This is a genomic window from Pseudoalteromonas sp. MMG024 (genome assembly GCF_021654175.1).
Classification (GTDB): Bacteria; Pseudomonadota; Gammaproteobacteria; order Enterobacterales; family Alteromonadaceae; genus Pseudoalteromonas.
Window position 1 is genome coordinate 1 of record NZ_JAKFZO010000021.1, and the last position, 57,671, is coordinate 57,671.

The following is a 57,671-nucleotide window of genomic DNA, read 5'->3' on the forward strand; positions in this document are numbered from 1 at the left end:
AACTGATTGCGGCTTTTAGTGTTATATAACGGTTTAAATTACACCCTAATTTATTTGACCCACAAACTTAATGTTATCAATCCAAACCGCATCATCTGACTCCGCAACCGATGAATCTTTGGTATAACGCCATTCGATTTTATTTTCTCCTTGCGGTATATCAATAGATAGGTCTTTCTGCCAATCTGCTTGGCTGCTAATTGAAAGCTGAAACACGTCATTCAGATATACCTTCAACATATCACAGCAGCTCTCTGAAGATACCTTAGCATCAAATGTTAACTTTCCTGCCATTAACAACGCTGAATAGGTGATACCTGATTGTTGGTTGTGGTTAATTTCCCCTGAGCGAATGCTCCTAGTACCATCACTTGCCTGCGCATCTGATAATTGCCATGGTTGAGCACTGTCGCTACTATTTTGCCAAAATGCACTGTCGATACCTTGTTCAAATGATTCAGTAAAAGCACTAATTGCGATTGGCTTAGCGTCAGCATCGAGCGGATCTGTGTTGTATTTTAATACCTCATCACCATCGCTAAATGTATCACCATCAGTATCAATTACTAACGGATCTGATCCAACTGTTAAGACTTCTTGACCATCACCTAGCCCATCGCCGTCAGTATCAAATACCAATGGCTTGGTTGAATGACTATTGATTTCGTCAAAATCACTTAGTTCATCATTGTCGGTGTCTGGCTCGATAGGTGACGTATTAAACAAATACTCGGACTGATTTGATAGTCCATCATTGTCTAAATCGCCCAGCGCATCGTCTGGATTATCATCAGATAGCCCATATTTTATTTCCCACCATGCTGGCATATTATCGCCGTCTGAATCACCATAGTTGATAACTTCAAAGTGTAGTTCGTTTGAAATGCGTGACACGACGACAAGCTGTTCGTGATGCTTTTCAATGGCAAGCAGCTCACCATTTACAGGCTGGCTTAAGATAATAGAAAATGCACTATCATAGGTTTTTAGTTCTGAATTGGAGTTTGCCACTACAAACACATCAGAAAACGCCACAGCATCTTCATTCGTGTTAGTCAGCGATGTTACAAATTGCATGCTATCTGCGTCATACACATCACCGCTACCTAATAAAACATGATCACCTTGGTTAATCACATGTATTGGAGGTCTAATGCTGTAATCTCCATGATAAGGGGTTTCACCCTCCCCAGTTATTTTTCCGGTTTGCTGGTCAATCACTTCAAAATGAAGGTCATTAGGTGATGTACCGTCACTGAAGAAATAAACGCGATTGTTTTGCTCATTCCAAGCATAGACACGCGAATAATGATTCCAATCTTTGTAATCTGTTTTATTTCCATCTCTATCAAAAATATAGTGTGACTCCCAAGAACCGCTAGCATCTTGCGCTAGTAAATAATTACCAACTGATGCAAGTCCATTTACTGCCGATGCAGTATTCGCTAACCGCATTTCAGGGCCAATGTTCGTTACGTCAACATAAGTAATTTCGCCACTTTCATAACCGAAATACAAACGTTGATGAGAAGGCGAGTAAGCCATCTTATTGGGTGAAACAGATGAAATAGCTGACTTTTTGCCTACTTGAATTGGATTTGTATATGACTGAGTTTGTGAAGACCAACGATAAACTTTTCCATACTCTTTACTGAGCAAGTAAAGATGGTCAGTACCATTTGACGCGATTTGATCTGGAACAAAAATAGGCATGGTAGCGCCGTAATCACATGAACCTTGTCCATCATCATGCTCCGTTAACCAACAGGCACTGTCCTGGGGGAAAATATCAAGTGTTAAGCCAGTTGTTGAATCAGCTTCTGTATAGCCCGAATTCCACTGATCTGGAAATCCATCATTATCAGAGTCTACTGATGCAGCTGGGTCAGTTGGGAAAGCATCTAAGATATTACTTACACCATCTCCATCGGTATCATTATTTACAAGGTACTCGGTAAACAAAATGTCATCGTTAGACCGACTCACGATAAATATGCGATTATCAGTAGAAACTATACGAATAAATTGACCAGTAAAGCTCAGACTTTCTATTGTATCAAAGCGTGAATTGTGACGATCCAACACAAATACATTGTCTTGAGTAATAGTTACAGTAACTAATTCACCATTAGGTAACCAAAGCGCATCGCTGAATGCATCAATTACACTATGCCACTCCAAGGTATTTGCATCATAAAAGTCTCCACTACCAAGCAATACTAATTGACCAGTATTCGATACCCTGATTGGTGGTCTTATACTATAAGCTCCGTGATATGGCGTTTCACCCGACTCAGTTACTCTTCCTGTTTGTTGATCCATTTCTAAGTACATTAAATCATTGGGCGAACTATTATCTCGGAAGTAATAAACACGGTTATTATATTTATTCCACGCATAAACTCGTGAATAATAGTGCCAGTCTTTATAATCCGTTTGATTTCCATCAACATCAAAAATGTAAATTGTCTCCGCAGAACCACTTACACCTTGCGCTAACACATGATTACCAACTGATGCGATGCCTCTCACTGAGTGAACAGTATTTGCGAATCGTTTTTCTGGGCCAATATTTGCTAAATCAACATAGGTAATCTCACCACTTTCATAACCAAAATATAAGCGGTTATGCGCATGTGAAAGCTCAACTTTTTTTGGTGCAGCTGTTGATAGCCCCATTTTTCGACCCACAATTAATGGGTTTGTGTATGCATTAGACTGTGCAGACCAGCGAAACACTTTACTGTGTTCTTCGCTGTATAAATAGATACCGCCAACACTATCGGAAAATACAAGATCAGGAACAAAACTCGGCATTGTCGCAGCATAATCGCATTGCCCTTGGCCATTGTCGTGCTCTAATAGCCAACATGCACTATCATTTGGGAAACTATCTAACGTTAATCCTGTGGTAGAGTCTGCCTCAGAATATCCATCATTCCATTCATCAGGATAACCATCGTTGTCCGAGTCTAAAGATGCTGCAACATCCATCGGGAAGGCATCGGTTAAATTATCAACGCCGTCACCATCGGTGTCATTATTTGCAACATATTCAATAAAGGTAAGTTCGCCATTTAATTCACAAATAATGATAACTTTATTTGCAGCCGCTATTATGCGAATAAACTGCCCCTCGTAATCACTTAGTTCAATAGTTGTTAAATCACTCGTTCGACGTGTAAGAGTAAATGTACTTTCATTCAAAGCATTTACAGTAACAAGTTCCCCGCTACTTAGCCAAATTGCATCGTTTAAGGCATCTACCGATATTTGCCAATTCAAAGTATCGGCATCGTAGATATCACCACTACCAAGTAAAACAAACCTTCCATCATTCGACACCCTTACTGGCGGCAAAATCCGAAATTCACCGTGATACGGAGAGTCTCCATTGTCAACAATCTCACCTGTCGTTTGATCTATTTGCTCGTATTCCAAGTCATTAGGAAACATGCGTTGACTGAAAAAATACATTCGTTCGTTATCTGCATTCCACGCATAATCGTCAGAATAGTGACTAAAATGATTAGCTGCGGTCTCTTTTCCATTTTTATCAAATATATAATGTGAAGACCAAGAACCTGTACCTCCTTGAACAAGTAAAAAATTGCCGGCCATCGCTACACCACCTACTTGTTTAGGAATTTGCACTAAATCTAGTTCGATACTTGGATTTTCAATATCAATGAAAGTAACTTGCCCATCTTGATATCCGAAGTACAAGCGTTGATGTGACTGAGAGAAAGCCATGTCAATCGGCGCTGAGCCGATAAAACCAGTCTCAATTTTGATTGGACTCAAGTAGTTTTGTGTTTCAGATGACCATCTGTACACCGTACTGTGTTCCTCACTGAACAAGTAAAGAATACCATCTGCATCAGCTTCCACTTTTTCAGGAGTAAAACTCGGCATAGTAGCACCAAAGTTACACTCTCCCAGCCCATTATCATGCTCCGCTAACCAGCACGCATTATCACCTGGGTATAGATCTAGCGTTAAACCAGTAGTTGAATCAACTTGCGAATAACCATCATTCCAACTATCCGGAAAACCATCATTGTCCGTATCTAACGACGCAGCAATATCCATCGGAAACGCATCCAACTCGTTCGAAATACCGTCGCCGTCAACGTCATTTGTTAAATCGTAATTATGAGCCTTAAAGTGGTCTATCGTTTCGGTGATAAGTGTAAATTGACCATTGTGACCAGATATCACCTTTGGCGCACCTTCTAGCTCACGCATATCAATTAGGTTTAATTCATTATCCAACCAACTAAAGGTTGTATTTCCAGCCACATAACGAGATGAAAGATATTGTTCGTCATTCACCGGAATCATTTCGAATAAATTAATATCTAACTTATCAACATAACTCAGACCTTCCTTAGAGAAAACTTCTCCAGATAAAAACATTAACCGAGAATCATTCAACTCAATAAACAGATGGGTGTTTGGAAGAACATTACTACTTGGGTATTCATAACGTCCGATAGTGACTTCGCCATCGCTGTTTAATTCAAAATAACCGAGGGCATGTACTTGGTTTGAGTAGCCTAATGATGCAAAGAACGTCGAGTTCTGTTCATTCCAAACACCATACTGGATATTATAAGGAACTCGAGCAGAGCCAGTCTCTATCCCGTTTACATCGTAAACCAATACCGAATTCATATCAGACACGATCAAATAAGGTCCCGCAACAACAAGTTTTTGCTCAGCCGTAAGCGTAAATTGACTTGGCTTTAATGTTTTAGATTGATCGAAGTATTTAACTGAGCCATCACCATATTTTAAATAAATGCGTTCATGTGTTGGGTGAATCACAAAGTCTTCTAATTCAAATTCATTATCATAATTGAGCGGCGTGTCAAAATGTTGATTTTCAGTATTTAAAGCAAGTAATTGTGATGTATCGCTCAAGGTGAAATAAATATATTCATTCGAGCCTCGAATAATCGGCGCACTCGTTTGTTGTTTTAACAAGGTTAAATAACACGTGCTGCCGTTACCATCTGTTTGCAAATAACACGACTGATCATTTGGGTAATCATCTGAATTATTCCCTACGCCATCGAAGTCAGAGTCAACTGATTCATTAGCATCAAGTGGAAATGCATCATCTTCATCCAGCACACCATCGTTATCATCGTCGGTATCTTCGTTATTACCAATACCATCTGAGTCGGAATCTAACCACTCAGTACTATCCATTGGAAAAGCATCTTCGGTGTCTAAATAACCATCATTGTCATCATCGTTATCTTGAGAGTCCGCAATACCATCACCATCAAAATCTGCAATAGGTGGCTTTGGCGGAGGAGCAGAAGAATCACCGCCTCCACAAGCGGTCAGTACGGATAGAAAAAAAAGATATGAAAGTAAACGAAGCGAGCGCACTTAAAATCATCCTTGAGTTTATGTAATTTATATGGGGACGGGAGTATAAGGGGTTAAAAATCCAAAATACAGATAAAACAAAATTTTGTTCTACTTTTCTTATGGTTGGCGTAACTATAAATTTATGTATCTAGGTCTAAATCATTTTTGTCACCACGCATCCTCTTTATCGTTTTCACACATACCGACTTGTTGTACCTTTGCAAATAGTGGTTTTTACAACCAAACCTTGCCTGTAACCGTAAGTCAATCTGACTACGCCATAAGCACATTTGTTAATAACGTTAACCGTTACTTTTATTAATGTTAAATGTCACATTGAACGACTGAATATAACAAATGATTACAGTTATCATTTGCATCTTAGTTGTAAATACAATTATCTAAACAATGAAATCATTTAATCTCTCGCTTATTGCTCTGTCATGCGCAGCGCTTTTACCAACTTCAGTGGCTTTTGCTAATAGCCAAGCAACAGCTAAAAACAACGACGATATTGAAGTTGTCAGTGTTTATGGCCGCCAAAATAAGGTGGTACTGAACTCGGGTCTTGCTACTAAATCGAATATGTCGTTAATGGAAACCCCAGCAGCTGTAGTGGTGGTTGACAGTGAATAACTTAACTCGCAACTTATCGATAATTTACAAGATGCTATCAGAAACATCAGTGGTGTAACCCAAGCTGGTAACAATTACGGCATTGGCGACAATTTAGTGATCCGTGGCCTTGGTGCTAACTACACATACGACGGCATGTATGGTGGCGCAGGCCTTGGCAACACCTTTAACCCTACCCGTTCAATGACCAATGTTGAGTCCATCGAAGTATTAAAAGGCCCTGCAACCGGTTTATACGGCATGGGCAGCGCTGGCGGTGTTATTAACCTAATTGAGAAAAAGCCAGAGTTTGAAGCCTCTCACACCATGACCGCGGATTTAGGCCAGTGGAATACCTATGCGCTTGAACTTGATTCAACAGCTGCAATCACCGACGACCTAGCTTACCGTGTTTAGTGACAGCCACGATATAATGCTTTCGACTGCCTATATTAAAGATGGCATTGCAGTTGACTCAATCGGTCACCCTATTCGTATTTATAATGCCGAATCGGTCGGCGGTAAAGGCGCGGGCGACGTAAGCTGGACTGACTTAGTAAACGACCCTAACGGGGTTGGTATTCAGCTAAGCGATGCACAAAGACAGCAATTGGCAGAGTCACTTGCTGCCAATGATGGCTTAACGCCTTACACCTTTGGTCATAACGGCATTATTTCACCGATGGCAAAAGACAATGAAGGCGAAGAGTTCCGTGTAAAACTAACACACAATATTAACATCACTGATAACCTCTACTTTAACCAACAATTACAATACCGCGACTACGATTCGGGGTTTGCCCGCCAAACCGGCGCCTATAACTATGTGTATTGGAACCGCCGCGGCACCATCAATGCCGATCCACGCGCACCACTTGTGGTAGACGGTGAGCTGTTCCCATTTGCAGCAAGGCGTCAAGAATACCGAAAAGTCGCAGCGAACGAACAATCGTTACAATATTTTGCTGATTTGCGTTACGATTTTTCAATTGGTGATATCGACAACGAATTATTAGTCAATGCGAATTATGAAGACCGTGATATTCGCTTTCAGCAATATTCAATCTATGACGCTGATAAAGTAATTAAAGATAAAGATGGCAACACAATTTATCGTGGTCAATTGCCGTATATTTTTGATATTCGTAACCCAAACTGGGGCGCTGGTAGCTTCGAAGATTATGATCCATTAAAAACCGCTAACTACAACAAGGAAGTCAGTGCTTGGGGCTTAGGTATTCAACACGTCGGTTATTTTGGCTTTGGTTTAACTACGCGTATTGGTGTGGCGTTTAATGAAATCACTCAGCGTTATGCGCACTTTGGTGTGGACCCGCGTTACCGCGCAAGTGCCGCTGAGCCAACGCCAGAGCAAGATACCTCTGATAGTGGTATGACTTATAATTTAGGTGCAACCTACCTTGTAAATGACGACTTGTCGATATTTGTAAACCACGCAAAAGGCCGAACCGCCTACAGTGTGCTTGGCACTATCTACGGCAACGAAAGTGACCGTAAAGATTCAGAATCTATCAGTAATGATATTGGTATGCGTTATAAAGCACTCGATGATCAACTGGTTGCATCATTAGTGATATTTGAATCTAGTCGCACTAATTTACGCTATAACAACCCAGATTTTGATGAAGGTGTTTCAGCACCGAATGTACCGCGCTACTTCTATGATGGTAAAGAAGAAACAAACGGTATTGAACTTGATTTAAATGCTTATTTAAATGAGCAGTGGAAGTTAAATGTCAATGCGGTGTATCAAGATAACGATGATGAGCGACAAAAAGGTGTACCATATGTTACAGCGGGTGCTTGGTTAACCCATTCAAGCTATGCCTTTACCAGTGAAAGCCCGATTGAATTCAGCCTTGGCGGCATCTATGTTGATGAACGCAGTACAAACTCAAACTCCTTTGGTATTCCTGACGGTTATGTACCAAGTTATACCGTGTTTGACGCGGGTATTGCTTACCAAGCTGAGAACTGGGGTGTACAACTTAAGTTAAATAACTTATTCGACAAAGTGTACTACGAAAAGGCGATGTTCTTAGGTGGTATGCCTGGCAAAGAGCGTAATGCCCAATTGCGCTTTAATTACCGCTTTTAAAACTGTGGTCTCGGGTGAAGTTAACACAAATACTGCTAACGTAAATTAATTGCGCCAAACCTGAGATCATAACCATTTTCATATCTAAGGGATCTGAACATTCAGATCCCTACTTGTTTGGCAAAATATCCTGCTGCCAAGAATCCGATAAAAAATCGATAAATGCGCGCACAAGCGGAGATTGATAACTTCGCGATAGATACACGGCCCACAACTGACTCGCTTCAAGTGAATACTCAGTTAAAATAGGCACAAGCTGCTGTTGCTGTATGTAACTGCGAGCAATATCAAACGGCAACCATGCTATTCCGGCACTATTTATCGCCGCGTGCACAATCGTGGTTACATCATTACACACGAGTGGCCCAGCCATCTTCACTTCAACACGTGTATTGTCATTAAAAAAGCGCCATTGATTGTGATTTAGATGCACCAAACAAGGGTGGTCTGTTAATTCATCCGGTGTTAAAGGCGCACCATGTTTTGCCAAATAATTTAATGAAACACAAACACATGCGCCAATTTTCAGAAGTGGTCTTGCAATCAAGCTTTCATCTGGTGTATTTGTATACCTAAGCGCAATATCAATACGCTGTTCGACTAGGTTTGAAAAGCTATCACTGGCGTGAATATCGACCTTAACTCGCGGGTGTTGCGCAATAAACTGGCTCACTGCATCTACTAACATAGTTTGTGCAAAACCAATTGGACTCGAAATTCGAATGGTTCCTGACAACTCTGTTTTATTTGCAATACTTTCAGCAACCAGCGCACTGGTTTCATTCAATATTCTCTCAAAACGGATTAATGCGCGCTCGCCTTGTTGAGTCAAACTTACTTTACGGGTTGTTCTGTGCAGTAAACGCTGCTCTAACCATTGTTCTAGCTCTTGAACATGACGCGACACTTGCAAGCGACTGAGTCCCAGGCGTTCAGCTGCTTTGGTAAAGCTTGCCAAGTGTGCAACTTCAACAAAGCTTTTTATTGCATTGATACGATCCATCATTAGCAACCTTAATTGATACAATCTATTTCAATTTAACCTGATTATTTCATGATAGTTTTCTTCTAATCTAGGCACAACGAAAACGAACACATTGTGAGGAAAAAATATGAAACTCGTTGTTTTAGGTGCATCAGGTTGGATTGGTAGCCATATTGTTGCAGAAGTAAAATCAAGAGGACACCAGGTTACTGCACTGGTGCGAAACCCCAAAAAATATGACGTGGCCGATGTTAACGTTAAAACATTCGATTTATCCGATAACAGTTCCCTTTCAGACGTAATTACGGACGAAAGCGTATTTGTTGCAGCCATAGGTGGCCGTGCGTTGGGAAATCACAACATAGTGGCAAACACCGCAACGCGATTACTCAACGAATTGCCACATACCGCTATTGAGCGACTGGTTTGGGTGGGCGGTGCAGGTTCATTAACCGCTGCACCAAATGTAAAGCTGGTTGATACGCCTGAGTTTCCCGCAGAATACAAAGATGAAGCGATTGCTCAAGGCGAGGCATTAACGGTGTTTCAGCAAACACAAAGCCCATTAAACTGGACATTTATTTGCCCTGCCGCTGAAATATTCCCTGGCGATAAACAGCAAAATTATCGCGTGACAAGCGACCAACTATTAGTTGACGAACAAGGCCAGAGCCGTATTTCTGTCGCTGACTATGCTGTTGCGTTTGTTGATGAGCTAGAAAAAGCAAAATACCTGAATCAGCGAATTGGTGTGGCTTACTAAGCAAAGTTCACTCATTGGGTTACACCAACTTGGTGTATAACGCCGCGTCTAAATAAATAGCCCAAGTTCTGGTCAAGTAAAAGCCTTGTCGCGTATTAGTGCTACAAGGCTTTTTGTATCGAAAGGTTTAAGCTTTGGTTCTGGCTAAAAAAAGCCATTTTCAAAATCCATCGCATGGTCTAAATCATCAGGAAAATAGAATAGCCAACCTTGCGTTTGCTTTTCTACCAGCAACATATTAAGTAATTTAATGCTTAGGCTGTGAGCTTGTAATTGGTCAACCCCGAAGGAAAACTTTTCAATTTTGAAGGCTCTGATTGTTACTTTGCAGCGAAAATCGCCACCGGGTTCTGGATCAGGTTCTGGTAACCCTATTTCAATTGTTAAGTCTAAAAGATCCCCTTTAGGACTTTTTGCAACATAGTGACTGCTAATCATAGACGTTATTATCAATAAAAAAACGCGACCAGTGTAAATCATGGCCGCATGTTTTTGTATCACTAACCGTTAGCCAAATGAACGTGCTTTTTGATATGCCTCACGGCTGTGTACATTTGCCAAATAGCGCGTAATATTATCGCGGTTTTCAAGCAAGTTTAAATTAGCCGCAAACTCTAACGTAATTGTCATCATAATATCCGCAGCGGTAAACTCGTTACCAGCAAAATAGGTCTGCGCCTCTAGTACTTGGTCAATGTAACCTAAATCTAGGTTAATCTCTTTTGCAATATAGCCATCCATTGGGTTAGTGCCATCACGTTTTTCCATTTGCATCAACAAGGTCGCAATAATCGGTAAGCCTAACGAGCCTTCAGCAAAATGCGACCATTCAAGATACTGATAGTAGCTTTTTGTGCCTTTTTCTGGGCGCAAACGCTGTTTTTCATCTTGATCGAGAATGTACTCCATAATGGCGCTTGATTCGCAAATTACAACGTCGTCGTGTTCAATGATTGGCGCTTTATTTAGCGGATGAATTTCACCCAAACTAGCGGGTGCTAATCGCGTTGTTTCATCACGTTTATGATGTTCAATTTGATATGGCATACCTAGTTCTTCAAGTAACCACAATACGCGCGTTGAGCGTGATTGATTAAGATGATGTACTTTAATCATAAGCAACTCCTGTTCTATTCTGTATCCAAATGTTCTGGGCCAACTTGCACAACCAATTTGCCAAAGTTTTCGCCTTGTAATAAGCCGATAAATGCCGACACTGCATTTTCAAGACCAATTACTTTGTCTTCTTTATATTTGATTTGCCCTGATACAAGCCAAGGCACCATGGCTTGTTGAAATTCACCATAGCGATGACCGTAGTCATCAAACACAATAAAGCCTTGCATTTTTATGCGCTTAACAAGCAAATTGCCCATTAATAAACCAAGGCGATCAGGGCCAGATGGTAAATCCGTTGCGTTGTATTGTGCAATTAAGCCACACAATGGAATACGAGCTTTCGTATTTAAAAGGGGTAGTACGGCATCAAACACTTTTCCGCCCACATTTTCATAATAAATATCAATACCCGAATCACACACTGCTGCAAGTTGCTCAGCTAAATCAGCATCATTGTGGTTTAAACAGGCGTCAAAGCCTAACTCGCTTACAGCGTAATCACATTTTTCTTGGCTACCCGCGATACCAACCACTTTGCAGCCTTGCAACTTACCAATTTGACCAACAAGGCTGCCTACCGCGCCTGTTGCCGCCGCAACGACTAAGGTTTCTCCAGCCTTTGGGGTACCAATGTCCATTAACCCCATATACGCGGTTAGCCCCGGCATCCCCAGTACACCTAACCCATAGGATGGATTGGCCATTGCGCTATCTAACTTGATTACACCCTCACCATTTGAAACGCTGTAATCTTGCCAACCACCAAATGCGACGACCAAATCACCTTTTTCAAATCCTTTTAAATTGGACTCTTCGACCCGACAAATACTGCCGCCTACCATAACCTCGTTAATCGCCACGGGCTCTGCATAAGACTTTGCATCACTCATTCGCCCGCGCATATAGGGGTCGAGCGATAAATAGATGGTGCGCAATAACATTTCATTGTCACCGGCAATGGGTAGGCTGCTTTCTACTAAATTAAAATTCGCGGGTATTGGTGCACCATGGGGGCGTGATGCTAAGGTAATTTGGCGGTTTACTGTGCGATTTTGTTTCATATTAAATCCTTCTTATTTAACAGGCTATTGGCGATTACTCAGCCAATAGCTTTGCCAAAAACTCACCGACGGCATGAGCACTTGTTGGGTTTTGTCCAGTGATTACACGCTCATCTTCAATTACAAACTCTCCCCAGGGCTGAACTTTGCTATATTGGGCGGCTTTACGTGTTAACGCTTCTTCAAGTAAGAACGGAATATCATTGATAGTGCCAAAATCGACCTCTTCTTCACGGGTAAACGCTGTTACTTGTTTGCTCGCAATTAATGGTTCGCCGTTACTCAATGTGATAGGTAATAATGCCGCAGGGCCGTGACATACTGCAGCAATAATACCACCAGCTTCATAATGTTTAGCCGCCATACTCGCAACTTCTTCATTGCTTGCTAAATCAGACAGCAAACCAAAGCCACCTGGGTAGAAAATTGCATCGTAATTATCAATATTAACTTGCGATACAGGCACCGTATTGTTGATCTGCGTTTGGAATGACGCGTCACCAAGTACTTTGTTGTTCACATCATCGCCCTCGATATCTGTGCCATAAAGCGGTGCCTTGCCACCATTAATTGATACAATATCAAACGCAATTCCGTTGTCGTTCAATACGTGAACAACATGCGTAAGCTCTGGCGCATACGTGCCGTTTGCTTGGTCGGTTTCACCCAATGTTGCGTGATTTGTTACTGGAATAAGTACTTTTTTCATAATAAATACCTTTATTGCGTTTTAATAAGTTAAAACCACTTTATATTGTTTCTAATTTAATGATAATTACCTAAATCAGTTAAACTCTTTTGCTATTTAGCAACAATCAACTCAAATGTGTGCTTTATCATAAAAAACGTTAACACAAAGCGGGTTGTTATAATGGAGTCGTTATATGGATAGTTTTGAAGGTATATTTGAATTTGTTGCCGTTGCCGAAAGCGGTGGTTTTTCAGCCGCGGCTAAAAAGTTAGGTTGCTCCACCAGTCACATTAGCCGACAAGTATCGCGCTTGGAAGAGCGTTTGGGCTCGCGTTTGCTTGCACGCACCACGCGGCAAATCAGCTTGACCGAAAATGGCGAGTTTTATTACCAGCAATGCAAATATCTAGTAAATGGCTTACAACAGGCGAATGAACAAGTTACTCAGCAGCAGTATCAACTTAATGGAACACTGAGAGTCAGTGCTGCAGGTGGTTTCGCTGAGAACTTTGTCGCTCCCGCACTGATGACATTTGCTAAAAATCACCCTGAGCTGTCCATTGATATTGACTTTAATAGTCGCATGGTTAATTTTATAGAAGACGGCATAGACTTTGCGATTCGCTATGGCGAGTTACATGATTCAAACCTTATCGCACGAAAACTAATTAGCCGCTCTATGATGCTTGTTGCAAGTCCCGAGTATTTGGCCAAGTACGGTACACCAAACCACCCTAACCAACTAAAAAGTCATCGCTGCATTTTGGCAAACAGTGACCACTGGACCTTTAATATTGATGGGATTAAGCAAAGCATCAAAGTAAGTGGCAACTGGCAAAGTAACAACTCAAATGTGGTACTTGATGCATGTGAACAAGGTTTAGGCATAGCCTACATGCCAGACAGTACCTTCACTAAATCAATCAAACAAAAAAAATTAGTGCCAATATTAGCGCCCTATTGCATTACTGGCGCAACAAGTTGGATTGTGTATCAAAACAAGCAATTTATGCCACTACGTGCACGCCTTGCAATCGATTATTTATTAGAACACTTCGCTCAATGGCCAAATTAGTAAAAGCAGCAAGAAACAAGGATAAACTGGCATTAAAATATCTTAATGCCAGTTTGAGTCACATTATCGCTAATGCGTATTCTCACTATGATTTTAAGGTAACAACAGACTATTGATGTGTGATAGGCCAGCCGCCTTTTATTAAGAACTGCCAACCCGAGAGCAATTATCTATAACCAAATAACACTGTTGAGCATGTAAACAGACTCTCATTTTGCCCAGCTAACAGATGCCGCACGAGTGCTTATACCTTTGGTTTATCTCAGCCTTTCGCATAACCTAACTTAATTAAATTGACCTACTAAAGGTTATGCTCTCAAGTTTTACGAGCAGATAGCATCAAAATATGCGCTAAGGCCAGCTTAAATTAATACGGTAAAAACCCATCATTTTGTATATTTTATGTAAAAATTTTGAAAGCAACCTTTTAATTAATGCGTTTTGTGTATATTGTATACACGCAAATCAATTGGATAATGATTAATCAATGCAGTAGGGATTTTATGAATTCAGGTTAATACATTCTTTAAAAGCAACGAATAAGTACTCAAGATAGAGTGCAAGGGAAATCAAATGTTTAATAAAAAAAAATGTATGGCGTTATTGTCGTTAGCGCTCACTTTACCCACAAGTGCCGCTTTTGCTGGCTCAATTCAACTACCTTCAACACAAACACAACAACTTTTATTTGATAATAAAAAAACAGCTGCCCATATATGTGGCACCGACGATAACCACCAAGACTGGCGTGCACTGCAAAAACTAAACAAAGCGCAATATGCGACTTTCGCGCAGCTAAAACAATTACACCCAAGTGCTGTTAATCAAAACCTCGCTTCGGTTGTGGCTGCAGGAAATGGCGTACCAGGCCGCTATTATATTCCTGTAGTGGTTCATGTTTATGGCGATACCTATAACTGTACCGATGAAACTAGCAATTGTTTAACCGAAGAAAAAATCATTGATGCGCTCAATAAAAGTAATGAAGATTTTTTAGGCACAAACACACAAGATGGTCCTATCGACCCGCTTTTCCAAGCAATTAGAGAAAATCTGAACATTGAGTTTGTACTTGCCAAAAAAGATCCAAATGGTAATGCAACAAACGGCATTGTTCGCTACGCAAATAAATCAGGGTATGGTAATGGCTCAGGTGTTGACGACCAAATTGCGGCCGATGCGTGGGATAATTTTAAATACATGAACATTTATGTCCAGCAAGATCTCTATGCAGACGGCGGCACAACAAGTTCCGGTGTCGCCTGGTACCCAAGCTTGTCGATGTCTGAAAATGGACTTGCACGTGTTGTTTATAATGGTAATTACCTTGGCAGCAACACAGGTGAAAACTTTCGCTCAGTATTAACCCACGAATTTGGCCACTGGCTCAATTTGCCACACACTTTTGATGGTGATGTGTGTTCTGTGCATCAAGAAGCATTTTGTGCCGCCACCGGCGACAACAACTGTGATACACCACAAATGAGTAGCAGCATCTTACAAAACAATGCACTTAACTGTTTAGGTCAAAAGACAAATACCGAAAACTTCATGCACTATTCTGACAACTACGCCATGTTTACTAAAGGGCAAGTTCAGCGCATGACAGCCGCACTTCATGGTCCGGCACGAAAAAGCCTATGGAGTAACGAAAACCTTATCGCAACAGGCCTTGAAGAATACACTTCTAGCGATGAACATTATTGGGATGGCAGTGGTTTAGATATTGCCCCTGAAGGTAACACTCTAGAGTCGTTTGACAACTTGTCAGCCAACAAAGGTGAGTCAGATAATTTTGAAGTGACCATTCCCCAAGGCACTGAAGCCGTTGCTTTTTACTTAGACGGGTACACTGAAGACCCTGATTTATATGTATCTCGTGGTAGTGCACCAACAAAAAATGGTGATAAGTGGAATGCCGATTTTATTTCATTTAAATCAGCAGGTGTACCCGAGCTAGTCACTGTGTCAGCGCCATCAATTAATGCGACTTACCACAGCACGGTTGATGCGTTCACTGCATACACTAATGCACGTTTACAAGTTATTGCAGTAGATGACGCAACCCTTTGCAATAACTGCGAACGGATATTTTTAACAGAAGAAACGAACCTCTCAGCGAATAAAGGGGATGCGGTTAAGGAATATCAGTTTACCATTCCAGACGATGCAATTCGTACTGTTGTAGTATTACCTGGCGGCTATCAGGGCGATCCTGATATGTACATAAGTGTTGATGCAATACCAACAACCAGTACCTTTGACTGCGGTCCTTTTAGTGCACCCAGACACAGTGAATATTGCGAACTGCCAGCTGGCGGTGGCACACTTAATGTGATGATTGATCCCTTTTTGGATTATAGCGGCGTAACCTTACGTGCATATTATGAACGCGCTACCAACGCAACTTTACCTATCGCTGAAGCGAACGGTGCCTACAGCGCACAAATTGGTGAAAGTGTAACCCTAATTAGTAATGGTTCCAGTGACAGTGACGGCACTATTGTCAGCTTTCAATGGGATTTAGGAGACGGTAACCAAGCAACTGGTGAGACAGTAAATCATACTTATGCGCAAGTCGGTGAATACACAGTGACTCTGACCGTAACAGATAACGACGGCAATACTGCAAGCGATACATCAACGGTAACAATTAACGACACCAACAAAGCACCTATCGTAGTGATTTCTGACTCAGTCACCGCACAGCTTGGTGAATCTGTCACTTTCTCTGCTGCTGGCTCTTCAGATGATGGTGAAATTACGCGCTTTGAATGGCAATTAGGTGATGGCACCACCAAAACAGGAGAAACAATTACCCACACCTATTCGCAGATTGGCAACTACACAGTTACTCTAACCGCAACAGATAATTTAGGTGAATCCACCAGCGCAACTACGTCGGCAATTATCACTGATATAGGCTATTGCGATACATCGGGTAATACCAATTATGAATGGATTGAATCAATCACCTTAGCAGGCACAACCCACAGTAGTGCAAAAGAGGGATATGGCGATTTCACAGGCATTTCCATGCCACTAATTGTCGGTAATAACTCGGTTTCGCTAACAGCTGGCGGCAATTACACCGAGCATTGGACTGCCTATATTGATTTCAACCAAAATGGTACGTTTGAACAATCCGAACAAGTCATCGCCAACCTGTCGGGCAAAAACACAGTAAGCAGTGATCTGGCAATCCCCGCTAGTGCAGGTGGCATTACAACGCGCATGCGTGTCATTATGAAATATAATGGTGCAGCCACATCTGCCTGCGGCGCTATTGGTGATGGTGAAGTGGAAGACTACACAGTATCAATTTCAGAACCTGTTACGCCAATTTTAGACAACGCATGTGCAGTACAGTCACCTGTAACATCTGGTCGCTTAGAAAATGGCAAGGCAACCTGTTTAGGTGCCAATAGTACCATGTGGTTTAGTCTAGCTGATGCCAGTAGCCACGATACAGTAACCATTACAGCAGGCCATGGTACCGGCACGCTCAATGTGTTCTATAAAAATGGTGGCTGGCCAAGCGAAAGTGATAACCAAGGAGCTGCAAGTGGTGAAACATCGTTGTGTTTTAGTACCGCCGCGGGCAGTGAATACTGGTCATATATGAAAGTCACAGGCGGCGCAGAAGGTGCAACCATAAAAGTAGAATACGATGCGACGAGCTGTCAGTAATGATTTGCGCTCACTTTACGCATAAAAAGGTCAAGTGAGCTGTAAATAGCTTTTATAAAGCATAACTAAAAACGGTTACCTTTGTATTTATAGGTAACCGTTTTGTTTTCAGTATAAAACGTTAGGCAATCGGTAGGTGTCCCGTTTTAACTAGGATTACGGTTTCCTGTTCAACATAAGGATGATGTTTGCTCATATGTGGACTTCTTAGCCAGGTTCCTTTCGGATACCTGCCAAGTTCATCAATAAATTCTCCCGATAACACAAATATTTCCTCCCCACCAAAATGAGTATGGGGTTGGAAAACCTCACCTTTAGGCCATTTCACGAGCGCCACATGTTCGTGCTCAAAATCATGTAGCGGCATGACTGCTAATCCACCATGTCCGGCAAGCCAATTGGCCTCACATGTATTTATTCTGACCAACTCAGTATCACCTGGAGAAAATTGATTGAGTTTTACCAAAATAATACAACCTTCTTTGCTAAAGGGCGCGTGAGAACTACCTGGCGGGTTGCGTAAATAAGTGCCCGCAGGGTAATCACCATGCTCATCAGAAAAAACACCTTCTAACACAAAAATTTCTTCGCCTTTGGGGTGTGGGTGTGTTGCAAAAGCCGTATTTGGGCCGTACTGAACAACACTTGTCGTGTGACCTGATTCTTTCGCTTCGCGTTCTAATGGCTTTCTTAATACGCCATTAGCAGGGCTTGAAACCCAGTCAAGCTCGGATGTATTTATCACAACCCTTTGTGCAAAATTCATATTAATCATAAATTACCCCAGAGCGCCTAACACTAGGCGCGTGTATACCTTAATTTCGACCTGCTATCACGCCGCCATCAACATCCCAAATTGCACCCGTTACCCAGCTTGCTTTTTCTGACAATAAAAAGGTGATGCTATTAGCAACATCCTTTGGCGACCCAACTCGACCAATCGGGTGAAAATCATCAAAGCTTTTAAGTACAGTAGCAACCTCATCCTTTTCAATGAAATGCTGATAAATGGGTGTATTCACAACCGCTGGTGAAACTGCATTGACACGAATATTATGCGCTGCTAATTCCATTGCTAGGTGTTGCGTTAATGCATGCAGCCCAGCTTTCGCCATAGAATAAGCTGATGAAGGCGTTGCGGCAATTGCCTGTTTTGCCCACATTGAACCAATGTTAACAATGCTACCTCCACCTAATGAAATCATGCCCTTTGCCACAGCTTGTGTCAGCATAAATGTTGCTTTATTCAGGGCGTGATACTTTTCATAATCCGCAATTGAGTGTGCTAAAAAAGGTTTAGGGCTAAAATACCCAGCTGCATTCACTAAATAACCATAATTACCCTCAAGGCGCTCAATGAATTGTGTTACGGCCGCTTCATCATAAAGGTTCAATTGAATACCATTTACTTCACCATAATTAGAAAGTACATTTACCGCGTCATCTAGCTTTTTCCCATTATTACCAATAATCGAAACCGATACGCCCGCTTTAAGCAGCTGCTTTGCCGCTTCAAAACCAATGCCACTCGAACCACCAATAACCAAAGCACGCTGATAATTAAAATTTGTCATATTCTTCTTCCTATAATTAAACTCGTGGTAATATTAAAAGCATCTGTAGGTAGCTGAATAGTAAGTACAATTTGGTTAGGTAGGTACTTTTTGGTACATCTTTATGAAATCACAAGAAAAGTTTTTTACACGAAAAATGGCACCACAAACAAGTGCACGCATGGTTGAAACAATATTTGGCTGTAAATGGTCGCTAACCGTTTACCACTTGCTCGAAAATGGCATTAATCGACCCGGTGAAATGGTTCGTAGTGTTGATGGGTTGTCGACCAAAGTGCTTAATCAATGCCTAAAGCGTAATGTTGATTTTGGTATTTTAGATAAAGTTGAATACAACGAAATTCCTCCTCGCGTGGAATACACAATTACTGAGTTTGGAGAAAAATTTGTTGGGGTATTAGCACAAATTTCCGCGCTGCAAGAAGACATTGACGCACAGCAGAATCAAAACCATAACTAGTCGATAAAGCTACTTTCTTAAAAAGAATAAATAAAAAACGGTTACCTATGCTTTTCAGGCGACCGTTTTTGCCATAAGTTTTAAAGCGCTAGGTCAACGACGACTCTACCTTGCACCTTACCCGCCAATAAATCATTTGATACTTCGACTACTTGTGACAGTGAAATGGTCGTTGCGATATCATTTAACATGGTGTCATCAATCAACTTCGCCAATTTTTGCCAAGCAGCTTCACGATCTGGAATTGGCCGCATCACACTATCAATACCAAGCAAGTTCACACCACGTAAAATAAATGGCGCAACAGTTGCCGGAAAATCCATACCCTGTGCCAGTCCACATGCCGCGACTGACCCACCATACTCCATTTGAGCACATACATTTGCTAACGTATGACTACCAACCGAATCAATGGCACCTGCCCACAACGATTTACCTAATGGTCGACCTGGCTCAGACAAGGTATTGCGGTCGATAACCTCTTTTGCGCCCAACTTAATTAGATATTCAGCCTCTGACACGCGCCCTGTTGAAGCAACCACGTGATAGCCCAATTTTGCTAACAATGAAATGGCAAAGCTGCCCACCCCACCATTTGCGCCTGTTACTAAGATTTTACCAGAATCTGGAGTAATCCCTTGTTTTTCAAGCGCAATAATACATAACATCGCCGTATATCCAGCTGTGCCAATTGCCATCGCTTGAAAGGGTGTGATTTGTGGCGGCAGATGAATTAACCAATCACGTTTAACGCAGGCTCTTTGCGCAAGGCCACCATGATATTGCTCGCCGACACCAAAGCCATTTAGCAATACCTTATCGCCCGCTTTAAACTTTTCGCTGTCACTTTCTACCACAGTCCCCACTAAATCAATGCCTGGGATCAACGGAAACTGCCTAACAACTGGGCCTTTACCTGTAATGGCAAGCGCATCTTTGTAATTTAACGTGCTGTAGGCAACATCAACGACGACGTCTCCACCTTGTAAAAAGCGCGGTTCAAGTTCTTGTAAGGCTGCACGATAACCTTGTTCATCTTTTTCAATTAGCACTGCTTTCATCGGTCTTACCTCCAAATATAGACTGGTCGTCTATTAAATTATAAAAAATTTTATTTCAGCAACATTAAAAAGTGATTTAAATAACTATCGAGTGGTTTGGTCGACTGCGCTAATTTAGCCCGACTCACAGCGCCTTCCCAACCAACCCAGAAAAATTCAGCTAAGGCATGTGGATCTTTGTTTTTATCGCAAAGCCCTTGCTGTTGCGCCTCTTTTAAACACACCGCCAGCTTATCTTGCCATTCGGTAAAAATAGCCAGCAGTAAAGCACGAAACGTCTCTGGTAAGAGATCAACTTCTTGGCCTAAGTTGCCAACCAGGCAACCACGCGTAAATTGATGCTTAACCAACCCTTGTTTAGATAACGCGACAAACTGAGTAATTCGCGTTATAGGGTCAACCGAATGTTCAAGCAAACAGCCATCTAATCGCTTAGCAAAAAACCTAGCGTAATTGTCAATTACTGCCTTACCAAACGCCTCTTTACTGTCAAAATAATAATAGAAAGAACCTTTCGGTGTGCCTGTTTTTTTCAGGATCATATCAATGCCTGACGCCACAAAGCCAAACTCTGTAAAGTGCGCCAAACCACTTTGGATTAATTCAGCGCGTGTGTCGAGGTGAGCTCGCTCACTTTTCTTCGGCCGTCCTCGCTTGCGAGGTTGTGGTGTTTTCTCTGTCATGAGCCGATTATAGACCGATCGTCTAAAAAATAACAAGCGATTATTTTTTGCGCGTCAAAAATAACGTATGTGGAAGTAACTAACAGGTATAAATGAGGGTAAGGAAACTCACATTACCTAAATCAAAATTGATACAGGTAATGCGAGTAACACGCAAATAAATGAGGGGATTTAGCGAACAATTAATCTCTCAATTGTGCTTGTTCTGATTGCTTTATTGCCAAACACGTAAACAGCACCAAGTTAGCAACAAACCACAGATCTTTAATCAAAAACTGCCCGCCTGAGCTAAGTACTGTATCGCTTGATAGCGCTGGAGGCCATGTAAACAGGAATGTTTGCGTGGTCAGCATGACTGCCCCAGCCATTAAAATACCAAGCCACAATACGCGCTGGAAGTATACTGAAAAAACCAGCAAGCCGAGCGCAATCAAATCGTAAATACCAATCAGGTTTGACGCTGTTTGCACAGACCAAAGATGATACATCCAACTCATTAATGGCGACGAGCGAACCAGATCTTCAATGCCTTGTGCTTCAATTGCAGTAAACTTCATACCACCAATCCATAACAAAACTAAAACAACGGGGAATAGTTGCACAAATTGTTGTTGACGTAATGTCATTTTCTCAGCGTAAAGAAAGTGAATGGCGAGTGCCAGTAACGCGAAGTATTTAATAATTCCCTGGCCCGAACCAATCGCAGGAAAACCACCCAGGTCGGCTATCCATCTGCTGCTATCTAATAGAGTAAACAACGGTGTAACGCTAATAATTAGCAAACAAATCGCTAGTAGTTTTTGCGTCTTATCATGCTTAATACTCAATACAGCCAGTATCGCCATCGTGGCAAAGGCAAACGCTGCAATTAAGCTGGCATGATCTTTACTGATTAACCCTTCAAGCAAATAAAAATCTAATACACGGTTTAAACTAACATCTTGGCCAATCAGCAAGGTACTGATCGCCATTAATAAACCTGAAATGCCAAGCAACGCGCCAACAATTACTTTATTGCTGCTCTCTTTCATAAATTATGCACCCAAACATCTTCATCTTAAATTGTATGGTGATAGACCAGCTTAAAGCACAAAACTATTCAAAAAAGTAAAATAATCCTTGTTGCTAAAAAGAAGCCGCACTTACCCGTGGAGTTGTCTGCAAAGTACCTTTCATTGCTCATTTACAAAACGGGCTATCTTTTGTGCCATTACTCGCAACAGCGTGGCTAATGCCTGAATTCCCGTATCTGATAACAATTCACTCACAATTCCAAAAACACTGATATAAGGCACAATTTTTGCTTAAGCTGTTGTTTACATGTCAAATTATGGACGTTTATGAACATTAACAACCTTTCCTCGGGCTATTCAGGATACAACACATTACTTCACACCAACGAGGACGACATAACACAATCAAAAAGCGATACAGCCACTGCTGACGCGAAAGACAAAGCAAGTGAGTCAAAAAACGAAAAAACAACAAAAACAGATGAACAAGCAGATACTGCTAAGCCAGATGAAACACAAGACAAAATTAATCACATTGTGTCGCTACAGCAGCAAATAAAAGACTTACGTAACACCTCAGATGATGACGACCCAGAAAAAAATACGAAACTCATTGAGCTGCAAAAACAATTAGATGAAGCCCTTGTGAACGTACAATCACTAATACAACAGCAAGCAGCAACGTATGTAAGTGGACTTTTTGCAAAACCTAACCACACAACACAGAGTAACGCTGGCTTATTTTTAAATAGTAAAGCGTAATTTATAGGCGTAGTTAAACGTTGACTGTGAATGCAAAAAACATAGGATTTACAATAAAATCAATGACAATAATTTAGCAACACAATATGATGAACTAAACATCAAAAGTACGCTGAAGTGAGCTTTTTACACTTGCAAATAAACAAGGAAGGATCCATGAGAATTAACACAAAATACGTCATGTTAATTTTATTAGCGTTATTTCAATTTAGCGCCACAGCAAAAGAAAACAAGCAATTAACACAGCATAACGCATCGCTTTATTACGGAGGGAAGATTATCACAATGGAAGGTGATTCCCCTATGTATGTTGATGCCGTAGTTGAGCAAGCAGGAAAGATCGTTTACGCAGGTTCAAAACAAAAGGCAGAAAACGCATACTCACATGCACGTATGGTAAACCTAACGGGCAAAACATTGTTGCCTGGATTTATAGAGCCCCATCTGCACCCTTCAATTGCGGCCTTGATGCTTCCTAACGATACAATAGCACCCCATCAATGGAAAAAGCCCAACGGCATTTCCAAAGCGACTAAAACGCCTGAAGCATTTCAACAACAACTCAAACAGTCAATCGCTAACGCACCAGAAAACAAAATGCACTTTATTTGGGGCTATCATCAGCTTTGGCATGGAGAACTTAGTAGAGAATTGCTCAACAAATATGCTGGCGAAAACAAACCGGTAGGCATTATTCATCGTTCCTTTCATGAAATTTACCTAAATGACGCAGCCATTAAGCTGTTTAATATCGCTGAAAATGACTTCGCAAACAACCCGCAAGTAAACTGGCAAAAAGGTCATTTTTATGAAGGTGGTTGGTTAGCGTTGGTGCCAAAAATTGGTTCAGTGCTACTCGACCCCGTGAACTACCAAAAAGGGCTCTCGATGATGACAGAGCTGATGCTACAAAATGGCATTACAACAATCGCAGAACCAGGTTTCCCAAGCGCGGACTTTAAAATGGAGTACGCATTTTTAAAAAATGAAATGGATAAGCAACCACCTTATGATATTTACCTGATCCCTAATGGCACGCAATTATACGGGATGGCCGGTAACAGCAATGAAAAAGCCGAAAAGCAGATGCAAGGTTTAGCAGAAGCATACGATACCGATAATATTTTCTTTTTACCTCAACAAGTAAAGTTATTTGCAGACGGCGCTATTTATTCACTTGCGATGCAAATGAACGAACCTTACCTTGGCAACGAATTTCACGGCGAATGGATGACGCCATTACAGCTTTTCCAGCAACAACTCAGCTTTTATTGGAATAAAGGTTACAAGATCCATGTACACGCCAACGGTGACAAAGGAATACAACAAGTTGTTGACTTTAATAAAGCAGATCAAAAAGCACATCCTCGCGAAAACCATCGTTTTACACTGCACCATATGGGCTATTTTGATGCCAAAATCGCAGAGCAAATAAATTCACTCAATATTGAAGCGTCTGTTAACCCTTTTTACCTTTGGGCACTTGCGGATAAGTACTCAGAGAACGGGTTAGGACCGCAACGCGCCGAGAACCTAGTGCGTGTAAAAGAGCTCACTAAACGAAATATTCCCGTATCGTTCCATTCCGATTTTGCCATGGCTCCCGCAGAACCCTTAACCTTGGCGTGGACAGCAATCAATCGCGTTACCAGCGAAAACAGTGCGTTTTCTCAAGATCAGCGTCTAGATATTTATACTGCAATGAAAGGCATTACGATTGATGCGGCTCGTACGCTTAATCTCGAAGATAAAATTGGGTCTATCAAAGTGGGGAAAGTGGCCAATTTTACAATATTAAAAGAGAATCCATTTACAGTAGATCCGATGAAAATTAAAGATATCCCTGTCGCAGCAGTTGTGTACAAAGGTAAATGGGTACAAAACAAACATTAAATCCACATGCACAAATTGCCCTGTATGGGCAATTTGGCTTTAGCATCAAACACATGATGCTCGGTGAACTTTTTAATAATGCGTTTTGCTTACTTTGCAAAGCAAGGTTATATCAAACGGTTTTGAGAGTTAACAGTTTACTCAGCTGCAAGACACTGCGTTTGCTTTTTCTGTTGGTATGTTATTGCGATTAAATAACCGAAAAAACACAGCGGCGCAGGTGACAATACTTTCAATACGTTAATCAACATGGACGCTTCAGGGTGCAATAAAATGCTTAAACAACCATATAAAATTAACAACCCAGTAAAGTATACGAGCTGCACAGTATGTTGTTTTGCGCGAAAGGTAATAAATGCAGCGGTTAGCATCGTTGTAAACACGCCGATTATCGCACTTCCAATAATTATAAACGGCGATTGTTCTGCCTGTTGTGCCAGCGCTTGATAGCTTTGATTAGTAACGTCCAAATTGAGTTGCCAAACCAAGGTTAATAAAATCGAACATGCGATGCTCACAACTAAATACAACCCGCACGCCATAGCTAACACATTAAATTCAACTGGTAGTCTTTTCATCTTTCATCCTTAGCAAGCACTTACTTGCCCATTTGGTTAAATTTCAGATGAACCAATGCCTAATTCTCGCTTCAACTTGTGTGCGCGATACATAAAGTAAAGGGCAGAAAAAACCAATACAATTGATAAGCCATTCTTTAAAATTTGAAACATTTCACTATCAATGCGCTGCTCGTCATACGCGAAGAAGATGCCTAAAAAACCAAACATGTGACAGGCAAATACAAACGCAAATTGAATATACATTCGTTTTAGCTTTAATTTGCTCTGTGTGCTTCGTTTTTGTAATTGTGTTTCATCTATTTCCGCTGATGACTCGCCTATTGCTGAGTCGCTAACACATAGTGATTGCACAGGTACTTCGTAGACCGCAGCCAAGCACTTAATGCTTTCTTTCGATGCAACCGATTTTGCTTCAATTCTCTGTATTGTACGTAAACTCAAACCAGAGAATTCCGAAAGCGCTTGTTGCGACCAACACCGTGACTCCCTAAGTGATTTCAAATGAACAGCGTTTACTTTCAATTGTATATTTGGGCTTCCTTACTGGCTCAATATTAACCTAGCAAGCAAGCGCAATCTCCGTGACGTTATTGTTCCGTTAGCCTTACGTTACCTTTACGTAACCGACGAATAAATTCAAGCAATAACTGTAGTTTGTAATAAGTAATATTCCGTTAAGCTTTTTTACAAAACTAAATCACCTTATATCACTTTCGTCATATCAGTGGATTATAGTGATTACAAATATGCAATTTTTAAACGTCTTTATACCATTTTTAAACACGTGCTAAACAATCACACTTTGCGAGGAAATCATTATCCACCGATAATAATTCTTATCTTGCTAACAAGCCCATTTGTGTTTGGGTTGATTAAAGGACACGTAACTCAACAAGCGATAAACATTAAAATATATGCATCTATTGGGTTGGGCATAACTTTCATTTTCTTCGCAATTGGCCATATTGCAAAAACACACGGTATGGTTCAAATGCTGCCGCCTTGAGTTCCTCTACGTTTACAATTAATTTATGCCACGGGACTATTAGAATTTGCTGTTGGCATTGCACTTTTTACTACAAAATACCGTGAGCTGGCGGCAAAACTCGCAATTGTTATTTTTATTGTGTTTTCCCCTGCAAATATTTATGCGGCTATTAACAGCATTGGCTTAAGTGGTCACCAATGGGGACCAAATTATTTACCTATTCGTGCGCCATTACAAATTATCCTTATTGCGTGGGCTTACTTTTTATGTGTTAAAACACACCTCCCATTACTTATTTATGCAAGTGTAAACAGCCACACAAAAAAGTAGCTATTTCACTTTAAAACAAAAGGCGTACAACATATGTGTACGCCTTTGTTTTTAAGGTTATTAGGGAATATTGCTTAAGCTTGCACTTCTGCACCCACTATCGCTGCACCTTGGGCAAGGGCATTAAGCTTTGCTCGTGCAAGCTTTCAGCCTATTCCTTAAAAATACATTTGTAACAACATTTGCGAACCTTACTTGAACTGTGCAAGCCAATGAATAGTGTGCTCCCCTATGCGTGCATCAAATAATTCATTTGGTTCTGTTGGATTATATTGACGAGATTGACGCGCACGCATATAAGCTTGTTTACTGTCAAAGCGCATAAATGCATGTTCAGCATTTTCGATTACAAGCCCTTTGCTTTGTGGCCTGCCCGATAATTTTGCGATATCAAATGCCCACGATGGCTCAATCGCTTGAATATCTAAACTGCCATGCATCATCAACACAGGCGTATTTAGCTCTTGCCACAAAGCGCTAAAATTATAGCGATTCAAATCTCTGAAAAAACTGTAATGACGATTTACCGATAACTCACCATTTATATCAACCAAATTTGCTGCAATTGCTTTTTGAACACGTTCATCACTCACGATGCGCTGCCATGGAGTGTCGGTATTTAGCCACATATCTAAAAATGGTGTGACCAGCTGTGTATTCTCCAATGCTTGCGCTTTACTAACATCAAAATGTTTCACTGACTGTTTTTGATAAATATCTAGCATATATTGGTACCAACCTTTGGCTACACCACCATATCCTATTATGCCCTTCACTGGAGATTGCTTTGCGATCACAGGGGCATGGAGCACACCGAGCGAATGTCCCCATAAAAACACCTTGTTTGGATCAACATTTTTGTGTGTTTTAAGCGCCGTTAAACCATGCAAAAATGCGTTTGATTCTGTTGTAAAATCAATATCTCGGCATGCTTTGTCTGAGATGCTGTCGCCTAGTCCGGGTTTTTCTACACGATAGACTACATAACCTGCATTCGTAAATTGGTCGATCATTTGTCGCGTAGTGACATTAGGGATCATGCCATAATCTATAGAATCGCAGGTATACCCCTGAATAAAGAAAATAGCAGGCGCTTTTTCATTGGCTTTTAAGCCATTTGGAATATGCGCAATACTGCGAAGTATATTTCCCTGATAGCTCACCTTACTGTATTCAACCTCAGCAAAATCGCTTGTTTCGTATGGCCGAGGCTGCATTTTATTCGACACAGTTTGTACCTTTTTATCACGCACTAACGAGATACGAATGTCATCTCCTGATTTAAGTGGCCGCACTGCTGATAAGAGCTGATTAAAGTCATTAATTTGCGTACCGTTGACTTGTGTTATCACATCGCCAACCGTTAACCCCAATGTAGATGCGGTACTATTAGGTGCCACATGTGCCAACATCACCCCTTGGTTTTGATGATTACTATTTGGCATTACGCCAAGTAATGTGGCTCTAGGTAAGGTGTTTTGAGACTCTTGTTTTACATCCGCTGCACTACTTGGGCTTGTTAGCATAAACAAAGTCAGACAACTTAATGCTAGTAAGTTCGTTTTTATTAATGTCATGATGTTTCCTTGTTATTTATTATTATCAAGCGGCATAAAATCTGCTAAGTGTTCTAATGCCAATGGCGGTTGATTACTCAAGCGCAATACTCGATTAAGCGCTCTGGCTCGATTATTTCTATATGGTTCAATCGCCTTGTCAATTCGATATTTGCCATACACATACGTAATAACTTGTGCCGGCCAGTTTTTAATACGATTAATTTCACGAACCATGATTTCCGGGTGCTCTGGCAGATATGTTTGCCAAAGCACTCTGGCTTTTTCATCCAGCCAGCCTTCGTAATGAATGCCGATATCAATTAACACTCTAAGCGCGCGTAATACACGCCACTTTAACGCATACGCCTCAGATGAAGGCATTTCATAAAGCCCCATTTCTTTTCCGAGTGTTTCAACATAGGCCGCCCACCCCTCACTACTGACAAATGGGATAGGCACAATTGCACTAGTTGGACATAAGCTCTCAGTACCCACCACGTTAAACTGAAGATGGTGGCCAGGGATCCCCTCGTGTAAATAAAGCCAATCAAAATGCGATAAGTGCATTTCGCCATTTTGGGGATGATAAAGAAAACGTTGGGTTCGATTATCATAAATACCAGGCGCAGGAAAACTCTCTGGCAACCCTGAAGATGCAATAGTTAAAGGCGCTTCAAACTCAGGTAAATTTAGCATTGTCTGCAAATTTGCTTTCACTTTCTGTTCTCTAGTTATAAACGCCGCGACAATTTTTTGGTGTTCAGCTGCAGGAATTGCTTCAGCTGTACTTGCACGCGCTTGAGCGCTAATCTTTTGATACTGCGCAAACGCAACGTGAAGCTCATTAAATGCGATTTCTTGTAATTCAGAGGGTGTTACATCATCCATTAGCCAGGTTTCAAGCCAGTGTAAATACCATAACCTACCGTTTGGTAATGCACTAAAATCGCCCGAGTATTGGCTCTTTTTAGACAATTTTCTCTTTAACGATTCACGCACTTTAATGCGTCGCAGGTGATTTTCTAAATTCTGAAATGCAATTTGCTGGCAAGTGGTGTGTGGCGTTAACTTTTGTAATTTCGCCTGCCATTCGCTTAAGGTATTGTCTGCAATTTGGGGTTGTTTTTTTAATCTTTCTATCGCATTAGAGAAATCAAGTTGCGGTTGCAAATATGGCTTGTTTATTACGTCATCAACCAACGCTTGATAATGTTGATTAAAATTATGCTCACTAGCATGAAGCTCAGAGGCACTTTGCAACCAAAGGCAAATTAGTAAAGAATAACGTAACAACATGGTTATTCAGCCGACTCTGTTTGTTTTGGTGTGTACTTTGTTAAATCACGATTAAACAAAGTGCGTTTTGCACTGCCATCGGCTTGATAGTCGAACTTTAATGCTGCCGCGCCGCCTAACATTGGGCTAGGTGACAATTGCTCCTTTTCATCCAGCGACTTCAACCATAAAATATGTGAGTTAGTTTGGTTATACTCGATTACTAAGTAACGACTTAAACGGGCATTTTCATCAAAAATTTTATGGCTCTTTTGGTTACCATTTGTGTAATAAGTGCTTTTGTGTTCAAACGCGCCCCAGCTAAACGCTTTACGCTGACCAAACTTGTCATACCCTCTAAGCCCTACTTTATTGCCAAATTCATCGTAAAGATGTTCGCCCATATGCACCATAGGTCGATTGCCTTCTACTGGATTACCGTCCTTATCGTAAACTTGCCAGCGCGTAAAGTTGCCATGTTGATCATAAATAATACGATCAATGCCTGCACCACTGTCATTATTTGTCGGCTCTCCATCCAACCCTAAGTTTTTTACAAAACTCAGTTTGTTGTCATGGTCGTATGTGAGCTCAACCTCATAAAACGTAAATTCAGGTCGAAGTGGCTGCTGTTCATTATTTAAATTAAAGCGTTTCTCATATACTTTGCCATTTTCATGTCGCCACTCATAGCGGTGAATATGCCACGCACTTTCAACTGGTTTCGCATGTTCATCAAAAAAACTCAAGCCAACACGCTTCCCCTTTTTATTTAAAGCATACACGGCACGATATACCTTGCCATGCGCAGAGATTTGTTTATTTTGCGCATCATAATAAGTGTGTATTTCTTTATCTTTATGATAGCTAATAGCCACTTTTGGCGAAAACCAAATAAACGAATCCCACACTTCATTGCCATTAATCAGTTGGTTATTCATTTGGTATCGTATCTCGCTAATACGTCCATTTTCATCATAACTAAATTGGTAATGCGCGTTATTTTGAGATGCTTTTTCAGAAATTGTGTGAATGCCACGATAAGGCGCATAAGGCGATTCACGAAACATAATATGGCGAAAATACTTTTGGCTAGACGCACTTTTAGGTGCAGCTTGTGCCATTAATGGCACAGATAAAATGTGTACCAACACCATGATGGCACTTAAGAAAAGCATTTGTTTTTTATTCCAAGAAAACATTATTTATCCTTAACAACTTAATTCGATAAATAAGCTTACTTATTATGAAAAAACATGTGTAAAACTAGCTTGAGGTTAACAGTTTAGGCTGTAAACCACTGATTTTTAAATCATTAAAACGCTTATAATTTCTGTGCTTTTTTCTACGCAAACTTAAAATAGATAGCGTTTTTACCTCTTTTCAACCACTTCTAGGTTAAACACGTTGGCAATTTAAGCATGTAAACGATTTAAAAAGCTGTAAGAATAGCTTGAACTTTACTCTGTCAAAAAATTTATAGTTAAGCTGAGAAGCATAACCTCAAGATTTGGAAAAAGTATGCCACAAACAGTTTTAGGTGTTATTTACTTTATCGCTTTTAGCCACGCATTAATGCTGGCGATTAGCTTATGGCGAAAAACTAAACTAACTAATATTACTACCGCAAAATGGCTTGCCTTGGTATGTTTAATAATCAGCTACAAACTATTTGAAGCAGGTGCACTTTACCTTGGGTTATACCCACATTTAGCCCATTTTATGGATTTGCTTCCTGGCGAAGTATTGCTCATTGGTCCGTTGGTGTTTATCTATGTCAGCTTAGTGGTAGGCGAAGAGAAACCAAAAACATATCAACTTTTACTTCATTTTATTCCTGCAATTTCATTATGGTGTTATAACGCACCATCGGTGTTTCAATCGCTCGATGCTAAAGTCACCATGTGGCAATTTGTTTTGTCACAAACCGAAGCCCGCGTAATTCCGCTCAAGTTTGTTCTATTGTTTCTAGCAATCAAAACACATTTAAGCATCTATTTATTTTTGAGTTGGCAGCATATTAAAAAATTCGAAAAAGCATGTAACGCCTTACGTGCAGATAACAGTAAAGCGGTATTAAAACAGCTTACGTTTTTAGTGGTATCACTCTTTTTGCTAGAACTCGTGTGGGTAGGTCTCTTTATTGGTCAGCAATTTTTCGAAATTGGTACACTTGCATTGGTAAGTGATATTTGGCTGCTATTTATTGCTCTGATCATTTTAGCAATCGGTTATGTCGCACTGCAAAAAACTGATTTGCTTATGAGCAAAGAAGAGCATGCTTTAATACAGCAAAATTATTCGGAGAATAAAGATGACAGCAGCAATATCAAGTACTTTCACTCCGCCTTAAGTGAGCAGCAAAGTAATCAAGTTGCCAAGCACTTAGAACAACAAATTAAGGCGAAACAACTGTATTTAAATGACAAACTCACTTTAACCACACTCGCACACGAAACCGATATAAAAGCGCATACCCTGTCACAAGTGATCAACCAAAGCATGCAAACAAACTTTTATCGTCTTATTAATGGATACCGTATTCAACACGCTATTTCGCTTATTGATAACCCAAGTGTTCATTGGCCTTTGGAACGAATTGCGTTTGAATCAGGCTTTGCAAACCGTGTTACCTTCAGCAAAGCATTCAAAGAAATTATGGGAAAAACCGCATCGGAATATAAAAAACAGCGTCAACAAGCAGGCTAACGATAAAAAAGCGTACAGTAATAACCGTACGCTTTTCTTTTGCTTATGTAGCGGTCAACCTACTAAGCGTTTAGCTCTTTGCGCACTATCGCTGCGCCTTGGGCAAGGGCATTAAGTTTTGCTCGTGCAACCTTACGCGATAATGGCGCTAAGCCGCAGTTAGTTGATGGATAAAGCTTATCTGCATCCACGTATTTCAGCGCTTCGCGCAACGTATTGGCAACTTCTTCTGGCGTTTCAATATCATCGGTTGCTACATCAATAGCCCCTACCATAACCTTTTTGCCACGAATAAGTGCAAGTAACTCAATTGGCACACGCGAGTTATGGCATTCAAGAGAGATGATATCAATATTCGATTGCTGTAATTTAGGGAATACCTCTTCGTATTGGCGCCATTCTGAGCCTAAGGTTTTCTTCCAATCTGTATTTGCTTTAATGCCATAACCGTAGCAAATATGCACTGCCGTTTCGCACTTTAAGCCTTCAATCGCGCGCTCTAAACACGCGATGCCCCAGTCATTTACTTCATCAAAAAACACGTTAAACGCTGGCTCGTCAAACTGAATAATATTAACACCCGCAGCTTCGAGCTCTTTTGCTTCTTGGTTAAGAATTTTGGCAAATTCCCACGCAAGTTTTTCACGGCTTTTATAATGATCGTCATACAAGGTGTCAATCATCGTCATTGGGCCAGGCAGTGCCCACTTAATTGGTTTGTCGGTTTGCGCGCGTAAAAATTTTGCATCTTCAACAAACACAGGGATTTTTCTTGCCACAGGACCCACTACCGTTGGTACGCTTGCATCATAACGGTTACGAATGCGCACGGTTTTGCGATTTTCAAAATCAACACCGTCAAGGTGTTCAATAAAGGTAGTTACAAAGTGCTGACGCGTTTGCTCACCATCGCTGACGATATCTACGCCAGCTTGTTGCTGTTCATGAAGCGATACTTTTAGTGCATCGTGTTTACCATCAACAAGCGCGTCGCCGCTTAATTTCCATGGTGACCACAGCACTTCTGGCTCTGCAAGCCAGCTTGGTTTTGGCAAACTGCCCGCGGTCGATGTCGGTAATAATGTTTTCATAGTTAATGCTAATCCCGTTTTTTTAAGCAGCAAAGTTTGCCGACCACTTTTCAAGTAGCGATTGATAAGGTTCAATAAAGTGCGTTTGTGCAAATTTACCTTGTTTAATTGCCAGTTGGCTGCGCTCTTCCCGGTCGTACACAATTTGCGTTAACGAGTGATCTTGATTCTTTAAGCTCGGTTGATAACAACTTCCTGCCGCTGCGTTAGCGTTATAAATTTCTGGACGATAGATTTTTTGGAATGTTTCCATTGTGCTGATCGTACTGATTAGTTCTAAATTGGTGTAATCATTTAGCAGGTCGCCAACAAAATAAAATGCTAACGGCGCTTGGCTATTTGGCGGCATAAAGTAACGTACCTGTAGGCCCATTTTTTTGAAATACTGCTCCGTTAATGACGATTCATTTGGCGCATATTCGGTGCCTAACACTGGGTGCTGATTATCACTTTGGAAATAAGTTTTGTTATCCGAAACGCTTAAGCAAATAACTGGCGGCTTGTTAAAGTTATTTTTGTACACCTCTGAATTAATGAAGCTTTTAAACAGTTTACCGTGTAATTCGCCAAAATTATCAGGAATACTAAACGATGACTTGTCTTTGTTATGCTCAAGCAGTAACACGCTAAAATCATAATCGCGCACATACGAAGAAAAGTTATTGCCAACAATGCCTTCAAAGCGCTGATTTGTTTCATGATCAATAATATTGGTTTTTAATACTTCAATTGATGGAAACGCCTCGCTACTGCCGGCAATTTCCATATCGACCGAAATAATGTCTAGCTCAACTGAGTAACGCTGGCCATTTTTGTTATCCCATTTAGCACGCGCATTAAAGCTTGTATTAATCATAGTTAATGCGTTGCGTAAGTTCTGTTGGCGGTTTTCACCTCGCGCCAAGTTTGCAAAGTTGGTTGTAATACGCGTGCTGTTTGATGGGTGATAGTTTTCGTCTAACGGAAAACGCTTAACAGTAAAAGTAAATTCGTTATTCATGGTGTACGTGTGTCCAATGTGTAAATTCTGTGTATTTCCATTTCACTTTCTGCCGTTTTAAAACTGTATTACGGCTCACTTGCGGTGACTGAAAATAAGTTCACGTTAAAAGATGAGTAATTTATACGCGCTCAGTACCATGAAGAAAAACGGTTTTCTTTCACTTAAAACGTGAAGCATATTCATTTCTTAGCACTTCGCTTCACACTTTTTACAACGAAAAAGCATGCACCAGAAAAAGAAGCCTAGATACCTAGACATCTAAATAGCCAAATTAAGTTTACTTCATGTTGAATGTGAATATTACTCACGGCGCAACTGCGGTTTATCTATCTGTCATTACACATAATATTGCTATACTTTTGCGCCTTTGTTGTAGGCATAAGCGAATCTAAAAGTTTCTGCTCCAACGCCAGCGACAACAAATCAACTATAAAAACGAGGCGATGGAATGAGTGAACTAATCGAACTATTTGTTTATTGTGCAGTATTAGGCAGTGGCGTTGGCTTTCTTGCAGGCTTACTGGGAATTGGCGGCGGCTTAGTGATTGTGCCCATTTTAAGTATGATTTTGTTGCACTTTGCCGTGCTGCCAGAAGAACAAATTGTGATCACCGCAGTTGCCACATCCCTTGCATCTATTTTGTTTACATCAACCTCCTCTGCTATTGCCCATCATAAAAATGGCAATGTGCCTTGGCAGATAGCGCCTTGGATTATGACAGGCGTTGCATTAGGTGCGTTACTAAGCGGCTTTATGGCTGCACTGCTACCAGAAAAGGCCGTACGTTTGGTATTCGTTATCAGCGTTGTATTTATTGCCATAAAAATGATGTTTGGTAACAAACAAACTGATGACACAGCACGTAAGCTGCCCAATAAAGGGCTGCTTACAGTGCTTACCACACTTACTGGCGGCTTATCTGCAATGATTGGTATAGGTGGTGGCGCCGTGCTTGTGCCGCTACTGACATTTTTTTCAGTGAATATGAAAAAAGCGATTGGCTGCGCGTCAGCGTGTGGCATTGTAATCGCACTGTTTGGCTCGGTTGGCTATATTGTGTCGGGTAGTGAACAACTTAGTTTATCGCAAGGTTTCGCCGGCTTTGTGTATTTGCCTGCACTCTTTGGCATTGTATGTACGTCGTGGTTTACCGCTCCGCTTGGCGCTAAAGCGACCCATCACTTGCCTGTTAGCACCATTAAAAAGATTTTTGCCGTGCTATTGGTTATCATGGCGGCAAACATGTTGCTAAGTTAAGCTTAACACTCAGGCTATTTATTCTCGCGCAGTTAAGCAATTGCGCGAGCATTTCATTTATACACTCCATTCTCAAAATTACTAAAATGCCAAAAGGTGATAGAATACAGCTCGCGATGAAGTGTGCTTATTGCTTCGCTTCTTAACATGCACCCTTTTCTTATTCATTCTTTTGAGAACACATTACATGAGTTTTAAAACCCTTGGTCTTAACAACGCACTTCTAACCGCAATTGCAGAGCAAGGTTACGATGCGCCTTCTGCCATTCAACGTGAAGCAATTCCAACTATTTTAAAACGCCAAGATGTAATAGCCATTGCCCAAACAGGTACCGGAAAAACGGCCGGATTTGTTCTTCCGGTATTGCAATTGATTACCGAAAAAACAACGAAAAAGAATGTACAAGCGTTAATAATTACGCCAACTCGCGAGCTTGCTGCACAAGTGGCCACCAGTGTGAGCAATTACAGCGCACACTTAAATGTAAGTTCATTAGCGGTGTTCGGTGGTGTGCGAATTGAGCCACAAATAGCCGCACTTGAGCAAGGTGTTGATGTGTTAATCGCAACGCCCGGGCGCTTGCGCGATTTACACCAACAAAACGCCGTTTGTTTTGACCAGTTACACACCCTAGTGCTCGATGAAGCTGATCGCATGTTGGATTTAGGCTTTATTGATGACATAAAAAAAATCAGCGAGTTATTGCCGAATAAACGCCAAACGTTAATGTTTTCAGCAACCTTTACTGATCAGATTAGAACGCTCGCAAATACCATGTTACACGAGCCACAATTGATTGAAGTTGAAGCCGCCAACACAACGGTTGATAACATTAAGCAAACGCTTTATCACGTTGATAAAAATCAGAAAAGTAATGTGTTAATTCACTTATTGTCAAAATATAACTGGCAGCAAGTATTGGTGTTTAGCCGCACCAAACAAGGTGCCGATGCACTCGTAACCACATTAAAAGAAGCCGGGATAAGCGCAGAATCGATTCACGCTAATCGTACACAGCACGCCCGTACTGAGGCGCTTGCGGCATTTAAAAACAACGATATAAACGTACTTGTTGCTACCGACATTGCCGCACGTGGTATTGATATTAACCAGCTACCTTGCGTAATTAACTACGATTTACCTTATGTGGCAGAAGATTATGTGCATCGCATTGGCCGCACCGGACGTGCTGGCAAAAAAGGCGTGTCTATTTCGTTATTTAGCAGCGATGAAAGCAAACAATTGAATGCTATTGAACGCCTTATCAATCGTAAATTTGAACAACAGGTGGTCGCCGGATTTATACCAAGTATTCAACGTGCCGAACAATTGTGGGGCGGGCAAGGCCTTAGCAAGCCTAAAAAAGGCAAAACGGCAGGTAAAAAGTCCAAAGCGAATCAGTTTGATGACGATGAATATGGCAATTTTGAACCTATGCCAGATACATCAAGTAAAAAGAAATCAAATAAACGTAAGCGCCGATAGCTGCATAAGTTAATCGCTAAATTGCTCTATCAAAAATTAGCGTTGGCTTTTCACCTTTGCAAAAATGCAGGTTTACGTAGCATTAGCCAAAAACGCGCCATTTTAGGCGCGGTTATGTAATAGCACATATTTACCAAACCATTTTCCCGTTGCTCGCGTCAAAGACTACTGATAACCTACTAAAAATATTAAATAAAAATTTTATTAGCCTGCGAGTTTTAGGTTATGGATAACGTCCTTAAATCAAAATGCGCACTAATAAGCTGTAAACTTTCTAGGAGTAATTGTGAACTATTCAAGCTATTCAATAAGTGAATTAAAAGAGAGTTTAGAATCAATTGATAAGGATGCTTATCCTGATAATTATAAAAAACTAATTGAAGAATTAAATTCAAGAAAGGATGAAGTTCAAAATTACGAAAAAGAACAGACTGAAAGCTTTATCATAAAAGCTGAAAACCGCCTGAAAATTCTAACTTGGCTTCAGGTAATTACAGCCATTGCATTCATTTATGCGGGTTTTATAAATTTTAATTCGGAACAACAAGCTTTGGTAAATATAGCACCTTTTTGTATTGCTATTTTTAACGGGGTAGCAGGTTATTATCTTTTCAAACGAGAAAAGCTGGGCTTCAATTTATCTATAATAAATCAAATTTTACAATTATTGACCGTCAACTTAGGCTTTATTTACTATAGCTATTCAGGCTTAGGTTATTTAATGATAGTTATTCAAGATGGTATTGCTCTCAAAGCTAATATTTTTAATCCTTCCTACAATATTCTTTATGGAAGTGACTTAGGGTTTGGAGTCGGGATAGATTTAATTTCACTATTCTTTGTTACATTACTATATTCTAGTCGTGAAAATTTAGAGCAAAACGAAAGCTAACAAACGCTTCAACCAAGGTACGCAAAACAGCAGGCTTGCGCTCCTTTTCGCTAATTTTAGCCTGCTACTCTGCGCCGGTTAAGCACGGCGTTTTCATGGAAGGAGTTTAATTTGAAATATTTATTTTATTCATTTTTGTATGTTCTTACTTTATATTTTCTTATCGCTAGCAATGCATCCATAGGTCAAGCTTCCTATGAAAATGAACCTTGGAAGTATCTTTATTTATTTTGCTTTGTGAGCCAACTCTTAATACCTTGCTCGGCTATTCTGTTGGTTCTAAAAAGCAGAAGTATGGGGGTAGAATATAAACAAAGGCTTCAAAATAAACTTAATATTTCATTAATTTTAATTGTTGTTTTAGCTTTTTTAGCTGAGTTGTCCTTAACTCCGAAAACAAATATTAGATTAGATCTTTTATTAGTAGTACCGGTTTTATTCATTCACATTGTTGTTTATTTAATTTATACGTTCAGCATCAAAAATCGCGAAAGAAACATATAACAAAACAATTACGAAAGAGATACAAAAATAAAAAACCTATGTATAAATTAACAATAACCCTATCCAGTTTGTTCTTTGCATTTATTATCTGGATTATTTACCTAGCCAATACAGGGCAACACAGCATTTTCTTTGAGCTTGTTCGCTTAATTCCATATGGTGATAAAGTCGGGCATCTTGGGTTATTTGGCGTGCTCACGTTACTTGCTAACCTTGCGACTAAGTTTAAGGTGTTCAAGTTAGGTAAAATCAAAATATTTTGCGGCTCGGCGATTGTTTTTGTATTTGTAACGTTTGAAGAATTAAGTCAGCATTTTTTACCAACAAGAACGTTCGATATATTTGATTACGCCGCTGATATGCTGGGCATTTTACTATTTACTTGGCTCTCTTACATTTTAGCAAAGAGAAACCTAACAAAATGCAACTAACAATTATGCCCAGCGCTTTGTGACTATCAAATAAATTAAAGCGTTCTAATTATTAGCTCCAGTTTATTTAATGCTCAATCGCCCCTCAACACAACAAAAAAACCGAAGCATTGTGCTTCGGTTTTTTGGAATAAATAGCTTAGTGGTTTTAGCGACCAAGCGAAGTGGCTTAACCGAAGTACTTAGTCTTCGTCATCCATATCAAAGTCATCATCATGATCAAAATCGTCATCTTGTTCAATGCGAGATTGTCTTGCAGCTGGTTTTGCTAAAATCTCAACGTAGAACGACGTTAAGTTTTCAACTTGCGTTTGGTCAATTAGCTTATTAATTTGCGATAAGTGAATTGGCTTTGCTTCTGCTTCTGTGTTGCCAAATTGACAATCAAAATCCCAATAATCCGCGCCAGTTGGTAGCTTTTTATTACGCTCGCGCTTAATGTATTTTTTGATTTCATGTTTAACCGCGTCAACACGTCTTGCTAACTTAATTTTTGGGTGCGTTAATTCAAATGTTTTTTTCATGATTGCCTTCAGACAGAAATATTCTGCAGTGCTTTACCTACAAAATATATGGGTGTATTTATAAAGTGCGACAAATCTGCACCTATAAACAAATATTATGGCTTATTTTACGTTAATTTAAATGCGGTGGCATTAACTAAGCTAAATTTACACTAAAAAAGTGCCCTATTCCCAAGGCCTGAGCACTACTCAATTAACTTATTAGCGTTACGGTTTAGTCGTTTGCAATGTGTGAACGTACGCAGCGCCCGATTGCTCACCGTTATCATCGCGATTAGGCGTTGCAATAACGGCATGCTTATCGGACATTGCAATGTTCCAGCCGAATTTGTCGTGAGGGGCGGCGTTTTCGGCAACTATTTTCGATGAATATTGCCATGTATCGCCGACTTTGTTGAAAACGTAAACTGCACCGGCGTTTTCACCACGGTCGTCATGGTGCATTGCGCTAACAAGTGCGGTGTTACCTTGTATTGCAACGCCTCGGCCAAATCTATCATCGGCTTTTAAATCGGGCGAGCGTAATTTTTGATGTTGGCGCCAGTTGCCACTTTTCCGAACGAAAATATACGCAGAGCCTGCGTCTTTGCCAACTCCCTCAATGTCATCGCGACGCGCAGAAATAAGCGCGGTATCACCTGATATCGCAACACGCACACCGAAAATATCGGTATCGCCGCCATCAGATGCCACTAATTTAGTCTGTTGCTGCCATGACGCACCATTTAACTCAAACACATAAACGGCGCCGGCATTGTTATTTTGCTGATCATTTAGATCTGCACCCACGAGCACTGTATTACCATCGATAGCAAGGCTAATACCAAACAGATCGCCCGCAGCACCATCACTTGCCGTAAGTTTTTCCTGATATTGCCATGCATTATTAACTCGTTGATAAACGTAAACCGCACCCGCATCTTTGGCGATGGCATCACTTTTTGGTGCGCCGATTACTAATATTTTTTCTGTAAGCGCAATACTTTGCCCAAACGAGTCTCCAGGCTTTGCATCAAATGCACTCAGCACTTGTGTTTGCTGCCAGTTTTTAGATGCGCGCTCGAAACTTATTACGGCGCCTGCATTTTTGGCTTTATCGCTTCGACCAATTGCTCCCAAAAGCGCCATATTGCCTTTTAATGCAATCTTACCACCCATGGTATCGTTGGAAAACGCAGGACTTGCAATCAGCTTTTGTTGAAACTGCCAACCATTAGAGTTCAGTGAATAAAGATATCCTGCACCGCTATCTTGCACGTTTTTACTATCAGCCTTATGTGCGCCGACTAAAATGGTGTTGCCATCAATCGCCACGCCGTAAGCAAAATTATCACCGTATTTGCCATCGTATGCGAGCAGTTGCTGCTGATTAGCATGTACTTGGTTTATCATTACCGTAACTAAAAAGCTTAACCCGAATTTTACCTTGTGACTAACGCGCATAAATGTTCCTAATAGTTAGTGCTCACCAATATTGCTCTTTACTTTAAATGCTCTTAGTTTTAATTACGTGGTTGATATTGTAAGAAATTATTTATTTTTAACTAAACCAGCGCCGAAACAAACACCTGAATAAGCGCTAGCCCCTTGTCGTGCTTGTTGTATTGAAAAGCGGCGGCATTGTGATATTCACCTTAATCTAACACCTAGATTTTATTGCTTTTATTGGTAATATTAACGCGTATACATCATGCAAGGATGACCGTGTATTTTGCCCATTGAGCGAACTGATAATGAGCAAAGTAACTAAATTTTTTTAAACTTCGCTATTTGCAGCGCTCAACTGTATAAGCCAAAGACTCAAAGATGAATGGCGATAACAACGGCACCTTTATTGAGAGTAATTCTCGGTTTTAATTATTTATTCACTGGCTAACGTTTAAAGGAAGAACGAATGCACACTCAAAGCCGCTTTCATTATATAGATAACCTGCGTTGTATCGCGCTCTTGCTCGGTATCGCCTTTCATGCAGCGCTAGCGTATGGTCCTTACTTTCGAAATGTGTGGTTTACCGCCGACACGACTAATCATGTGTTATTTAACTACTTTGCTAATTGGTCTCATTTATTTCGCATGCCGTTGTTCTTTGTTATCGCTGGTTTTTGCGCTGCATTACTGATAAGTAAACGTGGTAATAGTCATTTTATAAAAAACCGCTTGAAACGGGTGTTACTGCCTTTTTTCATCTTTATTCCACTCGTATTTGGTTTAATATTTCACGCCATTACGTGGGGATTGGACTTTGCAAAAACCACACCCGCCGTATATGTGGTATTTGAACAAGTAAAAGACCTACCAATTTCGACAGGTCATTTATGGTTTTTGTGGAATTTAATGCAGTTTTGCCTGCTGTTTTGGCTACTTGCTAAACGTCAAAAGGCATATAACTTAATACTCTCGTGGGTTGTGAACCCGCTGTTTTTGTGTGTTTTATTGCCAACAATAATCACAATATCGATGCTTAACGTGGCGGTGCCGTTTCCACCGCCAGATAAACTATACCCTGAGCTTTGGTCATTCGGCTTTTATGGTCTGCTATTTTTGGTAGGTGCCGGGCTTTTTGAACATAAAGATAAAATCGCACAAATCGCAAAGCAATTTCACTGGCTGTTATTGTTAGCAACCGTATCTACCGTTGCCTATTTTTATGTATTGCCGCCTGCATTCACCATTGAGCAAGTTATTAACGCCGCCAAAACGGGTAACTCAGCGCCCAAAATGATTGCATTTGTGCCTGTTATTACGCAAACCATAGCCATTTTAAGCTTAACTGCGGTAGGTTTTATTGCAGGTTACAAATGGTTAAATGTTAAAAACACTACAAGCCGTTATTTGTCTGACGCGTCGTATTGGCTTTACCTTATTCATGTGCCAGTTTTGTTGTACATTCAGTTTGCGCTTATCAACCTTGCGATCCCGGCTTTGGTAAAGTTTTTAGTGTCTATCTCGCTCACCATAATTATTGGGCTAATTACCTATCATTTCCTTGTTAGAAACACATACATTGGTGTTTTACTTAATGGCAAACGTATTCCTTTAACAAGCAAAAGCGTACAAGCAACGGCGTAAATAATCTGAGGATAGTAACGAGTTATAGGTGTTACACAGTAGTTTATTTGTAGTAAATACATTTAATGAATAACGTTAAAAAGCCAATTGAATCATTAAATTGGCTTTTTTTGCAATTGCGTTCGGATAGACGTGATAACTCATGCAACTTACAAATGCTGATTCTCAACACATAGTAACCGAGTTATTTTTCAACTTCGGTATCAGCGTAACCACTGCCAATTGCACTAAATGGCATGTCGAGTTCAAGTTCTTCCACTTGTAAGCCTAGCCATGCAGGAAACGTATTGCTGTTAGGGCCCGGTAACAAAGTATATTCGTTTGCCCATGGGTAACGCTCTGTTGCAGCAATAATTTCTGGGATCAATTTTTTCGCTTTATCGCCGGTGATGGATAGGATTTTCTCGGGTTTTGCGCCGTACCAATAACGATCTGGTGTTTGAGTTGTGTACTTTTTAAGTGCTGGTAAGCCACGCTTGACACGCCAACCTACCACTTCATAAACGGTGTATTCTTTCGCATTTTCAGGCTTTATCGCGACCCAAGTATGCACCGCAAACCAGCCGCGCCAACTAAACGCATCAGCACCATAAAATTCAATAACCGCATCATTAACTAGCATTGGATTAGGCGCGATACCTGCAGGCTCTCGGCTAGCTGTTCGCCAATTTGAATTACTACACCCGCTCAAAAAAGCGATAACAATAAATAATGTGATTAAACGTCGCATTGAATACCTCATTTTGTGTTCGATTCAATAATACGATCAACAAAACAGAATAGTTGCAAAATACAGACAAGTAACACGCTTAAATCTCAATAAACTTAAATCACACTCTGCCGTGTTATTTCATCACCGATATTTTCCAAATATCACCTTATTTGACCAAACATCACAAAGGGCAGGATCGTAGCGTCAATTCGCCTATTCTCTAACTCAAGCAAAACGCTTTACTCAAACAACACTTAATAGGAAACATAATATGAACACGTCAAACGCAATCGAAATTTTAATGGCAGCTGGTTTAACAACATTTGTAGTTGCAGGTTTAGTAACTGCTGGTATGACAACCGCAATCGTAACAGGTGCAGTAATTGGCAGCACTTATTTATTAACTAAATAACAAATTTAAATATAGAGATAATTCAAATGAACAATGCAAACTCAGTAGATATTTTAATGGTCGCGTCACTTAGCACCTTTGTTATTGCAGGTTTAATTACTGCAGGTATGGCAAGTGCTATTGTAACTGGCGCAGTAATTGGCGGCATTTATATGCTAACAAAGTAACCTTTAGGACAGCCTATGAAGCAAACAATAAAACTGTTTTACCATTATAAAAAACAATTAAAATAAGCCTTTCCACTATAACTGCGGAAAGGCTTTTTTGTTTAGTTAGCTAATGAATTAAATTCATCCACTATTTTGTCAATTATCAGCTTCGGCTTTAGCAAATCGTCTTTCAATTCTTTATCCGGAGTGACTGGTAACCCTTTTTGTGTACCACTTGGTCTTACTAAATAAAAACGAGGCGTTACGGCTTTTAGTTTTGAATGCGGAAGTGTAAAAAATTGAATGCCCCCGGTTTGCCACGAATAGCCCGCAGACTCTTCTCCCACAATTTCAGCAAAACCAAAATCTTGCATAGTGTTGGCGAATAAAATTGCCGAAGAATATGTATAACCCCCCACAACAACCGAAACTTTACCGTTAAACTTTAACGGCTCATCTTTTACTGGTTGCTCAAAACGGTCGAATACTTTCGTTACTACATCGCCTTCGGTTTCGCCTTCATCCATATATTTTGCAATAATTTTTTTAGTATATTTGCTGGTATGTTGATACGGCTTGTTTGCGATGTATTTAACAATACCATGTTTCCACATATCGTCATCGCCGCCACCATTATTGCGCACATCAATAATGAGGTGCTGAATTTGCTTTTCTTTTAGCTGCTTAAAAACATTTTCTGTAAAACCATAAAAGCGCTTTTTGTCTTGCCACCAAAACTCATCAATTGTTAAAAGTGCTTGTTGCTGATTTAAAATTTCAAACTTAAACGTTTGTTCAAATGTTTTGCTGTTGAATGATTTAGGTAAAATTTTAGCAGCTGACATCTCAATAACTTGAGAAGATGCCCCCTCTTTAATTTCAAGCTTAAAATGCTCAGTTTTATTGACGAACAACCAGTAAAAAAGTGCAAATTTGTCTGATAATAAACGCTCACGGTGTTTTATAGTGTCGCCATACATGCGTGTAATTAAAGTATTATAAATACCACTAATTGGCTGATCATTAATGCTAATAATCTCAGATTTAGCATACGCAGATTCACTGCCGCTAAGTAAGCTTGCTAGATACACTTTGCCTTTGTTAACAGTCACTTCGAAAGGAAATAACCCTTCTTTTTTAATCACTTCTTTTGCGAGCCCTTTTTGGCTACGCGTAAAAACTAACATGTGCGCATCGTTAAATTGGCTATTAAATTGTGCAAATTGTGACAAAAAATCGTTTACACGCTTTGGTTTGGTAATAGATTTTTTAAAGGCCGTAAGAGAGCTTTCAAATTCGGCAATATTTTTGATTCGAATACTTAAATCGGGGTGAGTTTTCTTCACGAAATTTTGCCAAGCATTTATATCTTCTTTCATCTGCGCTGGCGTTAACATGTTTTGTAAGTTTTGCGTGTGCTCACTCGCCAACACACTTTTAGCCATGAAAGCAAAAACACATAGCAATACTAAAATTAAACGCTTAATAATCATCTTCTTCCATTATTGTTTTTATTTGAGACCTTGTATTAGACGAAACTTTTTTTGAAAAGGTTTAAACAAGATTAAATTTTTTGAAATTATGTTTTTTACTGCTAACTAATATGTAAAAACACTTATCACTGTAGGACCCGGTCCATCATTGCATTCATTCTGGCATTAGGCATTCGACCGTGTCATCATTAATAAAAAAACAATAATAACAAATACAATGAAACCAACTCAGCGAGATCCACTTCTCGATATTTTCCGTGGATTTGCCATTTTCGGCATCTTTTTTATTAATATCACAATCATGCATTGTTTATTTATCAACCAAGATGCCTTTTCAAGCCAATTTCAAGATACAACGAGCGAAGTTATAAATCGGGTATTACAACTCTTTTTTTACAATAAGTTCTTCCCTATTTTCTCGTTTTTATTTGGTTTTGGTATCACTTCGCAAATCATTAAAAAACAGTTAAACAACAAAACTTATTTAGGCTTTTTTACACGTAGAATGAGCGCATTATTCGTAATTGGTGCACTACATATATCCTTGTTTTGGTCAGGAGACGTATTACATTTATATGCTATTTTAGGTCTGCTTAGTTTAGCCATGGTTAAATTAAATGTACGCGTTTTATCTTTGATTGCCGTTGGTTTATTAGTTTTTCCGTTTTATGACAACCTTGCTAAATTATTTCTAAAAAGCCTAGAAACGCCCCTAGATAAAGGTCTGTTAGCGTATGGTGAACAAGGGATTATCAGCACGCTGCGCGAAGGCACATACTTTGAGACAATACAACTTCGTTTTCACGAATATATGGCAAACTTACCTATGCTATTGTTTTATCTTGCGCCAATGGCATTTGCGATGTTTACATTAGGTATTGCTGCTGGTAAAAGTACGCTTACATTAGGTTCAAAACAATGGCTAGCCTATTTTAAAAACCCGGCAATTTTTGCATTGGTTTTAACCAGCATTTATCGTGTAGTTTTCCTTTTTTGGTTACCGGAGAGCGATCTTTATCGCCAAGATTTACTGAGGCCATTATGGTTTAAATTAATGTTTTTAAGTGATATTACCTTTGGCCTTTGTTACTTGTGGACAATTGCTTGGCTTTGGCACCGGGTCTTTATAAAAAGACTGTTGATGCAATTTAGCTATGTTGGTCGCCTTGCACTAAGTAATTACATTCTTCACAGTGTAATTGGCTTGTTTTTATTCACAAATCTAGGGCTTTCGCTTTACCAAACACTTAGCCCGCTGATGTGTTTTGTTATTGCACTAATGAGCTTTGTTTTACAGTCTCTGCTAAGTAAATGGTGGCTAACACATTTTCAATATGGGCCATTAGAGTGGGCTTGGCGCCGCATTACTTATAAACAAAAAATGCCGTTTAGGCGGGTCGCTTGCTAAAAGCGTCTCATTATTAAAATATATAACAGTGTTGGGGTCTAGTTTGACCCCTTTTACGTTTTAAAAGTAACGCTTATTAAAAGCCAAAATTTGTTTAGTTACTCGTCTTTTTCGTACTGTTTTAGTACCGCTAACATATCTTCTAAAATAGGTGATTTTTGCCCTGTTTTCATATTAAACATCACTACATTGGCATAGCCTGTAGTGCAAATAGCCTGCTGCGATTCACTGAACGCTTCATAGCGCATAGTAAAACGGTCACTTTTAATATCGGTAATATATGAACCAATATACAAGGTATCAGGAAAGGTCACAGGGCGTTTGTATTGCGCGTAGGTATCGCGTAATACCGGGCTGCTGGTCGGGTCCGACAACACTGAAAGCAAACCAGTTTGTGTTAAAAAATCGATTCGTGCTGTTTCAAAATAACGAAAATAAGACACATTATTTACATGCCCTAACGCATCCATTTCGCCCCAAACAACGTTAATTTTAGTGTGAATTGGATACTTTTCGAAAAATTCCTGCATGATGTTGCCTTTATAGTTATTAGTGTTTTGAGATTAACAAGTCACTTGTCGGACCACAAGTTTTTAAGACTACTTGGTATGGGTTTTACATAGCGGTAAGGTGCGCATCAAGCGTAATTTATTTCGACTACCATGTTAAACAATAAGTAATTACACCAACAAGGCACACCCTAAACACACGCTCACAATTTATTGTCCTTTAGCGCATGTTGACCTTCACGCTCTAATCTAATCAAAAGAATAAATGCTTTGGTCATCAGTTAAATGCCTATCGTCCCAACCCTCTATTAACTTGTGAGCTTTGTATGTACATTCGCGGGCTAGAGTTAATACTTTAAATAGGAACAAGGATGCGTGACGCAATTATTTTATTAACCATAATGCTGTTAGTTGGCTGTGGCGGCTCATCAAGTAAAAAACCACCTCAGGTTGTTAACAGCGCCCCTCAACTGACAATTGAATCTGCCTTCACCGCTCAAAGTGGTGCAATACTTACTATTGAACATCAAGTAGCTGATCCTGAAAACGACACGGTTTCATTAACTTGGTCGAACGATATTAACCAAGTTACTATCACCCAATCAACACTTGCAATAACCAGCGTTCAATTACCAACTGTAACAACAGAAACCACACTAACGTTAACTTTAACCGCGCGAGACGATAAAAATGCAACGACTAGTCAGGATATTACGGTCACAATAAAGCCTAAATCTGCGCAAGTAACGTTTGACTTACTTGATGCGTATTCTACTAAAGAAAACAGTTATTTTGAGCTAACGACACAAATCGAAGCGAATCACGTTATTTCAGACATTTCGTGGCAGCTAGATGAACCAATTAATACAGATGTAAATGTACAAAATTCGTTAAATGGCACTTTGGCCACATCATCATTAATACTATTAACGCCTAACGTAACTCACACACAATCGTTTAACGCCATTATATCGGTTACCGCCAATGATCAGCTCTCACAAAAGCACACACGTATTACAATCAACCCAGACACCTCAGACTTTTTGTCGATATCACTACCTGAACGCTACGATGTTGATGAAGGCAAAGACGCCAGCATAAGCGTGACGATAAATTCAAGTAACAGCCAATCTGAAATTAAGTGGCGCTGGCACAATAGTGAAATTGCGCTTACCGGTGACGATTCAAAAACGGTATCGTTTAAAGCACCTCAAGTTGATAGCGACCAAACGCTGATACTTGAAGTAAGCGTAACAAGTGCAAACCAAACACAAATTGCGGAGATACCTGTAACAATCAAAGATGTTGCTGTCTATTCAAACATTAGCTTGGCAGCAAATCGTACTTTAGCAGTAAAAGGGCATGCGGTTTTTGTTGATGTAATAACTGAAAATCCAGAGCAAATTTCTAGCATTAATTGGACTGTAAATAACCTTACTGAACAAGATTATCACGCCAAAGATCATCGTCTAAACATTACTGTACCTGAAGTAAGCAGAGGTTTTTTTATTGATTTAGAAGCACAGGCAACGCTCACTTTAACCAATGGTAGCCAGCAAACCTTCACTCAATCGATTCGCGTATTAAATCCCTACACGTTAGATACTGAGCTAAACATCGGGCATAATATCGACCGCCCATTGCCTGTATATAACGGCGAAACGAGTAATTTCACATTGAGTGTATCAAATGCGTATGATTTGATTGATTCAGTAGCCATTGATTTACCGTTCACCGTAACGCCATTTGCAACAAAAAATGCCAAGTTAGTTAACAACGCAATTGAGCTGGCACTGCTATCAAATAACATCACCACAGAAGCAGAAACCACGTTGCAAGTTACTGCGTTTGTGGGCGACTACCAAGTAAATGATTACTTTAAGCTAAGACTAAAACCATCCCATTTTACCATTTACCCTGGATTAACCGAGCAGTTTTACGCGGGCTCTCAAATAACATTATTCAACCAAATTTACCATGATGATACCTTGCGCGAAGAAACCGCCCTGTGGCAAACTGACACACCGATTGGTGATATTGTGCAATCAGATAGTGGCGAATTTAGCTACGCAAGTTCACCGTCGTTTCACGGTGAAATAAGCCTAAACGCATCATTTAATCAAAATGAGTCAACAACGCAAAGCGACAAACTCATTAATATGTATCGCACACTAAGAATTGATAAGGACGATATTAGTTGCTCCGTGAGTGGTCGCAGTACTGTGTGTGTTTATGATGGCCGTACTATCAGGTTTACCCTTGATACCGCCCAACTCCGACAACTAAAATTGAATGACGAAGTTGCCTGTTTACTCACACAAAATAGTGCTGTGGAATGTATTGGTAATTCGGCAAATCCAATTGTGAACGACACTCCTACGCTATCAGGCGAAATTGAACGCCTAAATATGGTTGGGAATAACACGGCCTGCGTGCAATTTAAAAATGCTCAGTGGCAATGTTGGGGTCAAAACGCAGCACAAGTTACCTCATTAACACATGGTTTTTCTCATGTGTATGCGATTACACAACATAAACAGAATACCTGCTTGGTAGGTGATGGTTTTTTACGTTGTTTTAATCAAGTTGGCGAACAAAGCTTTAATGATTTAACAGGCTTTATTAACGACATTGAGATTAAAAGCAACGGGTTGTGTTATCAATACACACACCAAAAAACAGCGTCTTGGCAGTGTCCGAGCGAGCTAAAATAACCATTTTAAAAGCGGCTGAAATGCCGCTTTTATGTGTATTTATTTTAAACACATATTCATTTTGGGCAGCGATAGCAGCTTTTATACCGCTTAGTGTCGTTTAGGTGCGGTAAAGCACTTTAATAATATGCCAACCAAATTTAGTTTTAACTAATTGTGGGGTGAGCACTTCGCAAGAGAAACACACTTTATCAAATTGAGGCACCATGGTGCCACGTTTAAACTCTCCTAAATCACCACCCTTTTTACCTGACGGACAATTCGAATACTTCTTAGCTAAGGTTTGAAACTTCGCCCCTTTTTTTAACTGCTTGAGAATATCTTCCGCTTGCTCTTTATGTTTTACCAAAATGTGTAGAGCATGTGCTGTACTTGCCATTGTGCTTAATTCTCACTTTTAATGTTACTGCGCTATTGATAGCGCAATAATACACGAATACACGCCAAAACAAGAAGCAATGGCAAAATACAATGCATCGAATCCGTGCCCTATCGGTCTTTTACCCGCGTAATTTACGCTGATCTGTTACAATTAATTATCAAACCGAGATACTTTGACCTAAGCTCAAATAATGTGGACAAAAGGGCGAGATTTATGGATATAAAGCGAGCAAAACTAACGCGAAGCTATGCAGTTCTGACCTATCTGTTTCTACTAACAGTTAACGGCTTCTCAAGCTTTGCTATCGCCAACTCTCTTTCAATTTCTGTTGGTTGGAATAAACCACCTTATGTGATTGAAGAAAGAAACTCTGGCTTTGAACTCGATATGGTGTCAGCAATATTTGCTAATATGGGTTATTCTGTCAGCTACGTGTATGTGCCATTTGGCCGCTCAAACACACTCATTAAAGTAAAAAAAGTAGACGCCGCATTAACAATGAACGAGCATATGGATATAGAAGGCTTAGTGCTTAGTGACCCCTATATTTCATATCAAAATGCTGCCATCAGTTTGAAAGGACGCAGTATTGAAATCGACTCAATATCAGAGCTAAAAAATCATTCTATTGTTGCATTTCAAAACGCGTCGGTGGTTCTTGGTGATGAATATCGAAAAGCCGCCGAAAAAAGCCCACTGTACTTAGAATTACCCAATCAGCGAAAACAAGTTGAGATGCTGTTAAAAGGCAAAGTCGATTTTGTAGTTATGGACATCAATATTTTTAACTATTTAAGCAATGAGCTAATTGGCAGTTCACATATGGCTAATGTGGTCATTCATCGATTATTTCCAAAAACGACCTATCACATTGCGTTTATCGATAAAAAACTGATGCTTGACTTCAATCGGGCGATGAGCATCTATAAACAAACAAAAGAATACGATAATCTCGTCGCAAAATATGAGTTTTTGTATTAAAGCACCGATCGTTATTCTAATCTCTCGACACAACTAGCTCGGAGCAATCAAACACACAACATGATTTATTATGCTAGCTGAATGTGTTCACTGTTCGCCGTAATTAACGGGGCAATCTCATCCTTCACAACTTCTAATACCTGACTTCTTAACCAGCTATGTACGTCATCTCGTTGTTGACGCATATGCCAAGTCATGGAAATAGGCGCTGGCGGTAAAGTAAATGGTAATGGCTTGATAATCAGTGAGCCTTGCGCTATTTCATTGACAATCAATGGTAAGGGAATGGTTGTGATTAGGTTGGTATGCGCTAATATTTTCGCCATATTAGCGCAGTGGTTTACTGTCATTGCAACACGACGACTATGACCCAATTGCGCTAAAACCATATCCACCGCCCCTTTAGCATCTCCTGATAACGACATTAATAGATGTTCAGACAAACAATAATCAGCTAACGTGAGCTGCTTTTTGGCTAATGGATGTTGTGGATGCATGGCACAAACAAAGTGATTATTAAACAATAATTGACTGTGAATATGATCATGAGAGCCCTCAGAATAATCGAGCACCATATCCACATCGGCATCGAGCAATAACTTTTCACCGTTTACCCGGTAAGGCACCGCGTGCAAGTTAAGTAAAGGCGCATGTTGCTCAATGCGTTTTCGTAGTGGCAACCAAAATAAATCGGTCATCCAATCTGTACTGGCAATACGAATTGTTCTGGCTACTTGGCGAAGATCGGTTTTCGTTACTTGATAGGCATGACGGATATCAACCAGTGGTTGCCTCACTTTTTGCCATATCGATTCGGCAAAAGGCGTTGGCTTAATACCCCGGCCGTCTTTTACAAAAACAGGGTCTTGCCATACATGACGCATTCTAGAAATAGCGTTAGAAACAGATGGTTGTGTCATAGCAAGGCGATGAGATGCTTTAGTCACCGAGCGTTCTTGCATAATCACATCAAAAATTACCATTAAATTTAAATCATTTAACGCCACTGCAAATTTCCTTATCTCACTATTTCTGCTCACTCAGCAAATACATTGATTTAAACAATGTATTCTATACAAACCATCAATTAGACCATATCAATAATATCGGTAAAGATACAGCTATCAAAAAATTAAAACCAATACAAAATAAGGAAATAGCAAACATGCAAGCAGCATACATTGAACAATACGGCAAGGAAGATAACTTAACTTTAGGCCGCCAACCTATACCCGAAATTCTTGATAATCAGGTATTGATAAAAGTACATGCCAGTGCTGTAAACCCGGTTGATTGGATGGTACGTAACGGTGTTTTTAAAGAGCATAATGTACATACATTACCATTAATTTTAGGGTGGGATGCCGCTGGCGAGATCGCCCAAATAGGCAGCGCAGTAACACATTTTGCACTTGGCCAAGCGGTTTATGCTTACACGTCAATTGTAAAACAAGGCGCCTACGCCCAATATATCGCCGTAGACGCGGACTTAGTTGCGAGTAAACCTCGCACACTCAACTTTGAACAATCTGCAGCTGTGCCCTTAGCAGCAACAACTGCTTGGCAAGCGTTAACCAAAGCAGGCGAATTGAACGCCGGCGATAAAATTTTGATTCACAACGCCAGTGGTGGGGTTGGTATGTTCGCTGTACAAATAGCAAAAGCATTGGGTGCCTATGTAATTGGCACAGCATCAAAGGCGAGCGAGCCTTTTGTACAATCTTTAGGCGTTGATGAATTTATTGATTATCAGCAACACGATTTCACCGAAAAAGTCTCAGAGTTGGATTTTGTATTAGTCGCAGTAGGCGGTGATAATATCGTTGAACGCTCACTTAATGTCGTTAAAAAAGAGGGTTACTTAATTTCATTGCTTGATAAAATTTCGGATTCATTAGCTAAATCACATCAGGTTAATTACCACCGATTGTGGGTAACTCCCGATCGCGATGATTTAAACGCGATTGCAAAACTAATCGATAGCGGCGATGTAAAAGTAATTATTGACTCAAGTTATCCACTTTCAGATATAAAACTTGCACACCAACGTAGCCAGAGTAAGCGAGCCAAAGGAAAAATTGTGGTGCGCATACCCCACGACAAATAAAGCGTCAATCGTTACCTAGTTTTCAATGGGCTGCTGATTTGAGCGTTACTCAATTTTTTCAAACAGTAAGCCTATTGGACCGACAATAGGTGATAGTTAAATCATATTACTCTCTGACACAACACACCCACATTATTATTTTTAATACCTGACATAACCTTTAAACTCTAACCAAGACATAAATAGTGTCCCCCATAAATTTATGCAGTTATCATGTATTTTTTGCGGTCTAAAATGCGATTTTACGCTAAAATAAGCGTAATTTATTTCATTTAGGTTCTACATATGTCTATCCATGTCATTACTCACCCATTGGTTCAACACAAACTTGGCCTTATGCGCGAACAAGGCATTAGTACAAAAAGTTTTCGTGAGCTAGCGTCTGAAGTAGGTACTTTGCTCACATACGAAGCAACAAAAAATTTACCACTAGAAAATGTGCAAATCACGGGCTGGGATGGTTCTGATCTCAATGTAGAACACATTAAAGGCAAAAAAATTACTGTAGTGCCAATTCTACGCGCAGGTCTTGGTATGATGGATGGCGTAATGCAATTACTTCCATCCGCCAAAGTAAGTGTTGTTGGCCTTCAACGTAATGAAGAAACCTTAGAGCCAGTCCCCTATTTTGAAAAGCTCGTGGGCAAAATTGATGAACGTTTAAGCCTTGTTATCGACCCAATGTTAGCAACAGGTGGCTCAATGATTGCCACTATCGACATGCTAAAAAAAGCAGGCTGTAAAGATATTAAAGTGATTGTACTGGTTGCTGCACCTGAAGGCGTAGAAAAAACCCTTGAAGCACATCCTGATATTGAGATTTTTACCGCATCACTAGACAGCCATTTAAACGAAAAAGGATATATTATTCCTGGCCTTGGAGATGCCGGTGACAAAATTTTTGGTACCGTTTAAGGCCTTCCCGTGGAAAATCATAAAACATTTTCGTTAAAAACCATTTTAACAGGTGCACAAATGCTGTTTGTGGCATTTGGTGCTTTGGTATTAGTACCTTTGCTTACGGGCTTAGACCCAAATGTTGCATTGTTTACAGCAGGTATCGGTACGTTGCTGTTTCATATTGTGACGAAAGGCCAAGTCCCTATATTTTTAGCATCGTCATTTGCGTTTATCGCACCGATCATCGCATCGGTTCAGATGTGGGGTCTGCCCGCTACAATGGGCGGCTTAATGGTGGCAGGGTTTTGCTATTTTGCACTGAGTATCATTGTAAAACTTAAGGGTGTAAATGCGCTGCATAAAGTATTGCCACCTGTCGTGGTTGGCCCAGTAATTATGGTAATTGGCTTAGCACTCGCGCCTGTCGCAGTGAACATGGCTATGGGCAAGTCAGGTGATGGTAGTGCGCAGCTAGTGCCTTATGATCATGCATTGTGGGTTTCTGGTTTGTCGTTACTAGTGACATTAATATTTGCTGTGTGGGGTAAAGGCGTATTTAAACTTGTGCCTATTTTAGCAGGCGTTATCACAGGCTACCTTGTGTCACTGTTTATGGGCATTGTTGAATTTGCTGCTGTAAGCGATGCTAAATGGTTTGCAATACCAACATTCACCTACCCTGAGTTTAAATGGCAAGCAATTTTATTTATGGTGCCAGTAGCCATTGCTCCGGCCATTGAACACATCGGTGACATGATGGCGATTAGCCAAGTAACAGGTAAAGACTATTTGAAAAAGCCAGGGCTGCACCGCACACTACTGGGCGATGGCTTAGCCACTTCCGCTGCATCCATATTTGGCGGTCCACCCAATACAACCTATTCAGAAGTAACTGGTGCAGTAATGCTTACCCGTAACTTTAACCCACGCGTGATGTTATGGACCGCAGTTATAGCGATTGTGTTAGCATTTGTGGCAAAAATGGGCGCGAGTTTACAGACAATTCCGGTGCCTGTGATGGGGGGAATTATGATCTTATTATTTGGTTCAATTGCGGTAGTAGGATTAAATACGTTGATGAAGTCCGGCGAAGATATAACCGCACCACGAAACCTCACGATTATTGCACTAATTTTAGTCTTCGGAATTGGTGGTATGCACATTGGTGGTGATGAATTCAGCCTACAGGGTGTTAGCTTGTGCGCCATTTTAGGCATTATTTTAAATGCGGTACTTCCACACGCGCCACAACAAACAAACTAACTTTTATACACCTCAATTTTTAAAAAGCGCATTTTCATATGCGCTTTTTTATTTTTAAGCCGAACTATAAGCTTGAACCTGATCCTTAAAAACACATTAAATTATCTTAACGTTATTGCTATCTATCATTATTTCGTGCAATTAACCGTCAACTACCCTAGCCAAATAAAATAGCGTAATAACGCCCGATACGCTGCAAAATCTTTACTACTTAAGGTTACTCTAATCGTGACCCCCTTACACTTCAACAAGCTCGTTTGGTATACCTATTGAACTCAGCGACGCGACACTTTGGAATATTTATCAAAAACCGACCGTACGCGTAAGTATCAGTTCCGCAAGCCGGTAGTGTGACTACAAATAACGTAGCAAAAAGGAGAAAAGTTAGTACATACACTCACTAACAAATAAAACGGCAATTAATGACAATTGTCATCCTAGATTAATGACATTTGGCAGCTGCGCCGTGCGTAGTCATTTGCCACAATTATTACATCAACTAAACAAGGAGAGACATCATGAACAACGTAATTAAACACTTTATTGAATACAGCTTAAGACATTTGCCACTGCTTATCGGGTTAACATTAATTAACCTGTTTACTGCACCAAATCATTTATGGGTGCTGTGGGTAGCATTATTTACGTTTATCGGCTTTTTTAACGAGGTGAGTTTTACAGGTAAAAATAGGGCTAGCAAGCGCGACGATAATGATACTTGGTAGGCGAATTCGCCTTACCAAGCATCACCACTTGAAAACTCTCTATATAAAATATGGTTTTATCGTGTATGCAGTGCAATTCCCATCATAATTACAAGAGTGGACAGAAAGGTTACAAACGTCAGCACAAGCGCAAAAAAAGATGCAAAGCCATTGTGATACGCTTTGCCATAAAAGCCGCGACAAGAGAGCCAACCAAATACAAAGCAAATTAAAACTGAGATCGGTGCATGAAAGTATGGGTTAATCATCATACTGATAAAGCCCAATAATCCAGTGCATAACACAAAATGCCCCATAGTATAAAAAGAGAATACCAGTGTTTCTGCGGTGTTATAAACCTGCCTATGCTTTTTGGAAAATAAACGTAGAAAAAGTGCAAACGGAATACACAAGAAAATAAACCCTAAGTAGGTATAGCCCTGATTGATTACCGACAAATACAAATCAGCATACTTTTTAGGGGCATTTTCTCCCAATAGACCTTTTAAACTTTCGAGCATTTCGGGAGATTGCTGTACTTGCGCAATCATTTTTTCAGATAAAACGTCTTTAAACACAAACAACATTAGTAATTGCGCTGCTGCGCCAATCAAATAATAGGTTAACGGATTAGTAAAAATAACCCTTTGCCCATCTACATGACGCTTTGCAACGGAACCCGGCGATTTAAAATGTTGAAAGAACGTGTAAAAAAAGCCCTTATCGAGGTTAAGCCATTGCGATGGAATGTCTATCAACAGCATTTTTAACGATAATCGCTCTGAGCGATAGCGTTGCCCGCATGAAGGGCAAAATTTATCTTCTAATGACGTTTCACAATTTGCACACTCGCTTAAATGCGCTGAAACTTGATTTGCGTTATGTTCTAAACCCACGGTAGTCGCCTTATTCTTTTTAGGTAAAACGTTACCTAAGCGGCTAATAAATTACAAATAAGTATTTAAAGTAAGATAAATTGAATAAACGTAGCAAATTTACTTGGTGATTTGCTTACTAGGCTATTGATAAACGTTAACTTTAGCTGACCTTTGCTCTTAATGTTTTTTCTTCAAATACTTTCCTTCAGAAAAAAAATTCCCATAAGCTGTAATAAACAGCGTCTTTAATCTACTAACTAAAAAAAATACAAAACGGAACAAGGTGAATGGGAAGCGATTTTTATCAGCAATCGATACTGCCCTATGCGGGAATCATCATCAAAATATGCCGGGCATACACACATAGCCAAGAAGATTTTGATGACTATTACCAAGAGGTATGCCTGCA

General features: G+C 40.2%; 49 protein-coding genes and 1 pseudogene (1 of these 50 running past the window's edge). 24 read left to right on the forward strand and 26 right to left on the reverse strand.

The annotated features are described in order from the left end of the window. Window positions 1-45: 45 nt before the first annotated feature. Entirely contained in the window at window positions 46-5,403 is a 5,358-nt protein-coding gene (locus L1068_RS22175) for a thrombospondin type 3 repeat-containing protein (RefSeq protein WP_237131249.1), read from the reverse strand. Window positions 5,404-5,793: 390 nt separating this feature from the next. Here L1068_RS22175 and L1068_RS17395 point away from each other — a divergent pair. Next, window positions 5,794-8,119: pseudogene (locus L1068_RS17395) on the forward strand (TonB-dependent receptor). A 109-nt stretch (window positions 8,120-8,228) separates the two neighbouring features. Here the strand turns inward: L1068_RS17395 and L1068_RS17400 are convergent. Then, entirely contained in the window at window positions 8,229-9,122 is an 894-nt protein-coding gene (locus tag L1068_RS17400) for a LysR family transcriptional regulator (RefSeq protein WP_237131298.1), read from the reverse strand. 109 nt (window positions 9,123-9,231) lie between these two features. Between L1068_RS17400 and L1068_RS17405 the strand changes: the two genes are divergently transcribed. After that, on the forward strand, window positions 9,232-9,867 hold the full coding sequence (locus L1068_RS17405; RefSeq protein WP_237131250.1) for an NAD(P)-dependent oxidoreductase: 636 nt from the start codon (window positions 9,232-9,234) through the stop codon (window positions 9,865-9,867). A gap of 144 nt (window positions 9,868-10,011) precedes the next feature. Here the strand turns inward: L1068_RS17405 and L1068_RS17410 are convergent, their stop codons facing one another. The 4 genes from L1068_RS17410 to L1068_RS17425 form a co-directional block, all read right to left on the reverse strand. Further along, on the reverse strand, window positions 10,012-10,305 hold the full coding sequence (locus L1068_RS17410; RefSeq protein WP_237131251.1) for a hypothetical protein: 294 nt from the start codon (window positions 10,303-10,305) through the stop codon (window positions 10,012-10,014). Between the two features lie 69 nt (window positions 10,306-10,374). Next, the gene (locus L1068_RS17415; RefSeq protein ID WP_237131252.1) at window positions 10,375-10,983 is read right to left on the reverse strand and encodes a glutathione S-transferase family protein; all 609 of its coding nucleotides are present in this window, start codon (window positions 10,981-10,983) and stop codon (window positions 10,375-10,377) included. A 14-nt stretch (window positions 10,984-10,997) separates the two neighbouring features. Then, a complete protein-coding gene (locus L1068_RS17420) occupies window positions 10,998-12,047 on the reverse strand; it encodes an NADP-dependent oxidoreductase (protein ID WP_237131253.1) in 1,050 nt (349 codons plus the stop codon). Window positions 12,048-12,081: 34 nt separating this feature from the next. Beyond that, the gene (locus L1068_RS17425; RefSeq protein WP_237131254.1) at window positions 12,082-12,756 is read right to left on the reverse strand and encodes a type 1 glutamine amidotransferase domain-containing protein; all 675 of its coding nucleotides are present in this window, start codon (window positions 12,754-12,756) and stop codon (window positions 12,082-12,084) included. 175 nt (window positions 12,757-12,931) lie between these two features. Between L1068_RS17425 and L1068_RS17430 the strand changes: the two genes are divergently transcribed. Further along, window positions 12,932-13,813, forward strand: a complete 882-nt coding sequence (locus L1068_RS17430) for a LysR family transcriptional regulator (RefSeq protein WP_237131255.1) — start codon at window positions 12,932-12,934, stop codon at window positions 13,811-13,813. 573 nt (window positions 13,814-14,386) lie between these two features. After that, a complete protein-coding gene (locus tag L1068_RS17435) occupies window positions 14,387-17,503 on the forward strand; it encodes a M43 family zinc metalloprotease (protein ID WP_237131256.1) in 3,117 nt (1,038 codons plus the stop codon). A gap of 121 nt (window positions 17,504-17,624) precedes the next feature. Here the strand turns inward: L1068_RS17435 and L1068_RS17440 are convergent, their stop codons facing one another. Then, on the reverse strand, window positions 17,625-18,278 hold the full coding sequence (locus L1068_RS17440; protein WP_237131257.1) for a cupin domain-containing protein: 654 nt from the start codon (window positions 18,276-18,278) through the stop codon (window positions 17,625-17,627). A 40-nt stretch (window positions 18,279-18,318) separates the two neighbouring features. After that, the gene (locus L1068_RS17445) at window positions 18,319-19,077 is read right to left on the reverse strand and encodes an SDR family oxidoreductase (protein WP_237131258.1); all 759 of its coding nucleotides are present in this window, start codon (window positions 19,075-19,077) and stop codon (window positions 18,319-18,321) included. Window positions 19,078-19,180: 103 nt separating this feature from the next. Between L1068_RS17445 and L1068_RS17450 the strand changes: the two genes are divergently transcribed. Next, window positions 19,181-19,537 carry a helix-turn-helix domain-containing protein gene (locus tag L1068_RS17450; protein WP_054979638.1) on the forward strand — a complete coding sequence of 119 codons (357 nt, stop codon included), beginning with the start codon at window positions 19,181-19,183 and terminating at the stop codon, window positions 19,535-19,537. An 80-nt stretch (window positions 19,538-19,617) separates the two neighbouring features. On the opposite strand, the gene L1068_RS17455 is transcribed toward L1068_RS17450, so the two are convergent. From L1068_RS17455 to L1068_RS17465, 3 genes are all read right to left on the reverse strand, one after another. Beyond that, window positions 19,618-20,598 carry an MDR family oxidoreductase gene (locus L1068_RS17455; protein ID WP_237131259.1) on the reverse strand — a complete coding sequence of 327 codons (981 nt, stop codon included), beginning with the start codon at window positions 20,596-20,598 and terminating at the stop codon, window positions 19,618-19,620. 50 nt (window positions 20,599-20,648) lie between these two features. Continuing rightward, the gene (locus L1068_RS17460; RefSeq protein WP_237131260.1) at window positions 20,649-21,281 is read right to left on the reverse strand and encodes a TetR/AcrR family transcriptional regulator; all 633 of its coding nucleotides are present in this window, start codon (window positions 21,279-21,281) and stop codon (window positions 20,649-20,651) included. Between the two features lie 182 nt (window positions 21,282-21,463). Continuing rightward, on the reverse strand, window positions 21,464-22,312 hold the full coding sequence (locus L1068_RS17465) for a DUF417 family protein (protein ID WP_237131261.1): 849 nt from the start codon (window positions 22,310-22,312) through the stop codon (window positions 21,464-21,466). 309 nt (window positions 22,313-22,621) lie between these two features. Here L1068_RS17465 and L1068_RS17470 point away from each other — a divergent pair, with 309 nt between their 5' ends. Then, window positions 22,622-23,056 carry a hypothetical protein gene (locus L1068_RS17470; RefSeq protein ID WP_237131262.1) on the forward strand — a complete coding sequence of 145 codons (435 nt, stop codon included), beginning with the start codon at window positions 22,622-22,624 and terminating at the stop codon, window positions 23,054-23,056. 156 nt (window positions 23,057-23,212) lie between these two features. Further along, window positions 23,213-24,949: an amidohydrolase family protein gene (locus L1068_RS17475; protein WP_237131263.1), complete on the forward strand. Its 1,737-nt coding sequence runs from the start codon at window positions 23,213-23,215 to the stop codon at window positions 24,947-24,949. 137 nt (window positions 24,950-25,086) lie between these two features. Here the strand turns inward: L1068_RS17475 and L1068_RS17480 are convergent, their stop codons facing one another. The 5 genes from L1068_RS17480 to L1068_RS17500 all read right to left on the reverse strand — a co-directional run bounded on the left by L1068_RS17480 (window position 25,087) and on the right by L1068_RS17500 (window position 30,884). Beyond that, window positions 25,087-25,527 (reverse strand): hypothetical protein, encoded by a 441-nt coding sequence (locus L1068_RS17480; protein WP_237131264.1) that lies wholly within the window; start codon window positions 25,525-25,527, stop codon window positions 25,087-25,089. A 36-nt stretch (window positions 25,528-25,563) separates the two neighbouring features. Then, the gene (locus L1068_RS17485) at window positions 25,564-26,052 is read right to left on the reverse strand and encodes a helix-turn-helix transcriptional regulator (protein ID WP_343221968.1); all 489 of its coding nucleotides are present in this window, start codon (window positions 26,050-26,052) and stop codon (window positions 25,564-25,566) included. Between the two features lie 987 nt (window positions 26,053-27,039). Continuing rightward, entirely contained in the window at window positions 27,040-28,425 is a 1,386-nt protein-coding gene (locus L1068_RS17490; RefSeq protein WP_237131266.1) for a PDZ domain-containing protein, read from the reverse strand. A gap of 12 nt (window positions 28,426-28,437) precedes the next feature. Beyond that, window positions 28,438-29,703, reverse strand: coding sequence for a DUF885 family protein (locus L1068_RS17495; RefSeq protein ID WP_237131267.1), 1,266 nt, complete (start codon window positions 29,701-29,703; stop codon window positions 28,438-28,440). Between the two features lie 2 nt (window positions 29,704-29,705). Further along, window positions 29,706-30,884, reverse strand: coding sequence for a hypothetical protein (locus tag L1068_RS17500; protein WP_237131268.1), 1,179 nt, complete (start codon window positions 30,882-30,884; stop codon window positions 29,706-29,708). A gap of 319 nt (window positions 30,885-31,203) precedes the next feature. Between L1068_RS17500 and L1068_RS17505 the strand changes: the two genes are divergently transcribed. Then, window positions 31,204-32,391: a helix-turn-helix domain-containing protein gene (locus tag L1068_RS17505; RefSeq protein WP_237131269.1), complete on the forward strand. Its 1,188-nt coding sequence runs from the start codon at window positions 31,204-31,206 to the stop codon at window positions 32,389-32,391. Window positions 32,392-32,453: 62 nt separating this feature from the next. On the opposite strand, the gene L1068_RS17510 is transcribed toward L1068_RS17505, so the two are convergent. Together L1068_RS17510 and L1068_RS17515 are read right to left on the reverse strand one after the other, a co-directional pair. After that, window positions 32,454-33,482, reverse strand: a complete 1,029-nt coding sequence (locus tag L1068_RS17510) for a methionine synthase (protein WP_237131270.1) — start codon at window positions 33,480-33,482, stop codon at window positions 32,454-32,456. A 22-nt stretch (window positions 33,483-33,504) separates the two neighbouring features. Continuing rightward, window positions 33,505-34,482, reverse strand: a complete 978-nt coding sequence (locus L1068_RS17515) for a DUF1852 domain-containing protein (protein WP_237131271.1) — start codon at window positions 34,480-34,482, stop codon at window positions 33,505-33,507. A gap of 451 nt (window positions 34,483-34,933) precedes the next feature. On the opposite strand from L1068_RS17515, the gene L1068_RS17520 reads away from it, so the two are divergent. The 5 genes from L1068_RS17520 to L1068_RS17540 all read left to right on the forward strand — a co-directional run bounded on the left by L1068_RS17520 (window position 34,934) and on the right by L1068_RS17540 (window position 39,056). Continuing rightward, window positions 34,934-35,743: a sulfite exporter TauE/SafE family protein gene (locus L1068_RS17520; RefSeq protein WP_237131272.1), complete on the forward strand. Its 810-nt coding sequence runs from the start codon at window positions 34,934-34,936 to the stop codon at window positions 35,741-35,743. 187 nt (window positions 35,744-35,930) lie between these two features. Further along, on the forward strand, window positions 35,931-37,229 hold the full coding sequence (locus L1068_RS17525) for a DEAD/DEAH box helicase (RefSeq protein ID WP_237131273.1): 1,299 nt from the start codon (window positions 35,931-35,933) through the stop codon (window positions 37,227-37,229). 286 nt (window positions 37,230-37,515) lie between these two features. Next, the gene (locus tag L1068_RS17530) at window positions 37,516-38,121 is read left to right on the forward strand and encodes a hypothetical protein (protein WP_237131274.1); all 606 of its coding nucleotides are present in this window, start codon (window positions 37,516-37,518) and stop codon (window positions 38,119-38,121) included. A gap of 111 nt (window positions 38,122-38,232) precedes the next feature. Further along, a complete protein-coding gene (locus tag L1068_RS17535; RefSeq protein ID WP_237131275.1) occupies window positions 38,233-38,625 on the forward strand; it encodes a hypothetical protein in 393 nt (130 codons plus the stop codon). 38 nt (window positions 38,626-38,663) lie between these two features. After that, entirely contained in the window at window positions 38,664-39,056 is a 393-nt protein-coding gene (locus L1068_RS17540) for a VanZ family protein (protein WP_237131276.1), read from the forward strand. A 182-nt stretch (window positions 39,057-39,238) separates the two neighbouring features. On the opposite strand, the gene L1068_RS17545 is transcribed toward L1068_RS17540, so the two are convergent. Then, window positions 39,239-39,580: a DUF6172 family protein gene (locus L1068_RS17545; RefSeq protein ID WP_237131277.1), complete on the reverse strand. Its 342-nt coding sequence runs from the start codon at window positions 39,578-39,580 to the stop codon at window positions 39,239-39,241. A 207-nt stretch (window positions 39,581-39,787) separates the two neighbouring features. Beyond that, window positions 39,788-41,023, reverse strand: a complete 1,236-nt coding sequence (locus L1068_RS17550) for an FG-GAP repeat protein (protein ID WP_237131278.1) — start codon at window positions 41,021-41,023, stop codon at window positions 39,788-39,790. A 451-nt stretch (window positions 41,024-41,474) separates the two neighbouring features. Between L1068_RS17550 and L1068_RS17555 the strand changes: the two genes are divergently transcribed. Further along, window positions 41,475-42,650 (forward strand): acyltransferase family protein, encoded by a 1,176-nt coding sequence (locus L1068_RS17555; RefSeq protein WP_237131279.1) that lies wholly within the window; start codon window positions 41,475-41,477, stop codon window positions 42,648-42,650. Window positions 42,651-42,834: 184 nt separating this feature from the next. Here L1068_RS17555 and L1068_RS17560 read toward each other — a convergent pair whose 3' ends face one another. Beyond that, window positions 42,835-43,380, reverse strand: a complete 546-nt coding sequence (locus L1068_RS17560; RefSeq protein WP_100915586.1) for a DUF3750 domain-containing protein — start codon at window positions 43,378-43,380, stop codon at window positions 42,835-42,837. Between the two features lie 253 nt (window positions 43,381-43,633). On the opposite strand from L1068_RS17560, the gene L1068_RS17565 reads away from it, so the two are divergent. Both L1068_RS17565 and L1068_RS17570 read left to right on the forward strand, forming a co-directional pair. Further along, entirely contained in the window at window positions 43,634-43,774 is a 141-nt protein-coding gene (locus tag L1068_RS17565) for a hypothetical protein (protein ID WP_237131280.1), read from the forward strand. A gap of 26 nt (window positions 43,775-43,800) precedes the next feature. Then, the gene (locus L1068_RS17570; protein WP_237131281.1) at window positions 43,801-43,941 is read left to right on the forward strand and encodes a hypothetical protein; all 141 of its coding nucleotides are present in this window, start codon (window positions 43,801-43,803) and stop codon (window positions 43,939-43,941) included. Window positions 43,942-44,042: 101 nt separating this feature from the next. Here the strand turns inward: L1068_RS17570 and L1068_RS17575 are convergent, their stop codons facing one another. Further along, a complete protein-coding gene (locus L1068_RS17575) occupies window positions 44,043-45,416 on the reverse strand; it encodes a S41 family peptidase (protein ID WP_237131282.1) in 1,374 nt (457 codons plus the stop codon). Between the two features lie 217 nt (window positions 45,417-45,633). Here L1068_RS17575 and L1068_RS17580 point away from each other — a divergent pair, with 217 nt between their 5' ends. Further along, complete coding sequence (locus L1068_RS17580) at window positions 45,634-46,824, forward strand: DUF418 domain-containing protein (RefSeq protein WP_237131283.1); 1,191 nt, start codon at window positions 45,634-45,636, stop codon at window positions 46,822-46,824. Between the two features lie 98 nt (window positions 46,825-46,922). On the opposite strand, the gene L1068_RS17585 is transcribed toward L1068_RS17580, so the two are convergent. Next, window positions 46,923-47,354 carry a thioesterase family protein gene (locus L1068_RS17585; protein ID WP_237131284.1) on the reverse strand — a complete coding sequence of 144 codons (432 nt, stop codon included), beginning with the start codon at window positions 47,352-47,354 and terminating at the stop codon, window positions 46,923-46,925. Window positions 47,355-47,704: 350 nt separating this feature from the next. Here L1068_RS17585 and L1068_RS17590 point away from each other — a divergent pair, with 350 nt between their 5' ends. Beyond that, entirely contained in the window at window positions 47,705-50,047 is a 2,343-nt protein-coding gene (locus L1068_RS17590; RefSeq protein ID WP_237131285.1) for a hypothetical protein, read from the forward strand. Between the two features lie 100 nt (window positions 50,048-50,147). Here L1068_RS17590 and ppiC read toward each other — a convergent pair whose 3' ends face one another. Then, window positions 50,148-50,426, reverse strand: coding sequence for a peptidylprolyl isomerase PpiC (gene ppiC, locus L1068_RS17595; RefSeq protein WP_010558734.1), 279 nt, complete (start codon window positions 50,424-50,426; stop codon window positions 50,148-50,150). A 216-nt stretch (window positions 50,427-50,642) separates the two neighbouring features. On the opposite strand from ppiC, the gene L1068_RS17600 reads away from it, so the two are divergent. Next, on the forward strand, window positions 50,643-51,410 hold the full coding sequence (locus tag L1068_RS17600) for a transporter substrate-binding domain-containing protein (protein ID WP_237131286.1): 768 nt from the start codon (window positions 50,643-50,645) through the stop codon (window positions 51,408-51,410). Window positions 51,411-51,478: 68 nt separating this feature from the next. Here the strand turns inward: L1068_RS17600 and L1068_RS17605 are convergent, their stop codons facing one another. Further along, window positions 51,479-52,417: a LysR substrate-binding domain-containing protein gene (locus L1068_RS17605; protein WP_237131287.1), complete on the reverse strand. Its 939-nt coding sequence runs from the start codon at window positions 52,415-52,417 to the stop codon at window positions 51,479-51,481. Window positions 52,418-52,575: 158 nt separating this feature from the next. Here L1068_RS17605 and L1068_RS17610 point away from each other — a divergent pair, with 158 nt between their 5' ends. The 4 genes from L1068_RS17610 (at window position 52,576) to L1068_RS17625 (ending at window position 56,405) form a co-directional block, all read left to right on the forward strand. Continuing rightward, window positions 52,576-53,517 carry an NADP-dependent oxidoreductase gene (locus L1068_RS17610; protein WP_237131288.1) on the forward strand — a complete coding sequence of 314 codons (942 nt, stop codon included), beginning with the start codon at window positions 52,576-52,578 and terminating at the stop codon, window positions 53,515-53,517. A gap of 285 nt (window positions 53,518-53,802) precedes the next feature. Further along, on the forward strand, window positions 53,803-54,432 hold the full coding sequence (gene upp / locus L1068_RS17615) for a uracil phosphoribosyltransferase (protein WP_054979607.1): 630 nt from the start codon (window positions 53,803-53,805) through the stop codon (window positions 54,430-54,432). A gap of 9 nt (window positions 54,433-54,441) precedes the next feature. After that, on the forward strand, window positions 54,442-55,680 hold the full coding sequence (locus L1068_RS17620; protein WP_237131289.1) for a solute carrier family 23 protein: 1,239 nt from the start codon (window positions 54,442-54,444) through the stop codon (window positions 55,678-55,680). A 518-nt stretch (window positions 55,681-56,198) separates the two neighbouring features. Next, entirely contained in the window at window positions 56,199-56,405 is a 207-nt protein-coding gene (locus L1068_RS17625) for an XRE family transcriptional regulator (protein ID WP_237131290.1), read from the forward strand. Window positions 56,406-56,461: 56 nt separating this feature from the next. On the opposite strand, the gene L1068_RS17630 is transcribed toward L1068_RS17625, so the two are convergent. Further along, complete coding sequence (locus L1068_RS17630; RefSeq protein ID WP_237131291.1) at window positions 56,462-57,280, reverse strand: DUF3667 domain-containing protein; 819 nt, start codon at window positions 57,278-57,280, stop codon at window positions 56,462-56,464. Window positions 57,281-57,549: 269 nt separating this feature from the next. Between L1068_RS17630 and L1068_RS17635 the strand changes: the two genes are divergently transcribed. Continuing rightward, window positions 57,550-57,671, forward strand: the start of a protein-coding gene (locus tag L1068_RS17635; RefSeq protein WP_237131292.1) for a sigma-70 family RNA polymerase sigma factor. Its footprint extends 367 nt past the window's final position; only the first 122 of its 489 coding nucleotides appear in the window; the start codon lies at window positions 57,550-57,552; the stop codon falls past the right edge of the window.

Coding starts and splice junctions, on each gene's coding strand:
- L1068_RS17400 (WP_237131298.1), bottom strand. CDS start 9,122: ATGGATCGTATCAATGCAATAAAAAGCTTTGTTGAAGTTGCACACTTG.
- L1068_RS17405 (WP_237131250.1), top strand. CDS start 9,232: ATGAAACTCGTTGTTTTAGGTGCATCAGGTTGGATTGGTAGCCATATT.
- L1068_RS17410 (WP_237131251.1), bottom strand. CDS start 10,305: ATGATTAGCAGTCACTATGTTGCAAAAAGTCCTAAAGGGGATCTTTTA.
- L1068_RS17415 (WP_237131252.1), bottom strand. CDS start 10,983: ATGATTAAAGTACATCATCTTAATCAATCACGCTCAACGCGCGTATTG.
- L1068_RS17420 (WP_237131253.1), bottom strand. CDS start 12,047: ATGAAACAAAATCGCACAGTAAACCGCCAAATTACCTTAGCATCACGC.
- L1068_RS17425 (WP_237131254.1), bottom strand. CDS start 12,756: ATGAAAAAAGTACTTATTCCAGTAACAAATCACGCAACATTGGGTGAA.
- L1068_RS17430 (WP_237131255.1), top strand. CDS start 12,932: ATGGATAGTTTTGAAGGTATATTTGAATTTGTTGCCGTTGCCGAAAGC.
- L1068_RS17435 (WP_237131256.1), top strand. CDS start 14,387: ATGTTTAATAAAAAAAAATGTATGGCGTTATTGTCGTTAGCGCTCACT.
- L1068_RS17440 (WP_237131257.1), bottom strand. CDS start 18,278: ATGATTAATATGAATTTTGCACAAAGGGTTGTGATAAATACATCCGAG.
- L1068_RS17445 (WP_237131258.1), bottom strand. CDS start 19,077: ATGACAAATTTTAATTATCAGCGTGCTTTGGTTATTGGTGGTTCGAGT.
- L1068_RS17450 (WP_054979638.1), top strand. CDS start 19,181: ATGAAATCACAAGAAAAGTTTTTTACACGAAAAATGGCACCACAAACA.
- L1068_RS17455 (WP_237131259.1), bottom strand. CDS start 20,598: ATGAAAGCAGTGCTAATTGAAAAAGATGAACAAGGTTATCGTGCAGCC.
- L1068_RS17460 (WP_237131260.1), bottom strand. CDS start 21,281: ATGACAGAGAAAACACCACAACCTCGCAAGCGAGGACGGCCGAAGAAA.
- L1068_RS17465 (WP_237131261.1), bottom strand. CDS start 22,312: ATGAAAGAGAGCAGCAATAAAGTAATTGTTGGCGCGTTGCTTGGCATT.
- L1068_RS17470 (WP_237131262.1), top strand. CDS start 22,622: ATGAACATTAACAACCTTTCCTCGGGCTATTCAGGATACAACACATTA.
- L1068_RS17475 (WP_237131263.1), top strand. CDS start 23,213: ATGAGAATTAACACAAAATACGTCATGTTAATTTTATTAGCGTTATTT.
- L1068_RS17480 (WP_237131264.1), bottom strand. CDS start 25,527: ATGAAAAGACTACCAGTTGAATTTAATGTGTTAGCTATGGCGTGCGGG.
- L1068_RS17490 (WP_237131266.1), bottom strand. CDS start 28,425: ATGACATTAATAAAAACGAACTTACTAGCATTAAGTTGTCTGACTTTG.
- L1068_RS17495 (WP_237131267.1), bottom strand. CDS start 29,703: ATGTTGTTACGTTATTCTTTACTAATTTGCCTTTGGTTGCAAAGTGCC.
- L1068_RS17500 (WP_237131268.1), bottom strand. CDS start 30,884: ATGTTTTCTTGGAATAAAAAACAAATGCTTTTCTTAAGTGCCATCATG.
- L1068_RS17505 (WP_237131269.1), top strand. CDS start 31,204: ATGCCACAAACAGTTTTAGGTGTTATTTACTTTATCGCTTTTAGCCAC.
- L1068_RS17510 (WP_237131270.1), bottom strand. CDS start 33,482: ATGAAAACATTATTACCGACATCGACCGCGGGCAGTTTGCCAAAACCA.
- L1068_RS17515 (WP_237131271.1), bottom strand. CDS start 34,482: ATGAATAACGAATTTACTTTTACTGTTAAGCGTTTTCCGTTAGACGAA.
- L1068_RS17520 (WP_237131272.1), top strand. CDS start 34,934: ATGAGTGAACTAATCGAACTATTTGTTTATTGTGCAGTATTAGGCAGT.
- L1068_RS17525 (WP_237131273.1), top strand. CDS start 35,931: ATGAGTTTTAAAACCCTTGGTCTTAACAACGCACTTCTAACCGCAATT.
- L1068_RS17540 (WP_237131276.1), top strand. CDS start 38,664: ATGTATAAATTAACAATAACCCTATCCAGTTTGTTCTTTGCATTTATT.
- L1068_RS17545 (WP_237131277.1), bottom strand. CDS start 39,580: ATGAAAAAAACATTTGAATTAACGCACCCAAAAATTAAGTTAGCAAGA.
- L1068_RS17550 (WP_237131278.1), bottom strand. CDS start 41,023: ATGCGCGTTAGTCACAAGGTAAAATTCGGGTTAAGCTTTTTAGTTACG.
- L1068_RS17555 (WP_237131279.1), top strand. CDS start 41,475: ATGCACACTCAAAGCCGCTTTCATTATATAGATAACCTGCGTTGTATC.
- L1068_RS17560 (WP_100915586.1), bottom strand. CDS start 43,380: ATGCGACGTTTAATCACATTATTTATTGTTATCGCTTTTTTGAGCGGG.
- L1068_RS17565 (WP_237131280.1), top strand. CDS start 43,634: ATGAACACGTCAAACGCAATCGAAATTTTAATGGCAGCTGGTTTAACA.
- L1068_RS17570 (WP_237131281.1), top strand. CDS start 43,801: ATGAACAATGCAAACTCAGTAGATATTTTAATGGTCGCGTCACTTAGC.
- L1068_RS17575 (WP_237131282.1), bottom strand. CDS start 45,416: ATGATTATTAAGCGTTTAATTTTAGTATTGCTATGTGTTTTTGCTTTC.
- L1068_RS17580 (WP_237131283.1), top strand. CDS start 45,634: ATGAAACCAACTCAGCGAGATCCACTTCTCGATATTTTCCGTGGATTT.
- L1068_RS17585 (WP_237131284.1), bottom strand. CDS start 47,354: ATGCAGGAATTTTTCGAAAAGTATCCAATTCACACTAAAATTAACGTT.
- L1068_RS17590 (WP_237131285.1), top strand. CDS start 47,705: ATGCGTGACGCAATTATTTTATTAACCATAATGCTGTTAGTTGGCTGT.
- ppiC (WP_010558734.1), bottom strand. CDS start 50,426: ATGGCAAGTACAGCACATGCTCTACACATTTTGGTAAAACATAAAGAG.
- L1068_RS17600 (WP_237131286.1), top strand. CDS start 50,643: ATGGATATAAAGCGAGCAAAACTAACGCGAAGCTATGCAGTTCTGACC.
- L1068_RS17610 (WP_237131288.1), top strand. CDS start 52,576: ATGCAAGCAGCATACATTGAACAATACGGCAAGGAAGATAACTTAACT.
- upp (WP_054979607.1), top strand. CDS start 53,803: ATGTCTATCCATGTCATTACTCACCCATTGGTTCAACACAAACTTGGC.
- L1068_RS17625 (WP_237131290.1), top strand. CDS start 56,199: ATGAACAACGTAATTAAACACTTTATTGAATACAGCTTAAGACATTTG.